This window comes from Desulfotomaculum sp. 1211_IL3151, assembly GCF_036763075.1.
Lineage (GTDB): Bacteria > Bacillota > Desulfotomaculia > Desulfotomaculales > Desulfotomaculaceae > Desulfotomaculum.
The window spans coordinates 115,343-173,013 of record NZ_JBAIYV010000044.1 but is presented as its reverse complement, the minus strand read 5'-3'; the positions used below and the strand labels follow the sequence as shown (position 1 = coordinate 173,013).

The window sequence follows — 57,671 nt, the reverse complement described above, 5'->3', positions numbered from 1 at the left end:
ATTATTGTTAATAGAAAGGATTAATGTCTTTTCGTTAAAGAAATAACCAATTTTTATGCTTGTAAGCGGTAAACCGACCAAACTAGGTATGAGCATAACGTTAGCACATTTTTGCAATTTATTCGTTAGGTCTACTAGCTCAAGATCATCCATATCAGGGGCAACAATGATTACGTCTTTCACGTTTGTCCGCTTAAGCACCTCGGTAGCATCTGCAAATTTCCCTAAAACAGGTATATCATGGTTGCTATCTGAAGTCCCCTTTTCTTTTTGATTATTGTATTCTAATAATCCCATTGGGTAAAACCCCATATTAGATTCGCGACTTAAGGCACTGCTTATTAAGTGGGCCGCTTTTCTTGTTCCTAAAATGATAATCGGCTTTTTCCATAAGCCTATCTTTACTAGCAACTTTTTAAAGAACATACGTATGATTGGAAATATAATTACCAAGTAAACATACGTCATTAGGATTAACGGTCTGGAATTAACATTGGCAGATTTATTAATAAAAATTACGAAGATGGTAAAAAAGATTGCCCAGGTAATCCCTCTAATAATAGCCTGAATTTCCTGCCAAAAGGGTTTTCTCCCGTGGTAAAGTCCCTCACGGGCCAATACTATGACGCATAACAAGGGAAACCACCAAATGTTAAGTAAACTCTCCGGAGTAATAGTACTTTGGAATGCCAGGTGTACCTGAGGCAGCACATATAGTCTTGTGAAGTAAGCCAGTATAAGTGACAAGTAAAGAATTATCAAATCAGATCCCAGTATCAACAGAATGGCAAAAAGATTCTTGGTACGAACTCCTACGGAAAATTTTTTCTTTATTTCCCCAGCCCTACCTGTTTTCAAAAATTTTGTAGCTTCTCGTTGCGGCACACCGTGCATATTTTCTCTCCTTAATAGAACTCATTATTTTCAGTTAGTCTGAAAATAGCATGGTCATTCGACGGTGCCAGACACCTCGGTTCCTTACTGCCCAGAGGTCAGACCCTTGGTTAGTTTGTTTTCATTCTTTGCCTGTGTCGTTAACGACATGTCGGTCTTTTATTTGATTATTTAAAGAAACACCAATACCTGCAACAATCCAGAAAATAACGGATGTTCCAATAACCGAATCATTAAATAGAGCTTGCACTAGGAAGGTAATATAAAAAAGAAACAGGGCAGGAAAGAATATAATATCGCTTCTTTTCTTAACAATATTTATACAGGTATTAAATATGTGGGTAACAAATAATACTAACAGAGAGCATAAACCTATGATACCTATGCCAAAACCAATACCTAGATACATGTTATGTGGTTTGTCAACTAAAGTGTTATAAGAAAAAATACCAGAAATCTTATACTTATCATTTTGTGGAAAATAATAAGTTATTGTATCAAAACCATAACCTACAAATGGTTTTTGAAGCATTAATTCTAAGGTTTTTTGCCAAATATAGGTTCTGCCTGTTCCTGAGGAAAAAGCCGGTTCTGGTAAGTCAAACTCATCTAAGGCAGTCATACTACTGGCTTCAGCGAATTTAATCAAGTCAAAGGGTCTCTGTTCAAAACTTACTTGTTCTTGTACTGCCCCATATAAATTATCAAAAAATTTAAATGTCTCACTAGAGACTCTTTCGTTATGGTTATTCATGAGGGTGAATATCAGAGAGAATCCTACGAATATCACACCAACAGTTACAAAGGCTTTAACTTTGTTTTTAGCAAGAAACAGTAAAAAGAATAAACATACTGGTAATACCAGCGCTAAGCTAACAAAGCCACTACTGGAAAGTGACGATAGCAACAGCGCAAAGGAAATAATCGAGAACAAACCACAACTTATTTTATTTTTAGCACTGTCACTTATGGCAGAAAGATACATAAACATTACGGTACAAGTACCGGCAATACCACTTAAATAGTTGGGGTGACTTAAGGTTCCCATGATGACACCTTTGCCTAGGTTTTCTAAGTTTGCTGGTAACACAATATTACTGGCTATAAAACTGGAAACTACATCATAGCCCCAGAAATTACTAAGGCTGAGTATAACATTAACGCCAACAAATATTCCAATAGCGATGGTAATTCTTTTTAAAAGTTGTTTATTAACGGTTGTATTGGCAGCAATAAAAAATAATAATAAATAACAGAGATATGTTATTGCTCCTTCAAACCTATTATACATTCCTTTTACTGCTATGCTTTTATAATCGGCACTGAGAGCTGATACCAAAATTATTACAGCAGTGATTAATAAAGGTATATTTATGTAGCTGTTTTTGATCCTATGACCAGCAATTATCTTGGCTATAAATAATATTAGTGCAACAGATGTGCATATCATTAAGAAGACCCATTTATAGTAACTAAAAATATCTGGCTTTAACCCAGTATCAGCAATATTATTAATAAAGTCTGGTGCAGCAAAAACAACAACTTTGGCTCTGATGATTAATGGTATTATTGCCACTGCAAAAATAAGTACCCAATGTATGTATGAATCAATCGTGCTAGGTCTTTCCTTACTTAGCATCTTCTATCCCTTCTTCCCCTTTGCAACTACTTCTAATAATTCTCGGGATTTTTTATTTATTTCCGGTTGGTTATATTTTTGACTTTCTAAGAGATACCTTTCTGCTACTTCTAAGTTATTGAGGTAATATGATATTTGACCATACTCGTATAAGTACCTGGGGGTCATGACTAAGGCCGGCCTAATTTCCCTAGCCAGTCGCATCTGCTCCTCTGCTTCTGTATATTTTTTTTGGTTTAATAAAATAGTCCCATAATGCCATTGGACTTGATAATTTTTTTGGTATTGAGGTAGCAGTCTTTGTATTAATTTTTCAGCATCGTCGTAGTTACCCTTTTTCTCCAATTGCTGTGCTGCCATAAATATTTGATAGTCTTCAATGAACTTTTTATCTTGTTCTTGACTGGTTATTAATATAACTATTATACATGCCAGTGAAATGACTAAAAGACCAACAAAGATATATGTGTTGTTTAGGGGTTTGTGCTTACTCATATTACACCTCTCATCATGAAGCCATTGATTCGTTAGTTATTATCTAATCTCAACGAACCTTTTAATATCCTCTAACTTCTAATACTTCTTGTAATATAAAGGATATCCTCTAGGCAATTTGTTGTAATTTATATATCAAGATCCAACTATACCACAATTATACTTTGTTTATGTTCTCAGATAGCTAAAAAGTGCCTTAGACTAAGGCACTTCCGGTTGATAAAAAGTTATGTTTATTAGCCTTTTTTATTGCTCTGCGACAATACATGGTTTTTTAGACCTTCGAGGTCAACTTTAAACCCCATTATACTCGCAACTTTATTCAGCAATATCTTTTGTTGACCGTATGTCCCATTGGAAAGGAAAACAAACGCAAGATCTTGTAATAGTTTCAACTTGTAATTGTTATCCTTTTCTTCAATAGGCTTAAGCAAGTCTTCCAGAGGAAGCTTTAAATTTATCTGCCGCCAAACTTTGTCCAAGTATGTCTCGGGGACTTGGTAATTTTTTAATATTGTTGCTACCTGCCCTTTTTGAGAAGGTGTCACTTTTTCATTACTGGTTGTAAGACTTAGGAGAATTCCTATATACTCAACTTTATCTGCAACGTCCTTCATCGTTATTGCACTCCTCCAATCATTGTAGTTACCTTATAGCTATTATTTAATATACACCTCATGAATATTACAATTATAATAATCTTATTGTCCAGTTACTAATATCAGCGTTATTTATCAGCACGGTATCCGGCGGGAAGGTAAAGGTTCTAAAAAAGAAAGTGCCTGCTTCAATGATATTTCGACCTATGTCAAAAAAACCATGGGCCATAGCTTGTCCACTAGCATCTATAACAGTAATACCAAACTCTTGCCACAGTAATGATTTTTCAACATTACTTCGAATTAACAGTGATACCTGTAGTGTTCCCTCTATTTGTTGCTTAATATCATAGGGAATTACCCTTAGTTCTCCTGCTGCCAAGGGGGCATCTCTTCTAATAAAATCCTTTAGTTTTTCTAATTCCTCTGAGCTTAAGGGTTTCGGTAGGGTATCCTCTATTTTAGGAAGATATACCTGGTTTATATCCTCCTCTATGGCTAACTTCCATTTATGTTGATGAATATCTTCAGCAAATATATTTTCATTATTAAAATGTACTTGCCAGGGGCGAACACTACGGGGAGGAATCTGTCCCATCTCTACTAATCTAAATACTTGGCTGGCTAACACTTCTTCGGAATTATTCATTACTTTAAGGGTAAGGTTGCCAAAAATAATTGCCCTATCAAGATAGTTTCTAATATAGAAGCCCACTTGTAAAAAATCCTCATATTTTACAGTAAATATCCCATCCAAAGCTACACTGGTACCAGATTCTACAGCCGGGAGTTGGGAAATCTCTTCAAGGAGTAGTTTCTTTTCTAGATCAGATGTTTTGATTATTTTATCCGGATGCAAAGAAAGTGAAAGGCCATTTTTCTGAATCTGCTCGTTCATTATATAATCCCCCTGTTCGAGTATATATGCATCATTAAAAATCATTTTGGTAATTACGCTTATTTATTATACCAGATACTTTACTCCAAATGCATCAAAATTCCTGTTTCTTCGTTGATACTGGACAATATTTGATTATTTCATAGTAAATAAAAAAGCCGTGACTATGCAGTCAACGACTTTTTTGAAACTTCTTTTGCTATTTGGCAGGAATTACACTTAGTTCTCCAGTAAGACGATATAGGGATTTTAATGAAACTGCGTGCGTGGAAGCAACCTCAAGTTTTCCATTCTCAATCTTTTTCAATAGTTCCTCCACAGACAATACGGCATCTCTGGTAACTAAACCCTGTTCATACTGGATCTTTATGACCCTTAGGTTTTCTTGCAGTTGTTGTAGCTGCTTGTCTAACTCGATATATTTTTCTTCCAGGGCCAAAATGCCGTGGCAGAGTTCTTCCACTTGAACTTTCATGCCTTCCCTGGTGTCGGAAGCAGCATTGTGGGCCTGGGCTTCAGACTTAATTCCAATGTCAGACCAGTATTCAAAGTACTTAGTCAAACTTGCTAATTTTGCACCTTCATTGGCAGTCCACATTTCATAAGAATTGTTAATTGCCTTGAGAACCTGTTCATCGGTTTTAATGCCGGATGGAGCAAAGACAATGGCATCGGTGAGAATTGGCCGCCCAGCAAGGTCTTGACCTATTAATCTATTTAAATTACTATAGGAATTTTCTAAATTCATGTCAGCTTCTTTTATTGCCGCCCTATCTGCCGCTACAGCAGTCTCCGCAGCCAATATATCAGCTGCGGTGATCATACCCACAGCGGCCTTGGCATTGGTTTGCCCTAGTTTTATAATGTTTTTAGCTTGAGTAAGTTTCTTTTCTTCCAGAGCTGTTTTTTTCTTAATTACTTCATAGTAGGCTTTGGTTACATCCACCACAACTTGCCTTTTGTCTGCCTCTAACTTTTTCTTTCCTTTTCTATACTCAAAGTCGACCCCATAAAAGGCTTTGAATGTGTTGGTGTCTTCCGGGTTATAGTCGTAACTAGTGGGGATATACTTCATAGCTTGCTGGGCATTATCACGTTGTATTTCATTTTGATCAATGCTTAACTGTTGATTTTTAATTGTAGCACTATGAGCTAACGCTTTTTTAATAGCTTGGTTTAAGTCTAGAGAGGGGTCGGCGGTATTGTCTTGTGCAAAGGCAGGAACAGTAAGTGTAAGGGTAAGCAATAGTGTCAGCCAGATATACCGCTGAATTTTTAAACGCACAAATTTTCCCTCCTAAATGTTAGATTAAGAAAGCCCAGACCAGTCGGTCTGGGCTTTCTTTAATTAGTTGCTTACTTGACTACTTAATTATTGAGAAATTACAACCTGACCGTTAGCATAGCCAACCATTGCGCCAAAAGCTTCAGCTACGAAACGTGCGGGCAACATGGTGCGGCCGTTATTAACTTCAGGAGCAACGTCCATGGTTACGGTGGAGTCGTTCTGAGTCAGAACAGTGCTTCCGATAGTCAGGGTAACAACGCTTTCACCTTTGGTGAGGGTTACAACGCCGTTTTCAAAAGCAATGTCTTCTTCAGCTACGCCCAGAGCCAGAGCTAAGTAACGAACAGGTACGTAGGTGCGGCCTTCTTTAATGTAAGGAGCAGCATCCATAACCTTGGTTACGCCACCAGCAGTGTAGATGGAGGAGCCTACGTTGAAGACAGCGGTGCCAGCTTCAGGAGCAGGAGTTACAACGGTACCTACAACTACTTTAACTACGTTATCGGTATCGAATTCACCGGCATCCAGAGTGCCTACGTTACCTTTGTCGTCGCCAGTCGGCTTAGCATCATCTAACCAACCTTCGGACTCCTTGTTGTTTTCAACCAAAGCATTACCCATAATCTTAGCTTCTACGGGACCTTCGGGAACTACGCGGTTAATGTCCACGATAATGTTAGAGATTTTAATTTTGCTGGCTTTGCTGGACTCGGAGTCAACAGGGATGTACAGGTAGCTACCACTGGTATCGATGTTATCTTCGTCGATTTCCAGATTGCCTTCAGTAACTTCGACTTTAGGATTGGCACCCCATTCGATGTTAGCTGGTAATTTAACAACGATTTGACCATCTTTATTGTAGGAATCTTTCTCAAGGATGTTTCCAGCAGCAGTTTCGGTAATGATGATATCAGACATCGGTTGATCTTGAACACCAATCTTTAGCTGAGCTTTGGCAACAGATTCAACGCTTACAGGTGCAACAGCCTTAGCAATTACAATTTCACCTTCACCGCCGGATTTACCGGATACAACTGCTTCGATATCGCCAGACTTGTTGGCCTGTACAGATACTTCAAAGTCAACTTCGATTTTAGCAGCGGTCTTTTTGGTTCCATTCTCAATGTTCAAGTCGATGGTATTGTCTTCACCGTCATACTCATCTACTTTAACATTAAAGCTATTGTCACCTTTTTTAACTTTAGTTTTTACTTTAGTAATTTTTACCCAAGAAGGAAGCTCGATGGTAAGGTCACGACCAGCAATCAAGGTGCCAGGTACAGCTTCCTCAATGGTCAGGGTACCAGTTTCTTGTGCATATTGACCAGCCACTACAGTTTCAACATCATCTACGGCCAGTTCAATACCAAAGTCAGCGTAAGTAGCTACTATTACATCAGCGTCATCAATTTCATCACCAGAAACGTTGATTTCTATATCGCCATAATCAGCTTTTTTGTCAGCTTTGAAGTAAGGCACAACGTAGATAACGCCACGCTGGGTTCTGCTAGATGCAGGGTCAATGGTAATGGTTAGGTTTCTATCACTAATTTCAGCTTTTACAAAATCAGCAGGGCTGAAACCGCCACTGAAGGTGATATAATCTTTAACATCGTCGTATTTTGTGGTTTTATAATCAGAACTCCAAACGAAATTGTTAGGTAACTTCAATTTAATTTCTTGCTCAGAAGTGCCGATAGCATTAACTGAAGTTTCTTCAATTCTAATGGTACCACCTTTAGAGAAGCCATCACCCATGGTTTTGGTGTCCATGGCGGTGGTCACAGTACTACCACTGCTAACGCGGGCAATTAAATAATCACCTTCGGTTACGCCAGAGTCTCTTCCATCGATGCTAACCTTAATATCACCTTCAGCACCGTCCACAACAATGGCCATATCAATATCTACCACATCTGCTATTTTAGAAGCCTTACTGGTAACTGCATCTGTAAATTTAAGTTCTAATGTTTGGTCGTTAACTAGTCTTGCAGTTACGGGGCCATCAATGTAATCTCTAACATCTAATTTGTCATCGTTGTTTGTGCCGTCAGCCCACTCAACATTGCTGGGCAGGGTCAGTGTGAAGGTTTCACCAGATGTGAAATCGCCAGCATAATCCTCATCTTCGCTAATGCTCAGGGTACCGAGCTTGCCTTCGTAATCATCAGCCACATTAATTACTTTGCTTACACGGTTGTCAGATGCTGCAAAGGCAGGGCCTGCAGCAATTGGAAGAACCAATGTTCCTACCATGGCAACAGTTACCAAGGTGGATACTACTTTTCTAGTTCTTTTCAAGATTCTTACCTCCTATTGAAAATATTAATATTTCCTAGCTCAGGACCCTTCGGTCTGCTAGTCCTTAGTTGGTTCGGTAAGATTAGCCAGCTCTTATTTTATCTGCCATCTTTACCGTTTCATAGACATAGACGCAGGGGTTTCAGAAAAGGTTCCACGTTTTTATAAAAAAATTATTCTGGCCGACAAAAAATATCTGCTTGATATCCATTGTCAAGCGCATGCTGAGCATCTTTAAACCAAACTCGATCGTAGTACTTGATTTCTTTTGCCTCGCTGCAGGATGGCCAGTGGAAGATATGGGTCTTACTATCACCGACATAGAGTCCCTGACTCTGATCCACTGGCGGTTCTACTCTTCGCTTTGTAATGGCTTCGCCCTGTCGTTCTATTACTGCCTCATATGATTTGCCATCGGTTGTAACTACCACGGTACCGTTAGCTGATGTGGCAAAAACTTTTGCACCGGCATTTTGGATTCTAGAAACGGTGTCCGCATGGGGAAAGCCATATTTATTATCTTTGTCTACCGATATAATCACGGTTTCCGGTTGAGCCTTCTTTAATAGCGCTTCGCTTGAAGATTTATTACTGCCAGCATCCGCGGCCAGTAATACTTGAACAGGTTTATTTAAATCTAGTTGCCCATCCAGTGGGTAACAAAGCCCTCCCATAAATAAAAATCTGATATCACCAATGGTTATGAGAGTCACAGCTGATTTTCCTGCAAAATCTCTGCCCCATGTCCCTGCTTGGTTAGTCAAGATGCTTATAGTGGCTCCCGGAAATTGTATCGTTTGATTATTAGCCACTTCCCACTTGGCTTCTGTTTCCTTTGCTGCTTTTTGATACTCGACATAATAGCTTTCCCCAACAGCGGCATTGCTATCAATAATTCTTTCTACCTTGTATTTTTTTAAAATTTTTGCAAGACCAGCCATTTGACCGGCTCCCGGATGGGTATTTATTACCAATTCCAGGTCATCAACCTTTTGTTTTCGTAATACTTCAAGTACGTTTATATAGGTTTTTTCGTTACCACCATTAATTAGAATATCCGTATGGTTGGGCAGTTGAATATAGGTAGCATCACCGTTGCCTACATCAATATAGAAAATTTTTGCATAATCTTTGGTAGTTAGTTTAATTTCTCCTTCTGTATATTGAACATCCAACCCCAGATTCTCTGAAATAAAGCGCAACGGCACCAGAGTTATTCCATTCTTTAGAAAAGCAGGTGCATCCAGCGAAACCTTATTTTCATTAATATATGCTTCATTTTCTGCTAATTTCATGCGAATTATTTGATCATGTTTCTGAATACGTACAGTTTGAATACTGCTATCAAAGCCTACTTCGCAGCCTACTGCTTCAGCAATTACCCTTAATGGCACAAAGGTCCTTCCCTGTTCAGTAACCGGTGGTTGAGTAAGAACTATTTTCTGTCCATCCAGCGATATACTTTGACTGGCTATGGCAGGTAAAGGAAGTGAAACTAGGAATCCAATTAATAAAGTCATCAGAATTCTAAGCATTTTCGCTCCTCCTTTGTTATATTTATTTTGTGAGTTATATTTATCCATTAAGTATTATGCTAATAAAGCAACCATTATTTTAAGTATTTTTATTGCAAAGTTAACGAAATAACCTGTTAAAGATTAAGCCATATAAACTATCTACCCCATAACCTTCTTAAACAACTTCCCACTCTTCTGCTTCGGCAGCACATTCATCATGGCCAAAGCCTTCCCTGTCCCCTGAGCCACACAGGAAATAGCATCATCCGCTATATAAACTGCCAAACCAGTTTCCTCTGAAATCAGAATATCCAACCCATGCAGCAAAGCACCACCACCTGTCATCACAATACCCTTGTTCACAATATCTGCCGCCAATTCCGGCGGGGTCATTTCCAGCACTTCTTTTACCGCACTGATCACTGCTTCCAGGGGCTCAGCTATGGCATTATAAACCTGGTGACTGCTTACTGTAACAGCCTTGGGTAGCCCAGTTATCAGGTCGCGGCCGCGGATTTCGGTGACTCTTTCGGGTGTCTTCTCTGGAACAGCGGTGGCTACTTCTACTTTGATTTCTTCGCCGGTGCGTTCGCCGATCATGAGGCTGAATTCTTTCCTTATATAGCGTACGATGGCTTCGTCGAATTTATCACCACCAACGCGGATGGAACGGCTGCAAACGATGCCGCCGAGTGAGAGTACTGCAACGTCGGAGGTGCCGCCGCCGATGTCGACGATCATGGAGCCGCTGGGTTCGGCGATGTCGATGCCTGCGCCGAGGGCTGCGGCCAAGGGTTCTTCGATGAGGTGGGCGGTACTGGCTCCGGCGGAGACGGAGGCTTGGCGGACGGCCCTTTCTTCGACACCGGTGACGCCGGAGGGTATGCAGATCATGACCCGGGGGCGGAAGAACCACTTTTTGCCGTTGGCTTTATTAATGAAGTAACGGAGCATTTTTTCGGTTACGTCGTAGTCGGCAATGACACCTTCCCTGAGGGGGCGGGTGGCGACAATGTTGCCAGGGGTACGGCCCAGCATGCGGCGGGCTTCTTCGCCTACGGCGATGATTTTGCCGGTGTCTTTGTTAATGGCAACCACCGAGGGTTCCCGGAGTACGATGCCTTTTCCTTTGACAAATACCAGAACACTGGCGGTTCCTAAATCTATTCCTATATCGGTGTTGAGACCAAACATTTTGGTGTTCCTCCTAGCTTGTTGTTTGTATTGGATCGGTAGTTCGCTGACCTGCGTTTTAGCGGTCACTCTTGTTAGCCGCAGCTTTATTGCATGTATTTCTTACGGTTCTGGTACACTAAGGGTTGCGGATATTACATAACGTATCGAATTTCTTAGCTCCTGTGTTGTTTTCAAAAAGCTAAAAGATAATAGCTAAAGGCTTGACCCCAAAGCATTAGCCTTAAGCCTGGGGCTTGTCCCTTACGTAGTGCCCTCAAGCTGGGGTGGTTGTACTAGGTCTATGAAAAGAAAAACAGGAATGGCAGATTATCCTAAAAATGTAGGATTCTCTATTTCCTGTGTAAATCCCTCTTTATCTACAAAATTTCTCTGTTTTTTGACTAACTAATTTCTTTATACTTTCTACGAGTGGCTTCTCCGCCCCTGAGGTGTCTTTCTGCCTTGTTTTCGTCTAGTATGGTTTTTACTTCCTGGGCCAGGTGTTTGTTTAGGGACGGGAGTCGTTCTGTCATGTCTTTGTGGACCGTGCTTTTGCTAACTTGAAAGACTTGAGCCGCTTTTCTTACGGTAGCCCTGGTCTCTAAAATATACGCACATATGTCCAGCACCCGCTTTTGGATGTAGTCCTGCATTTTACTACCCCCCATTTGAGAAGTGAGACGTGAGATGTTAGAAGTCAGAAGTGTGAGAATGGATGTCTTCTTTGGTATTACTTCACTCCGAGCTACTTTTTACTTAAATATATGCGGGGGGGTAGGAGAAATGTCACAAAATAAAAAGAAAATGGCCTTAAATTGGCCATTTGGATGAGCAATGACAAGTTATAATTTATTTCCAGTAGATATTAGGATCTACTGGTTCACCGTTTTTGGTGATTTGGAAGTACAAGTGATTCTCTAAAACACCATTGGTTCTGCTGTTTTTGCCCAGGGTGCCAAGGATTTGGTTTTTGTCAAGCTGTTGTCCTGTTTGGACTTGAACATTTTCTAGACCGCTGTAGGAGGATTCCCAATTGTTATCGTGTCTTAGGGTAACAACCATGGTGTTGTTTTCTGCAGTGGAAATCCCGGAGACGGTCCCGGCCAGTGCCGTTTTAATTTCTGTGCCTTGGTCGCCGGCTAGGGCAACTCCCGTGTTATAGCGATAGTCTTTAAAGACTTCGGAGAAGGTCATACCCACTCCTGTGAGTACATGACCCATGACTGGTTTGACCATTTCCTCCGGGTTTACATTCGGTTGTGTTACGGTGGTAGCATTTTTTACTTTGGGTATTGCTGTCTTTGTATTATTTTGTTCTTGGGTGGTTGGTGTCTTTTGGTAGTCCTCTTTAATTACTTGGTTGGTATTACTTCCTGTGACGGCATCTTTTACTGTCCGGTCATTTTGCCAGTTGTATATGCCGTAGGCGGATAGAAGGGCTATGACTAGCACTGCACTGATTCGTGCGGCGGCATTAAACTTGCCATTTCCTTTGAGCAGCCATTTTTTTAACCATTCACGGTATTTTTTCATGAGGTCTTGGTTGCGTAATTGGTTGCGTAGTGAATTTTCGAAGGGCCACATAGTTTCATCCCCTTTGGTAGTCGTGCTTCGTTGGTTATAGTATTGCCAGGATAAGGGGGTGAATATACGCTGGGGTCCGGCTTGAATCATTCACTTATTTGAGCCGGACCCCTTATCCTATTTCATCGTTTTTATTTCTATGCCGGCGTAGTAATGCTTCAGTATTTCCTCATAGCTTTTACCTTGTTGGGCTAGGCCTTTGGCACCGTATTGGCAAAGGCCTACGCCGTGGCCGTAGCCTTTGGTGGTGAAGGTAATTTTGTCGCCGTTGATGTTCCAGGAGATGCGGGTGGAACGAAGGTTTAGGATTTCTCTGAGTAGGGTGGCTGGGTATTCTTTGTTGCCAAATTCGATTTCTTTGGGACGGCCGGTTGCGGTTTCCTGGGTAATTTTGATGGCCTGGTTTTTAGTGGTTGACACGGGTACGGCTGATAGGTTGGTTTTTAGTTTTTGGTCTATTTCTGCCAGGGTATAGGTTACTTGTCTATCCGGTTCTGGGTCGGCACAGTAGGGACAGTCTACTCCCTTTAGATAGGGAAGTGCGGCAACCCAGACTTCTTCGGCGTTTTCGGTGCTGCCGCCGCAGGAGGCGTGGAAGGCCGGGAATATTAGTTGGGATTTATAACTTATTACTTGTCCTCTGGTGGCATCCACTGCCCATTGGATTTTGTAGTAGTATTCGAGGTATTTTATTTTGCCCCAACGTTTTTCCATTTCCCCTCGGGAGATCCAGGCTTGTCCGTCCCGGGGGTCACTGGATACGTCCGCTCCAGGGTGGCGTGCATTTTTTACGCCTCCCGGGGCCATGCGCTGCATGATATAGGTGCGGGCTGCTACGGATTGTGCCTTTAGTGCTTCCACTGGGAAGGAGGCTGGCATTTCCGCTGCCACTACGCCGACGATGTATTCTTCTAGCGGGAGGGATTCAATTTTTTGGGTTTGGTGGTTGTACATTTTAACGGTTGTACCTACGGATTGGATTTGTGGTGGATTGATTAGTTGGTAAAGTTTTAGAGAAATGTTGGGAAAGGCCACTAGTAGGGTTAGGAAGCCTAAGAGGGCTAGGAGGATTTTTTTCACTTTTGGGAGCACCGTCCTTTTATTAGCCGTCGGCCTTCAGCCATCAGCCTTTAGCTCTTTGAATGTATTTCTTAGGGGGTTTTTAAAGCCGTGTTAATAGAGATAAGTTGCCTATTTTATTAATATGATAGCAATTGGTAAAATATGTTATATATTTTTATTGGATTGGATGGTATAACTGGTTTTTACAATGATCGGTTTGTTTTGTTGTGGTGACAGGAGGAAGTGTAACAAAGCTGGGGGGGGTTAGATCCAGCTGATTGTCTGGCTTATGAGAGGGGTTTGATTCCCTTCGATTAGAAAGAGGGCGACCAAAGGTCGCCCCTACCCATGGCTCGCTGACGGTTGATGGCAAAATTACACCAACATCGGCACCCGTTCTTCCACACGTTGGATATCTGCTCCTATGGCTTGCAGCTTCTCAATCAGCTTTTCATACCCCCGGTCAATGTGGTGAATGTTGGATACGCCGGTTTGGTTGGTGGCGGTTAGGCCGGCTAGGATCATGGCCGCGCCGGCTCGGAGGTCGGTGGCTTTGACTTCCGCTCCGTTTAGAGTTTTTACTCCTTGGACGATGGCGGTGCGGCCTTCTATTTTGATTCTGGCACCCATGCGTTTTAGTTCATTGACATGCATAAAGCGGTTTTCAAAGACTGTCTCTGTGATGATGCTGGTGCCCTCGGAAACGGTCATGAGGGTCATGAACTGGGCCTGCATGTCGGTGGGAAAGCCGGGGTAGGGTAGGGTTTTGATGTCTACGCCTTTTAATTTACTTTGGCTTCTCACTCGAATTTGGGTTTCGTCTTCGATAATTTCTGCACCGGCTTCTTTTAGTTTGGCCACGATAGGTTTAAGGTGGTCGGCAATAACGTTTTCCACGACCACATCACCTCGGGTCATGGCTGCTGCCACCAGATAGGTGCCTGCTTCGATGCGGTCTGGGATCACTGCATGGGTGGTGCCGGTTAGTTCTGGTACACCGGTAATGCGAATGACCTTGGTACCGGCCCCCTTGATTTTGGCCCCCATGGAGTTAAGGTAGTTGGCCAGGTCGACAATTTCCGGTTCTTCGGCTGCGTTTTCGATGATGGTTTGGCCCTTGGCGAGAACCGCAGCCATCATAATATTTTCGGTGGCTCCTACGCTGGGGAAATCCAGGTAGATATCGGAGCCTGTGAGTTCTTGGGCTGAGGCTTCGATATAGCCGGATCCATAGCGGATATCGGCACCCAAGGCAGAAAAACCCTTGAGATGAAGATCGATGGGTCTGGTGCCGATGGCACAGCCGCCGGGCAAGGAAATTCTGGCTTTGCCCTCTCTGGCTAGGAGGGGACCCATGACTAAAAAGGAAGCCCTCATTTTGCGAACGTATTCATAGGGGGCTTCTATATTGGTGAGGGTGGGAACAGTAATTAGGAGTTCCCCCTCGGATTTTATTATTTTGGCTCCTAGGTGTTCGAGGACGGAGCAAATGACTCCGACATCGGCTAGGTTGGGTACATCTAGCAGCCTGGTTTGGGTTGTTGTCAGTAGGGATGCTGCCAGGACCGGAAGTACCGCGTTTTTTGCGCCGCTGACGCGGATGTTGCCCTTGAGGGGGTTACCGCCTGTGATGATGATTTTTTCTTCCATGGGATCTCCTTTTGTCAGTCGTCAGCCATCCGCCTTCAGCGGTAATGTGTGGGAAGACTCCCCCCGTCAGCTTCGCTGCCAGCCCCCTCGGAGAGGGAGGTTTTTGGGCTAACAGCTAATGGCAAATAGCTACCTGCTAGTATTACCAAAAAGCCTGCTATAAATACAAAAAACCCAGGATAGTCAATATTGCTATCCTGGGTTTTTCTGCTTATTCCGCAGCTTTGATACGGTTGAGGGCCTTGTGTAAGGCGATTTCCGCACGTTTGATGTCGACTTCCAAGTTTTTGCTGTTGATGCGCTGCTCTGCACGCTGTTTAGCGGCATTCGCACGATCGACATCAATTTGGTCGGCTCTTTCAGCGGTATCAGCCAGAACAACGATCCGGCTGTTCTTGACTTCCATGAACCCACCGCTGACGGCCACCTTAAAGAATTTGCCGCCCTGCTGTACCCTCAAAGTTCCAACCTTAAGGGCTGTGACCAGAGGAGCGTGTTCAGGCAAGATACCGAGTTCACCGTCGGCACCTGGTGCTACGACGAATTCGATTTCCTCGCTGAAAACTACCTTTTCAGGAGTGACAATATCAAGGCGTTGGGTTTTTGCCATAATTATGCACCAGCCTCAATACGTTTTGCATTCTCGATAACTTCGTCAATGTCACCCGCCATGTAGAAAGCTTGCTCTGGCAGATGGTCATGTTTACCTTCGAGAATTTCGTTAAAGCTGCGAATGTTATCCTTCAGGGGTACGAAACGGCCTGGTCTGCCGGTAAAGGTTTCAGCAACGCTGAAGGGCTGGGATAAGAAACGCTGCAGTTTACGTGCACGTGCCACCAGCACTTTATCTTCGTCGGACAATTCGTCCATACCAAGAATAGCGATGATATCCTGGAGCTCCTTATAACGTTGCAGAACACCCTGTACCCCACGGGCACAATCGTAGTGCTCTTTACCCACAACCTGAGGGTCAAGAATACGAGAGGTGGAATCCAAAGGGTCAACAGCCGGATAGATACCCAACTCGGAGATGGCACGGCTTAATACTACGGTGGCGTCCAAGTGTGCGAATGCGTTGGCCGGCGCCGGGTCGGTTAAGTCGTCCGCAGGCACGTAAATGGCCTGTACCGAGGTAATGGAACCCTTACGGGTAGATGTAATACGTTCTTGTAGTTGACCCATTTCAGTAGCCAAGGTGGGCTGGTAACCTACGGCGGAAGGCATACGGCCTAGCAACGCGGAAACCTCGGAACCTGCCTGGGTGAAACGGAAGATGTTATCAATGAAGAGCAGGGTGTCGGCACCCTCTTCATCACGGAAATATTCGGCCATGGTAAGACCAGTCAAACCTACGCGGAGACGAGCTCCCGGGGGTTCGTTCATCTGACCGAACACCATGGTGGTCTTATCTAAAACGCCGGAATCCTTCATTTCGTGATAAAGATCGTTCCCTTCACGGGTACGCTCACCAACACCGGCGAATACGGAGATACCACCGTGTTGTTTTGCAATATTGTTAATCAGCTCCAAAATTAGAACTGTCTTACCTACACCAGCACCACCGAACAGACCAATCTTACCACCCTTCAGGAAGGGGATCATTAGGTCTACTACCTTGATGCCAGTCTCCAAGATTTCTGCTTTGGTGGACTGGTCTACCAGGGCAGGAGCAGGACGGTGAATGGGATAGTGTATCTCGGATTTAACCGGTTCTAAACCATCAATTTCGTCGCCAATTACGTTCAACATACGTCCTAGAACGGGGCGACCTACGGGTACGGCGATGGCTTTATCCGTGTCAACAACATTCATGCCACGTTTCAAACCCTCTGTGGAGGACATGGCGATGGCACGAACACGGTTGTTGCCCAAGTGTTGAGCCACTTCCAAAGTTAAGTTCCATTCGGTGGATTTATCTTCTTGGTCCTCCGTTCGGATCTTAAGGGCGTTATATATGCCGGGTACCTGGCCTGGTGCGAACTCAATGTCCACAACCACGCCGATAACCGTGACGACTCGGCCTACGTTCATCAGGTTCTCCGACCTCCTTGCAGTCAGATTTCAGTGCACATTTACTCAAGCGCTGCAGCACCGCCAACAATCTCGGAAATCTCCTTGGTGATGGCAGCCTGACGGGCTCGGTTCAAGGATAGGGTTAGTTTATTAATCATATCCTTGGCGTTATTAGTAGCGGAATCCATGGCAGTCATACGGGCACCTTGCTCGCCGGCTTTTGCTTCCAGCATGGCACGGAAAACCGTTGACTCCACGTACGTGGGTAATAGTTCAGATAATACTGCTTCGGCAGATGGTTCGTAGATGTACTCCATCTTGGGTCCTTTGGATTCCTCTGCAGGAGTTTCCACCGGCAGTAATTTTACTGTGACGGGACGCTGTGTGAGAACGTTAACGAACTCACTGAAAATCAACCTTACTTCGTCAAATTCCCCGGCCATGTATTTGTCCATAACAAAATTGGCAATCTCTTTGGCTTGGGAAAATTGAATGGATTCACCTAACTGTACAAAGGAAGCTGACATAGCATAACCACGACGGTTGAAATAATCTCTAGACTTCCTACCTACAGCCACGATTGATGTATTGTTTATATCGCCCACTTCACCTGAAGCTTTTCGCAACACGTTGGCGTTGTAGCCACCACACAGGCCTCTATCGGCTGAAATAACCACGTAGGCAGTTGTTTTTATCTCCCGAACTTCCAGCAGAGGATGACTGGCACCACCACTGGCGGCAGCCACACGGCTGAGCACTTCTTTAATTTTCAGCGCAAAGGGACGGGCGGATGTAACAGCCTCCTGAGAACGACGCAGTTTGGCAGCTGCAACCATTTTCATAGCTTTGGTGATTTGTTGGGTATTTTTAACACTCTTAATCCGGCGCCTAATATCTTGCGCACTGGCCATCTACTAAATCACCACCTTTTTTCGGGCAACGGAGTCCTTACAAACTACGACACTAGAGAATGCATTAGGCAAAGGACTTCTTAAATTCTTCGATGGCAGCCTTTAACTTCTCATCGGTATCGGATTTAATTTCTTTTTGTTCTCTGATAGCCGTAAGGATATCAGACTTGCTGGAGCGCATAAAATTAATGAAACCTTCTTCAAAGGCACCTACACGGCTCAAATCGATATCATCGAGGAAACCTTTAACAGCAGTGTAGATGACAACCACTTGCTCTTCTACTGGATATGGCTTGTACTGACCTTGCTTCAGAATCTGTGTCGTACGTGCACCACGATTCAGGCGGGCCAAGGTAGATTTATCTAAGTCGGAGCCAAATTGGGCGAAGGCAGCCAATTCGCGATATTGCGCTAAGTCTAGACGAAGCTGACCAGCAACCTGCTTCATGGCTTTAATTTGAGCCGCACCACCAACCCGGGATACTGACAGACCTACTGAAATCGCAGGACGCATACCGGAGTTAAACAAGTCAGATTCTAGGAAGATCTGACCGTCTGTAATGGAAATAACGTTGGTGGGAATGTAAGCAGACACGTCACCAGCTTGGGTTTCAATGATGGGCAGAGCGGTAATAGAACCGCCGCCGAAATCTTCGCTAAGACGAGCTGCACGCTCTAACAGGCGGGAGTGTAGATAGAATACGTCCCCAGGGAATGCTTCACGTCCGGGTGGACGACGCAGCAACAGAGACAATTCACGATAAGCAGCCGCCTGCTTAGACAAGTCATCATAGATGATCAAAACGTCTTTGCCTTGATCCATGAATTCTTCACCCATGGCACAACCGGAATAAGGAGCCAGGTAAAGCAGTGGGGCGGGTTCGGAAGCGTTAGCGGCTACAATGATGGAGTATTCCATGGCACCGTGGGCTTCCAGAGACTGCACAACACCAGCTACGGTAGATGCCTTCTGACCTACGGCTACGTAGATACAGATAACATCCTGACCCTTTTGGTTGATAATGGCATCAATAGCCACGGCAGTTTTACCAGTCTGGCGGTCACCGATAATCAATTCCCGTTGGCCACGACCGATGGGAACCATCGCGTCGATAGCCTTTAAGCCTGTTTGCAGCGGCACGGTAACGGATTTACGGGTAATAACACCAGGAGCAATACGCTCAGTGGAACGGTATTTATCAGTTTTAATAGGACCTTTGCCATCAATGGGCTGGCCCAACGGGTTAACAACACGACCAATTAGGGCGTCGCCTACGGGAACGGAGATAATCCGGCCAGTACGCTTTACCGGGTCGCCTTCTTTAATGTGGGTGTAGGGACCCATAATAACGCAACCGATGTTATCTTCTTCCAGGTTGAGGGCCATACCGAAGGTGCCGCCAGGGAACTCTAATAGTTCAGAGGCCATGCAATCTTCGAGGCCATAAACACGGGCGATACCGTCGCCGACCTGGATAACGGTGCCCACGTCAGATACTTCTACCTGGGCCTCGTATTTATCGATTTGCTGCCTTATGATCGAGCTGATCTCTTCAGGTCGCAAATTCATGTACTGGTTCACCCCTATCTATTAACTGGTTTTGGACATAAGGCGTGATTTTATAGTAGCCAGGCGGGTTTTGATGCTGCCATCAATAACCTTACTACCGATACGTACAACTACACCACCGATAAGTGAAGGATCTACCGCAAAGGTAGGCTCAACTTCTTTACCGGCCAAGCGTGAAGCCACTTTTATAAGTTCTTGTTTTTGTTGCTCGTCGATGGCAACGGCGGTGGTTACTTCTGCTGCCACTTTGCCCCGAGCTTCATTGGCTAAAAAAGAAAATTCAGCTGCTATGCCTGAGATGTAGTTTTCGCGGCGTTTATCTACTACTAAACTTAAGAAATGTAAGGTTTTAGCAGAGATTTTGTCACCAAAAATCGCCTTGAGCAAGTTCTTCTTTTCACCAGGTAACACCTGCGGATGATATAAAACCTTTTGGAGTTCCCTAGTCCCTTCAATTGCTTCGGCAACACCCTTGAGCTCTTGTTCTATCGCTTCCAGGGTATTTTTATCCTGAGCAATTTCATACAGGGCCTGGGCATATCGTCTTGCCACAGCCCCTCTTAACATGGCAGATCCCCTGCCTCTTTAACAAATTTGTCTACCAGGTCCTTTTGAACATCAGCGTTCAGTTTCTGGTCGATAATCTTGCCAGCAACCAAAATGGAGAGTGTAGCAACCTGATCCCTGAGTTCTGCCACAGCCTTTTCCTTTTCTCTTTGGATTTCGGCCAGGGCACCATCAGTTACACGGGCAGCTTCAACCTTGGCAGCTTCAATGATCTGCTGGGCTTGTTCTTCAGCATTCTTGGCGGCACGGGCCAAAATTTCTGCGGCCTGCTCCCGAGATTGCTGTAGATCAGCCTGTAAGGCAGCGCGCAGTTGTTCTGCTTGCTTTTTATCTTCTTCGGCGGCAGCAATGCTGCCTTCGATAAGTTCCCTACGTTTTTCCAGCATGTTCATAAATGGCTTGTAGGCCACCGCCCGGAGCAAGATTAATAAGACCAGGAAGTTGAACATCTGGGCAAGTATTGTGCCATTAAAACCTAAGCTCTCCACAAATTCCCCTCCTTCCGTCTGGGCGGACAGTAAGGAAGGCGATGGCGGGCTTGGAGACCCCGTTAAGCCCGCCAGATCGCCCCCGTCCTAAGAAAATGTACTTGTTGGATTAACCAAGCTTACCAAATAACATAAAGGCAAGTACTACGGCAATAATGGGGATAGATTCGATTAGACCTACAGAAATAAACATGGTGGTTTGAATGGTACCTTTAGCTTCGGGCTGACGGGCAATAGACTCAATGGCTTTACCAGTACAAATACCGTCACCAATGGCAGCACCCAGAGCACCTAAACCTACGGCTAAACCTACAGCAATAGCAGCAGCGGCTCCTACTTCCATTTATTTCTCCTCCTTTCCTGAAATGTTTAGAGATAAAAACCTAGTGGTGATCAGCTTCTTCATGGGCGGCAAACTGTGAAACGTAAGCAATGGTTAACATTGAGAAGACAAATGCCTGCACACAACCTACGAATACAGAGAAGGCCAACCAGATAACTGAAGGAATGAATCCGCCAAACAAGTAAGCATTGATGTTGATTAGACCTAACAAGACAGCAATCAGCACTTCACCAGCGAAGATGTTGCCGTAAAGACGGAAGGCCAGAGTAACAGGTCTTGCGACTTCTTCAATTAGGTGAATCAACACAAAGGGTTTAAAGGGCTTGAAGTAGTGACCGATATGACCACCAATTCCATTGGCTTTAAAACCATGATAGTGAATTAACAATACAACGATTAAAGCAAGGCCAAAGGTCGTATTCTTATCTGCTGTTGGTGAACTTAGTGTCGGTATCAGCCCCATTAGGTTTGAAAATAGGATGTAAATGAAAAATGTTACAATGATGGGCATCATGGCAGCCCCTAGCTTGTTGCCAAGGTTGCCAAAGACCTGGCCACCTAGAAAGTCCCATAAAAGTTCAAAAAATGTTTGGGCTTTGCCAGGGCTTCTGACCTTCTGATCTTTGGTACAGTACCAGGCAAAGAGTAATACCAGTGCCATGGCAATCCAGGTCATGATCATGGTCCTGGGACTAATGCTAAGTCCAAAGATATGCCAGTACTTATCGAAGTCCGTGAACAATGGAATATTCCAAAAGTTTAGGGCCACTTCCACCTCGTGCAGCATATCATGATGTTCTGCTGCCTGCGCAGCTCCCGCTGCAGCGCTCATGCTTTTTCACCCCCTTCACGTTGAATTTTGTTAACTTTATTATCGAAAGTGCTTGTTTTGAAGGCACTTTCTTTAATCACGGTGATAAAAAAGTCAGAGATCGACAGGATCGGGGCAACAAACAAGCCTACCGCTGTGGCATTCAAGCTGACATTAGGCATTTTGATAGACAACCACAGGGTGGCCATGATGATAATAAGGCGAATGAAAAAGCCCCTGCGCATATATGCAATTGCTTTGCCAACATCCTTAATAGTGGCAACTTTTTTAATTCTTTTGCTTAGTAAAATGACATTTTGCAGGCTGACTAAGGATCCAATCAGTAGGCCCTTGTAAACAACATTGCCATAATCTAAAGCAACTGCTAACACCAAGCAAGCCACAACGATAGCCGTAGACTTAATGGTTCGTTTCAGTTGTATCTCCAGATTCGGCATGGTTTGGGAACCCAGCATAGACTCACTCCTTGTCTTTTTTGCGGAAAGTTTCCAGGGTCATGTAAACCCCCCACATACCCCCGGCCATGCCCAGCAATAAGCCTGCCAGCATCAACCAAGGATCCGTATTGAACTTGCTGTCTAGCCATCGTCCGCTAAAATAACCAACCGTAGTTGCGGTGGCAATCTCTACGCTGATGGAAGATGCCAGAGCCAACGCTCTAAGTGGTTCTCCTTTTCTTTTTTCAGTCATAGGGGTTTTGGCATTCCTTTCAGGTAGCTAGCTGTTAGCTTTCTGCCTCCTGCAATATCGCAGCGTTAATTCAATAATTCACAATACATTACACTTGTTCGGATTTTCACCTTTGTCATATGCATGACGTGTCGTGTACGTGACAATTGTGCGTCTTTTGTCATAATATACTTCTACAGGTTTTTCATTTTTCCTCCACCGAATTAAGACTTTAGGCAATTTTTTAAATAATTTTTTACTACATGCATGTTAAATTCCCATATATGGAAAATATTATGCTATGATTTAGCTAGAAATTCCTCTGGTTGTTCTTCTGAAGGGTCAAATTTGTGACAAATGAAGTCTACAATCCTTTTGGAGGCCAAACCATCCCCATACGGATTGACAGCCTCCGACATTTTCTTGTAAAATTCTAAATTGTCAATAAGTTTACTTGTGACAGATAGCACTTTATCTTGGCTTGTCCCTACTAATTTTACGGTTCCAGCGTCCACTGCCTCTGGCCTCTCGGTGGTATTGCGTAGTACTAAAACAGGTTTTCCCAGAGAAGGGGCTTCTTCCTGCATGCCCCCAGAATCTGTTAGTACCAAATAACATCGCTGCATTAAGTTAATGAAGGGTTCATACTGCAGCGGCTCGATTAAATGAACCCTGGCCATCCCGCCTAAGACTTCATTGACCACCCGTCGTACAGCAGGATTTTTATGTACTGGGAAAACAATCTCCACATCTGGGTAGTTTTCCACAATTTCTTTAAGGGCATTATAAATAGCCCGCATGGGTTCCCCTAGATTTTCCCGACGGTGGGTTGTTACCAGCAACACCTTATGTTTATTAAAATCAATACTATTTAGTAGGGGATCGGCAAAGGCATAGTTTTCTTTGACTGTTGCTTTTAGGGCATCAATTACCGTGTTTCCTGTGACAAAGATATTTTCTATTTTTATATTTTCTTTAATTAGGTTTTGCAGGGACCTTTGGGTTGGTGCAAAATGATACTCGGCCAAGGCTCCGGTAAGGTGCCGATTCATTTCTTCCGGGAAGGGTGAATATTTGTTGTGGGTTCTCAGGCCTGCCTCCACATGCCCCACTGGTATTTGTCTGTAATAAGCAGCCAAAGCAGCCACAAAGGTGGTAGTGGTGTCTCCATGAACCAGCACCAAGTCTGGGTTGCACTGGGTAAGGACATTCTTTAGACCCTCTAGTGCCCTGACGGTAACATCGTAGAGTGTTTGTCCCTCCTGCATGATGTTAAGGTCATAATCAGGAACAATTTCAAATAGTTCCAACACCTGATCCAGCATCTCCCGATGTTGAGCGGTTACGGCAACAATGGATTTAATTTTGTCCGGTCGACGATTTAATTCCTTGACCAACGGTGCCATTTTAATCGCCTCCGGACGGGTTCCGAAGACGGTAAGTACTTTAAGCATGTTCTACCTCCGTAAGAATAGCCTTCCGCCCTCAGCCGTCGGCCTAAAGACAGCCTTGGGTTTTGGCCGTGAGCCGTGGGCCATGGGCCGTGGGCTTTTTTTGCATGATTGCTTTAGGGCCTTTAGGGTTTTGTTGTGAGCCTAGTCTGTAGTGAAGGACCTTGGCACTAACCTTTCAAAGGCGGTTGTAGGGAATGGTCTTGACCATTCCGCTATTGCTAGCGTTTCGGTGAACGGAACGGTCAAGACCGTTCCCTACGAATTTCGATGTTAGAAAGATCCTTCGCTATCCGCTCAGGATGACATAGATAGTGGTTTTAAAGCTCAAGGCCCACTGCCCATGGCTCACGGCCATTTAATAGCTAACAGCTAAAGGCTAAGATATCCCTTGCTTACTAATTTTTCTAGATGTCTTTCCCTCGTCTTCTCAATATTTACTCCGTATTCCTCTTCTAAGACAAACATCATGCTGACAGCGGTCTGGGCTACGTCGAGGAGTTCTTTACTGATTAGCTCCATGACTTCCTGCTCTTGGTATTTTGTCTGTTCGCCGCTCATGCCTCGGAATTTACCAATGGCTTGGGCCAATTCACCTGTTTCTTCCATTAGCTTTAAAGCTGTGGATTCCATGGTTGGTGAGAGGTTATTAAGTTTGGGCAGGGCAATGGTTTTAGTTAACATGATGCAGCCTCCTCCACCTAACAGTATATTAGTAAAGATTAAAAATTACAAGTTTTTGCTAAATTTTAAAGATTATTGAACGAACAAGGCCTGTCTAGGGGCAAAGTCCTGACAGGCCATAAAATGATTCCCTTTGGCCAAGAGCCTATAAAATTTTATATTTTTACCAGTTCTATGCCTGCCTCCTCGAATATCCTAAGGGAAAGGTCGTCCGGGTAATCTCCGGCAAAGATTACCTTTTTTATCCCCGCATTGACAATCATCTTGGAACACATAACGCAGGGTTGATTTGTTACATAAATGATGCTGCCCCGGATGGCGGTACCATGCACGGCTGCCTGGATAATGGCATTTTGCTCTGCATGCAGGGATCGGCAAAGTTCATGTCGCTGCCCGGAAGGTATGCCTAACTTTTCCCTCATACAGCCAATATCCAGACAATGGGCCAAGCCCGCAGGTGCACCGTTGTAGCCGGTGGCCAGAATACGATTGTCCTTGACGATGACCGCCCCCACCTTACGCCGTAAGCAGGTAGAGCGGGTGGCAGCCATGCGGCAAATCTGTATAAAATATTCATCCCAGGAAGGACGCAATTTTGTGGACCTCCTTTGGGTAGTGTGGTTGTTTTTGGGCAATTATCTTTCGCTTAAGGTTGCAGAGACAAACCTTTTAGCCTTCTGCCATCTAGCTTTTAGCGGATGGCTTGACCCCAAATATCCATCCCTTAAGCATACAGTGGATATTTATCACAGAGCTCTTTGACCATGGCCCGGGATTTTTCTTGGATGGTTGGGTTGTCTTTTTCTTTTAGGGTTTGGACGATAATCTGGGCTATTTTGTCCATGTCGTCCTCTTTAAAGCCTCTGGTGGTGGCAGCCGGTGTGCCAAGGCGGATGCCGCTGGTGACAAAGGGTTTTTCCGGATCAAAGGGGATGGCGTTTTTGTTACAAGTAATGTGCACTTCATCCAGTAATTTTTCTGCTTCTTTGCCGGTTATCCCGGTTCCTCTGAGGTCAACTAGCATTAGGTGGTTGTCTGTGCCTCCGGAAACTAGGTTAAAGCCCCTTGCTAATAACCCTTTGGCCAAGGCCTGGGCGTTTCCTAGAATTTGCTGTTGATACCCTTTAAACTCTGGTTTTAGTGCTTCTCCAAAGGCCACTGCTTTGGCCGCAATTACGTGCATCAGGGGGCCGCCCTGGCTGCCAGGGAAAATGGCCTTGTCCATTATTGGGGCATATTTTTCTTTACACAATATCATGCCGCCCCTGGGGCCTCTCAGGGTTTTGTGGGTGGTGGTGGTGACGATGTCGGCATAGGGTACGGGACTTTGGTGTAGTCCGGCAGCCACTAGGCCGGCGATATGGGCCATATCCACAAAGAAGTAGGCATCAATTTCTTTGGCGATTTCGCTGATCTGTTTGAAATCGATGGCTCTGGGATAGGCACTGGCTCCGGCAACAATCATTTTGGGTTTTTCCTGCACAGCCACTTCCCTTAGTTTATCGTAATTGATGCAGCCAGTGGCTTCTTCTACGCCATAGGCTACCACATTAAAGTATTTGCCAGATACGTTGACCGGGCTGCCATGGGTGAGGTGTCCACCGTGGGCTAGGTTCATACCGAGAATTTTGTCCCCTGGTTGCAGCAGTCCAAAATACACCGCAAAGTTGGCTTGGGCACCGGAATGGGGCTGCACGTTTGCATGATCTGCACCAAACAGTTCTTTGGCTCTGCTAATGGCTAATGATTCAGCAATATCCACAAATTCACAGCCACCATAGTAACGTTTGCCGGGATATCCCTCGGCATATTTGTTGGTCAATACCGACCCCTGGGCTTCCATTACCGCGGGACTCACAAAGTTTTCCGAGGCAATGAGCTCGATATTTCTTTGCTGACGCTGAAATTCGAGGTCTATGGCCTTTGCTAGCTCGGGGTCTGTCATGGATAGATTTCCTTTGATCATTGGTTTCTCTCCCTTCGAATTGGCCTTGGTTCATGGGCTAGGTTAACGGCTCAAGGCCCTACGGACAAAAGCTCTTCTCGATAGCCATTATCTTGTCCACCCTCTTGGCATGGCGGTCGCCGGCGAAGGGGGTGGTGATGAAGTTTTGTGTGATGGCTATGGCTTTTTCCAGGTCAATGAAGCGGGAGCCCATGGTTAGGACGTTGGCATTGTTGTGTTCTCTGGCTAGTTTGGCGATTTCTGGGTCAAAGACATTGGCCGCCCTGACGCCGGGTATTTTGTTGACAGCTATGGCCATGCCCACACCGCTACCACAAATGAGAATGCCTTGCTGGCATTGGCCGGTACGAACTTTTTCTCCTACGGCCAGTGCAAAATCTGGGTAGTCACAGGATTCGGTACTGTTACAGCCTATATCCTGAACGGTAACCCCTTGACTGTTGAGGTATTGGCTAATTTTTTCCTTCATTTCAAAACCAGCATGATCGCTTCCCAGTACTACTGTAAGATTTTTCAATGATTTAACCTCCATGATGCCTCTATTTACTCAGATAATTTGTCCAATGCTTTACTGATCATGTGCTGTAATTCTCCTGCACAGTTACGGTAGGTTTCCACTGAACTGCCATAGGGGTCGGAAACATCCAAGGGCAGCTCGGCGTATGCTCCTAGGGTAAAAACTTTGTCAGTGGCCTCTGGACATTTGCTTACTATTTGCTGACGGTGGTTTTCTGTCATGGTTAAAACAAGGTCTGCCTCGGCAATCCGTTCCGGTGATAGTAGAGTAGCACGGTGGTGAGATAATTCTATGCCTTGATCGGCCAATACTTCAATGGCCTGATGGCTAGCCTTTTCCCCAGGCCAAGCCATGGTACCGGCTGAGATAAAGGTCAGTCCACTTAAACCCCGTTCTTCTGCCATTGCTCTGGCCAAGGCCTCGGCCATGCTGCTACGGCAGGTATTTCCGGTACAAACAAATAAAATTTTTTTCTCCATCATCATCCCTCCGAGCAACATTCCTGCATGGTATTATTCCCAGGCTGGTAAAAACAAAAACTGCCCTCTACACTAAGGACAGTTACTTTTTTCTACAATTATCCTGCTTTTTCCTTCTTTTCACTTTTAGCTTTTTCGCATGGCAAATTGCTAATCGCTAAAAAAATAATTTTACCCCAATGCCGGCTAGGATTAGTCCGCCTAGTAGCTCTGCCCGTTCACCAAGCCAATCCCCTACATATTTACCTAGGGTAAGTCCGGCAAAGGTCATGATTCCCGCCACAAGGCCAATGACACCGGAGGCTAGCAATAGGGATACTTGTTGGGTACCCAGGGTAAAGCCTACGCTGAGGGCGTCCATGCTGACACTGGCAGATAAAAGCAGCAGGCCCTTGGTGTTGGTAATGGTAAAACGAGGTTCACTGCCGTCACCAGGTTTGACAGTATCCCATATCATTTTACCACCCAGATATATTAACAGCAGCGCACCGGCAATGGAGGCAGCCTGACCCACTTTGCTTCCTAAATAACCACCGGCAAACCAACCCAGAAGGGGCATAAAGACGTGAAAGGCCAGCACAGTAACACTGATCATGGCAATCTGACGCCGATTGATTCCTGCCAGGCCTATACCAATGCAGAGGGAAAAGGCATCGGTGCCTAAAGCCACGGCTAAGGCAAGTAATGTTATCAGACTCAAGATAACCCCCAGCTTTCTTATTTTTTGGGCCATGTGGCTTGGGCCATGAGCCATGGGCTTTTTTAGGACCCATGGCGGAGGCCAAGCTTCACGACCGTTTCGTTTTGGCTAATCTATTTTCATATAAATCTATGCCATATGCTTATAAAAAATAGCCAACTCAAAAGATTAATCCTGTCTAAATAATTAACACTCAAACTTTTCAACTGCCGCCCGGCGGAGGCGGTTCATGATGGCTAGGCCGATGCCGGTTGTTGCAATGCCTTCGACTAGGATAACATCGACATGTAGTTGGTCAAATTCCCTTAGTCTTGAAAATAGGCTGGCGGCGGCAGTGGTGGGGTTTTCCCTGGTGCCAAGTTTAAGTATTTTGGCCTGGGGGGGGTAGCCCTGGGCCTGCTCTTCGGTGGCTAAAATTCCTACTTTTTTACCCTGGGCCAGTAATGCCTGGGCCCTTTCCGTGATAGCTGTCTTAATTTTATGGGGTTCACCCTCAAATAAGATCACTGGAGAGGTTGGGGCGTAGTGCCGATATTTCATACCAGGTGAACGCGGCACCTGATCCTTGGGCAGTTTTTTTCCCAGCACCGAGGGGTCAATGATGACGTCACCTAAGACTTCCTTTAATTCCTCGTAGGTAACCCCGCCTGGGCGCAGGATGACAGGCACTTTACTGGTTAGGTCTAATACCGTTGATTCTAAGCCCAGTCCCGCCGGTCCGCCATCCAATATAGCATCAATTCTGCCCTGCAGATCGGCCTGAACATGTTCTGCCTTGGTGGGACTTGGCCGGCCGGATTGGTTGGCACTGGGGGCCGCTATAGGCAGCCCCGAGGCCCGTATCAATGCCAGGGCCACTGGATGATCCGGCATCCGCACCGCCACTGTGTCCAAACCACCCGTAACTTCCACTGGAATATGCTTGGCTTTGGGGACCACTAAGGTTAATGGACCTGGCCAAAATTTTCTCATTAACAACGAGGCCTTATCCGGAAGATTTCTGCTCAAATCCTTTACCATACTAGTATCTGCTACGTGTAGGATGAGAGGGTTGTCTGAGGGTCTGCCCTTAGCACAATAGATAGCTGCCACCGCCTTACGGTCCAAGCCGTTAGCCCCAAGGCCGTAAACGGTTTCTGTGGGAAAGGCTACCAAACCACCTTTTTTTATCATAGCTGCCGCTTGCTGAATGATAGCCTCATCTAGCTGGGCAGGACGGACAAGCCAATTCTTAGTATTGATGTATTCCATTATGCATCTCCATCTTTTAGCTTTTAGTCAAATGGCACCTTTTGCTAATGGCTAATCGTTTTCAGGTTAGTATAACATATTATTTGGTGCAATATGAAGTTTATGGTATTAAAACCCTTTCGGCCCGAATAGTAATTAGGGACTAGTATTGCAGGGGGGGTTATTGTGGATTTTTGGCTATATTTCTTTTCTGCCCTTGGAATTGGTGCCTTGCACGCCTTAGAGCCCGGCCATGGTAAGAGTATCATGGGGGCTTATTTAATCATGTCTCGGGGCCGCTCCCGGGATGCTATTCTTCTGGGTTTAACTTCCGCTATTACTCACACCTTGATCATTGTGATGATGGCTGTATTGGCCCATTCTGCCACTGCACTGGCCATGTCTAACGCTAGCATTTCCCAAGAACAAATGGGACTCTGGCTGAAACTCGTTTCCGGTGCCATTATTGTTCTGGTGGGTTTAAGAATGATGCTGCGCAAAAATCAAACTTGCAGTTGTGGTTGCGGTCATACCCGCCATCCTACGGCAAAATCCTGGCGAAATCCAGGCCAGGCTAGGGTTAGTTTATTCGATATTCTCTTGCTTGGTTTTACCAATGGGTTGATGCCCTGCCCCAGCGCCCTGGCTATTTTACTCCTATCCCTTAGCAGTGGTGCCCTTGTCAGCGGCTTAGCTTTGGTTATTGCCTTTGGCATTGGCGGTGCGGTGGCATTGGTTACCATTGGGCTTGTTTTTGTTAAACTCTCTTCCTTTACCGGCAACCTACTTGACCATGGACCCTGGCGCCTGCTGCCACAGTTAAGCGGCTTTTTAATCTTTGCCATTGGGGGAGTGACCGCATTTACTGCCTTTATGAAGCTATACTAAAAGCGATGGTTTGAGGCCACCAAAAACACTGCGGTGGCCATTAATTAGAATAGGCTGACAGGTATCCCCTACCTATCAGCCTATTTGTATGCTTTGCCGGAACTATTTTGTTTTATTTTTTTCAACATAATTTTGTAACAGCACATAGGCAGCCGCACGGGTTAGTCTGCCGTCGTTGGTTTCTAGGCTTGTCGATATGTTTTTGTCCCCGTAGGTCTCCATTATATAGTCATAGGCCTCTTGGCGGGACATTTCTTGGCCGGCGTATTGGGACAGGATTAGGGCAGCCTTTTTTCCGCTGAGGTAGTTCTTATCTCCCTTGTTCTGCCGTAATTCTTCGGGTATGGTTATCCCATATATGCGCGAAAGTTCCTGGAGCTGGTGGATTAATTCTTCTTCGGTAATAATTCCATCCAGCTGGTAGTCGTTGGGGTAACCTCCTTGCACCAGTGCATGTTTACGCATCATCTTTAAGGCATCATAGGCCCAGTGCTTGGTTGTGTCTGATTCCCGCCAGGTAAAGGGCTTGATATCCATCCCCTGGTTGTTTAACATTTCTTGCAATTGACTGATATATTTACTGTTTTTACTTATTTCCCGAAAGTTCTTATTCTCTTCAATACTCAGGGCCGCTGCCGCTCCGGCGGCCTCACCAGTGGCCATACCCACCGGGACTGTTCTGGCACTGCCGTGGGGCAATGAATCGAAACTGGCTGAGCGGCCCACCACCAGTAGGTTATCTATTTTCTGAGGCACGAGGCACCGGAAGGGAACAGCGTACTGAGCAGGCACCCCTATGACGGCACCCTTTTCCTCTGGACCGGAGGCCTGTACATCCACTGGGTAAGAGCCAAAGGCAATGCGATCGGGGAAGTCTTTGTTCTCTAAGACATCATCGATGGTCAAACGGTATTCACCGTAAATATGTCTGGATTCACGAATATACAGTTCCGGAGCTACCTCAGACACAAAACAATCCTGTAGTCCGGGGATATTTTCTCTGAGATAGTCTACAATTAGGGGCAGCTCCTGTTGAGCAAGTCGCATGGCCTCTTGGCGGGATTGCCTATCCACGGGATCCACATTGAAGATATGCAGGGCATTGATCAACACAGTGCCATCCTTTTGCCGACCCATATTAAGACCGCGAATACCTACCCGCTGGTTACTGGACTGGTATTGCTCCATAATCGGCCCAAAGCCCCAAGCGCTGACGTTGTTGGCACCGGTAAACCAGTCATCATCCTCGGTAAGCACCCTACGGATTTCCTGCCAGTCCTCGGGTGTAATACCATCCAGTTGGAAAACCAAGGTGGTAGCCATTTTTCTAGCAGGATAGCCTGCATCCTCCTGGCCAACACTGAAGGGGACTCCCGCGGCGGCGGCTAAATCGGCATCCTGGGTGGCGTCAATAATGCCTTTGGCGATGTAGGTGGTAACCCCGCCATTTTTATTTTCCACTCTAACACCTTCAACAAAGGATTGGCCGCTCTTATGGCCCATCACTGGTGCGAAGGATTTTACCCCTAAGCAAAGTTCCAAATCGTCTTCATTCGCCAGCATTTGTTCAAAGATTTCCTGGGCTTTATGGATATCAAAGGTGCCGGAACCGATTTGCTTGTAAAATTCCAAAAAGATCCCTTTATTTAAAACATCTGTGCGGTTGCCAAGGTTATTTGGGGCCATGTTCATGTCAATGACGTTCAACCAGCCCCGGGTAAATAAGCCCCCTACTTCGGGCCGACTATCAATTAATAGGGTGGACAGGCCATTTCTGGCTCCGGAAATGGCTGCGGCAATGCCCTCCGGATCACTCCCCACCACAATAAGATCATATTTTTTTGTATTTTCCTTGGAAGTCTCGGCCAAGGCTGGGCTTGGCCACGGCGTTACAATCGAAAGCATAAGAAAAAACAACATGATGTAACCTGCTAATCTTTTCAATTTTCCTGCAGCCTTCCTTTCTATATTAAGTCCTTCATATAGTAAGACGCAGAAGGGGTTGAAAATGTTCGCCTTTTTTGGGGGAATTTGTTACTTTAGCTTTTAGCTGCTCGTTTTCTGGTTTTTGCTGCTGGCAATGGCTAACAGCGAATAGCTATTTTTTCTTCGCCACCATCAAACGTTCCCGTTCGGCCAAGTCCCTCCGCACTGCGCCCTGCCATTGTTCAGGGGATAGGATGTGCTGGGCTCCTTGGCCCTGCCCGGGTCCGATTTCCATGAGTAGTAAACCGCCGGGCCGTAAGAGCTTGTGGGCCTGGGGTAGCAGCAGGCGGTACAGGTCTAGTCCGTCGGGGCCTCCGTCTAGGGCCAGATGAGGTTCGAAATCCCTCACATCTTTCATTAAAGATGGTATCTCCCCACAGGGTATGTAAGGCAAGTTTGCCGTGATCATGCTGACTTTCCCCGCTAGTTCTCCCATTACCGGCTCAAGGAGATTGCCCCGGTGAAAGCGCACCCTTTCTTTGACACCTAATCTTTGGGCATTCTGCCTTGCCACCTCAAGAGCTGCTCGGGAGATGTCAACGGCATATACCTGTAGTTCTTCCAGCAGGGCGGCCAGGCTAACTGCTACGGCACCACTGCCCGTACCGACATCAATGGCCAATAAGGGATAGTCTTGGTTGTCACGGAAAAACCTTAGGGCCGTTTCCACCATCATTTCTGTATCTGGCCGGGGGATTAAGACATCCGGTGTTACAATAAACTCCATGCCCATGAATTCTTTGTGGCCAATAAGATAGGCCACTGGTTCCCCCTGGGCCCGACGCTCCAGCAACTTTTGATAATGTTGCTGTTGCTCCACAGCAAGGGCTTGGTCATCCCTCAGGAACAAACCTGTTCGATCGATTCCTGTAACGTGAGATAGCAACACTTGGGCGTCCAGGTTGAATAATGGATTTTGTTGTTCTTTTAAATATTGCCTCCCCTTGATAAGGGCCTCTTTAAGGCACACCAGGGGGACGGTTCCTCTGGTTTCTTTTGAAGCTATCAAAGGCCATTTACAACCAGAGGAACCGTCCCCCTGGTGTGCCCTGGTCTTTGGCATTATTCTTCCACTGTCTTAAGGCGTTCGGCTTGATCGGTGGTGATTAGTGCATCGATTAATTCGTCCAGGTCACCTTGTAGAACGTATTCCAATCGATGCAAGGTAAGTCCAATGCGGTGGTCGGTGATTCGGTTTTGGGGGAAGTTGTAGGTACGAATCCTTTCACTGCGGTCACCGCTGCCCACCATGGATTTGCGGACACCTGCAATGGCCTTTTGCTGCTCCTCTTGGGCTTTATCCAGCAGGCGGGATCTGAGAACCCGCATGGCTTTATCTTTATTTTTGTGCTGAGATTTTTCGTCCTGGCAGGATACCACCGTACCAGTGGGAATGTGGGTAATCCGTACCGCAGACTGGGTGGTGTTTACACACTGTCCGCCGGGGCCACTGGCACAAAACAAATCAATGCGGATATCGTTAGGATTAATGTCGATATCAACGTCTTCTGCCTCGGGTAATACTGCCACGGTGGCAGCAGAGGTATGAATGCGACCGCCGCTTTCGGTGGCTGGTACCCTTTGTACCCTGTGTACGCCACTTTCAAATTTCAGCGTGCTAAAGGCCCCTTTCCCTTCAATTACGAAGGTAACCTCTTTGAAACCGCCGAGGTCCGTTTCGTTAGCCTCCATAATTTCGGTACGCCAGCCTTTCTTTTCAGCATAGCGAGAATACATTCTAAATAAGTCGCCGGCAAAGAGGGCTGCCTCGTCGCCACCTGTACCACCACGAATCTCCATAATTACGTTTTTATCATCGTTGGGGTCTTTGGGCAGCAGTAAAATTTTTAACTGCTGTTCCAGTTCCTCGATCTTGGTTGTTAGCTCTTCCACTTCCAGTTCTACCATCTCAAGGAAATCGGGCTCCAGTTTATCCTCCAGCATTAGCTTATTTTCCTGAAGATCTTCTTTGGCCTTTTTATATTGGCGGAAGACAGCCACCACCTCGGTTAAATCGGAATGGGACTTGACCAACTGCTGCCATTTCGTCCGATCTGCCATAATTTCTGGGTCACTGATTTGACTTTCTAATTGTTCAAAGCGATCCTCCAGTACCTGGAGTTTATCGTACATTCACGTCACCTTCCTTATGGACTGCATTAAAGGCTTTTATCGCAACTTCTACCTGGTTGTTGTCCGGTTCGCCGGTCTTAAAAGTTCATAGGCCACACACGGCCACCACTGGCAGAAGGAGAATATGGAAGAATACATAACGGGAACCCCCTTATAAAAATCGGGGGCAAATAAAGAAATAGCAGAGCCCCAGCTCTGCTAACTACGCTATTCCATGCCGTATTTTTTACGGAATTTCTCAGCCCGTCCGCCAACTTCGATTTGGCGCTGAGCACCTGTGTAGAAGGGATGGCAGTTGGAGCAAATTTCAACTTTGATTTCTTTTTTAGTGGAGCCAGTCTTAAAAGTGTTACCACATACACACCTAACTTCTACTCCCTGATATTTAGGATGAATCTTCTCTTTCATTTACAACTCACCTTCTTTCTCGACCAGATACAACAATGCCAAAGGCATTCATGACATAATAAAGACACGACGATATTATAGCATAGAAAAATGTAGGGAGCAAGAAGTTACCTGTATGGTTGTAGGGAATTCTTTGAGCGGGCTGATGGTTAAAGGTTTATAGCAAACAATCCATCGTTTACAGTCCTTCCCAACGAAAACAAAAAATTAACGTAAACGATAAAATTATTTTTTCCAAAAAAAGGTATTTATAAACTTGTGGCGTATTGTTATATTAGTACCAATAAATGGTATTTACGTCCTGCTTGTGGCCATTGTTATGCGGGGATGAGATATCCCTCCGCCGGGAGTAATTACTCCAACACACTGGCATGAAAGCTTTGTTGACCCTGCGGGACGGCGACAATTTCATAGTGTTGGTCCTTTGACAGTACCTGCATGTTGAGGGAGGCGATTTATATGTGTTCATCCAAACTTTCTCCTGAACGAATCAGGACTACGATATCTTGGCCTTCAGGCTCACCCAGCAGACTGTTTAAAGAAGAGGGGGTGCATCCACCACCACAGGATGTAGGGAGGCCAAATGTCAAAATGGTTTCTGCACAGGTTGGTGGAGCGGTGCCATCGCAAATTTCCCCAGGTGATTCATTTCGCCCACCGGGAGAGTATGTGCAAAACTCCGCTTCCTCTGTGTCAGGGGACCCTGGCATTCCCAGGCCACCAACAAGGGAAGAACTTATTTTTCTGCTGAAAGGATGTGATGCTTTAGGTGGTCAAGGAAACCACCATTCCTGAAATTATTTTTTTCCTTACCTCTCTACCTTTACCCTTTACAGGGATTAATCATGAATATGATTTGCTTTAAAGATCCTTTCTTCCTTCCGAATTTTCTTTAAGTTTTCAATAAAGATTTATTTTGCTGCACCATAACCCAAGAAGCCAAGTCACGGGTTACATGCAGTGGCTCAATAAACTTTAAGAGACGCCCCTACCCGAAAATAACATAAGGCTTTGTCCTTTTCCCTACTGAATCTAAAGCGTGTGCTGTGGCTGCTGTCCGGAAAGCAACCCTCTGACGAAGATTATTTTAAAATAAGATAGATAAAAGGGAAACTCGGGAATGGCGTTACGGATAACTGAATAAAGAAAAACTAAAATACCCCCATCCTCTGGATGGGGGATTTTTTATGCAAACAATCTTTCTTTCAAAAACAAGAGCGGATCCAATGGAATACCCTGGCGCAGAGTTTCCATATGCAGGTGTGGTCCCTCGGAACGACCCGTGTTGCCTACCTTGGCAATGGGCTGGTTACGATCAACGAATTGCCCCTCCGTCACCAGTAATTTGGAGCAATGGGCATAAAGGGATCGAATGCCGTTACCATGGTCTAAAATAATGGTCAAGCCATAGGTTCCCCTGGGTCCGGACCAAACAACTTTGCCCTGTTCCGGAGCTACGATGGTGGCTCCGCTATAGGCACCGATATCAACACCCTCATGGGGGCGGTCACCTCGAATACCGAAGTTGGAGGTAATTTCCCCGGCCACTGGCCATGCCCAGCCACCTATTTGTACCTTGGAGCCCGGGTCACTGGTGGCAGCAACAATCGGCTGAGCTTCCTCTCCTCGGTTAGGAACAACTAAGGCAGCACCCATGTTAATCAAATCAGGGTTTGATAGGTCATTGGCTTTTAATAATTCTTCCAGGGTAATACCGTATTGACCGGCAATATGGGAAAGGGTTTCACCACTGGCAATCTTATGATAGCGAAATTCTACCCCAGGAATCGTCAGGGTTTTCCCTTCTGCAAGAATGTCCTTTGGGTCAAGCCGGTTTACTTCCGCCAATCTGGCCAGGCTAATGCCTGTCCGATCCGCTATGCTCCAAAGGGTATCCCCGGAGCGTACTTTGTATTCCATCTCAACCCTCTGGCTGACTACCTTCTTAACCGGTTCCTGTTCCGAAGGCTTTAATACTTCCACCTCTTGAGCAAGGGGTGGTGTATAATCCCCCTCGGACATAACCTCATCCAACCCAGCACTGGCAGGAAAAACAACGTAAGCCATGCTAGCCAAAATAGCTGTTATGGTAAAGGCCGCAAGTTTTTTATTTATATGAAAAAACATAGAATCACCTCGGATAAAACGTACTGGTAGTAGTTTTGCCGAGGTGATGGGGATTTATACCTATGTTGGTTATAAATGCTTTTAGCCATGGACCTTAATCCATGCGCTTTTTGTGCATGATATGCTTTAGGGTCTCTTAAGCGTATGGGATAGACCTCTGAGATGTCCTAACAACTATGCAGAGGAAGGGGCCTTCGGCCCAAAAGCCCAGGGCTCACGCCTAATCGCTAAATCTCCCCCGCCTGCTCCTGCATCTTCCTTCGATAGGGACGCTTTTGGGGTGGTAGTGGTGGTTGGGGAGGGACATTACTCGGGGCTTGTACCCTATTTTTGGGTTTAAAATCATAAAGCATTTCTTCATTGGCTTTGGTATTTTTTATACGGTCTAGTAAATTTTCCAATGATTCAATGGAGGTCATGCTGGCTATGGCTTTGCGAAGGCTCCAGACATAGTCCAACTCGTCCCTTGATAAAAGCAAATCCTCTCGCCTGGTCCCCGAACGCTGGATATCAATGGCCGGGAACATCCTACGATCGGCCAATTTTCTATCTAATATGAATTCCATGTTACCCGTGCCTTTAAATTCTTCAAAGATAACATCATCCATCCGGCTGCCGGTTTCAATCAGGGCGGTGGCTAAAATGGTCAGACTGCCGCCCTCTTCCATATTGCGTGCTGCACCAAAGAATCGCTTGGGCTTGTGTAAGGCTGCCGGGTCAACACCCCCGGATAAAGTCCGCCCACTGGGTGGAATCACAAGGTTATGGGCCCTGGCCAGGCGGGTGATGCTATCTAATAAAATGACAACATCTCTGCCGCTTTCAACTAATCTTTTAGCCCGCTCCAGCACCATGTCCGAAGCCTTAACGTGGTTTTCCGGTGGTTCGTCAAAGGTGGAGCTAACCACTTCTGCCTTCACCGACCGCTCGATGTCAGTAACTTCTTCCGGTCTCTCATCGATTAGCAAGATGAACAATTCAATTTCTGGATGGTTGTTGGTGATGCTATTGGCAATTTCTTTAATTAAGATGGTTTTACCTGCTTTTGGGGGGGCTACAATTAACCCTCTTTGACCTTTCCCTAGGGGTGATATAAGATCGATAATGCGGGTTGAAATCTTATTCGGGGTGGTTTCTAGACGAATCCTGTTCTGGGGATAAAGGGGTGTCAGTCCGGCAAAGTGCATGCGTTCCGATGCCAGGTCGGGATTTGCACCGTTTACTTGCTCCACTCTTAGCAAGCCAAAGTACCTTTCGTTATCCTTCGGTTTTCTTACCTGACCATAGACCATATCTCCCGTACGCAAATCAAACCTTCGTATCTGGGAGTTCGAAACATAAATGTCATCGTTGCTGGGTACATAGGTTGATGGCCGTAAAAAACCATAGCCGTCGGGTAGTATCTCTAATACTCCGCCAGCATAGGATACACCGCTTTGTTTTGATTGTAATTTCAATATTTCAAAGATAAGCTCTTTTTTTCGTAATTTATAGTACCCGGCAATTTCCAATTCCCGAGCGATGCCATACAGTTCCTGCATGGTCTTTGCCTCTAATTCAGTTTGTGTTGTAACAGGCTTATTGTTTTCTGCCAAAAATTCCACCTCGATTTAGTGTTAGCTGTTCGTTTTTAACGATTCGCATTTGCTTGTAGAATATACTTTGATTTGGGGTTCCCTGTTGGCCATGGGTCATGCTCACGACCGACCCCAAAGGCCACCCCTAAGCAAGACTATGTTGTTTTATTCGCAACTACTTTGACTCCCTTAGGGTTTTTTTTAATGGCCCTGCGACGGGCCTCTAAAAGGTTGAGGGCTAAAAAGTAGACAAGAAAACTGGCAATCAATGCATTGATGCCACTTCCCACTAGAAAAGGAAAGCCTAGTGCTTTTATTTTAAGAATGGCCTTGGTTAAAAGCGGAACCCCCTGGGCTAGGTCGGTGGTTATGGGGGAGGGAACTGTTCCTAATAGGAACTTACCGACAAAAATATTAATCGTAAAGAAAAGAGGAACCGCTGGTTTAAAGATGAGCACCGTTAAGGTAGCGGCCACAGCATGGACCCGAATCAATTTCGCTACGATAAAAGAAAGAGGGATACTGATAAAAGGAACTGGTAAAAAATCGAAGGCAACTCCCAGTGCAATTCCTTGAGCTACCTTTTTAGGGGCATCGGGTAAGCTTAATAGCTTGTGATAAGAATCCCTGCACTTACAAAAAAGGATGTTAATCATGTTAGACACTTCTAAAAATCCCCCAAAATAATTAGAAAACCCCTTCTAGGGCTATTCTTGCACGAAATAATTCTATACTTTTCAAGTATAGCGCAGGGAAAATATTTGGTCAATAGATAGGTTTCCTTGATTTTGGAGGAGTCCCGTTGCAGCCAGCGGCCTTAGGAGGTGGCCATAGGCCTTTTTGGCCCATGGCCTATATTTTTAGGCTTTATTGGTTAACTTTGCCCAGTCTGCCAGGAAAGCATCAATTCCTTTATCGGTTAAAGGGTGTTTGGTCATCTGCTGCAACACTTTGTAAGGCACGGTAGCGATATGGGCACCGGCCTTAGCTGATTGCTGAACATGCAGGGGATGGCGAATACTGGCCGAAATTATTTTGGTATCTAAATTGTAGTTGTCAAAAATCTCTACAATATCGTAAATTAGGCCGATTCCATCCTGGCCAATGTCATCCAAGCGGCCCACAAAGGGACTGACGTAGGTGGCACCTGCTCTGGCAGCCAGAAGTGCCTGATTGGCGGAAAAAACCAGGGTAACATTGGTTTTAATTCCCCTTTCAGCGCAGGCTTTGGTTGCTTTTAAACCCTCCGCTGTCATGGGAACCTTGATAACAATGTTGGTGTGAATTGCTGCCAGATCTACTGCTTCTTTCATCATGCCTGGGGCATCCAAACTAATTACTTCCGCACTGATGGGTCCATCCACAATCGAGGTAATTTCTTTTACTACTTCAGCAAAATCACGACCTTCGCGGGCAATCAAGGATGGATTGGTTGTCACACCGGCAATGACACCGAGGGCATTGGCGGCTCGAATCTCTTCCACATTGGCAGTATCAATAAAAAGAAGCATTCTCAGTCCTCCTGTAATTATTTCTTAAGCCCGACCCGAACTACCAAACACACGGATCTTTTCACGAATGATCTGGGTAGCCGCTTCTCTAGCTGGTGCTAAGACTTTACGAGGGTCAATTTCCTTGGCATTGTTCTCCAGTACTTGGCGACAGGCACCCGTAAATGCCTCACGAATATTGGTATCGATGTTCACCTTACGAACACCCAAACGGATAGCCTCTTGAATGGCTTCATCCGGAACACCAGAAGAACCGTGCAGAACAATGGGAGCCTTGACCATGCCAACGATCTTTTCTAGTCTTGGGAAATCCAACTGTGGTACACCCTTGTATTGTCCATGGGCAGTACCGATGGCAATGGCTAAGGCATCTACGCCGGTTTTTTCTACAAAGTAGCGGGCTTCTTCTGGATCGGTAAAGAAAGCATCCTTCTCATCCACATGAATATCGTCCTCCGTACCGCCAATTTTCCCCAGTTCTGCTTCAACGGAAACACCAGTGGCCCGGGCAACCTCAATGACCTTATTGGTAAGGGCGATATTTTCCTCCAGGGGTAATTTGGAACCATCGATCATCACCGAGGTAAAACCATAACGAATGCACTGCATGCATTGGTCAAAGCTGGTACCATGATCTAAATGAAGGGCCATGGGTACAGTGGACTTGCTTGCTGCCAAATTGGCCAAGGCATAAATGTATTCGATACCGGCATACTTTATTGCCCCCTGGCTGGCCTGCATAATAACCGGTGCCTTTTCAGCCTCGGCTGCTGCTAAGATAGCCTGAACAATCTCCATGTTGTTAACATTAAAGGCACCAACGGCGTACTTTCCTTCTTCCGCCTTAGCGAGTAACTCTTTTACAGAAACTAACGGCATTTTTTGTACCTCCTTGTTTTAGCTGCGCAACAGCTATTGGACAAAATTAAAAACCTGGACCACGTCGAGCCGACGAACTGGTGCCAGGTAAATTCTTCAGGAACCATATTCCGGCATAGAAAAAAATTAATTCCGCGACTAACGGGGTCAAAATAAGTATGACCATAGTTACCCTGAATTATGTTTTTATGAGTGTTTGTTCCGCCTACGCCGGGTCTTTTTCGTGTGTTTCGGATTGTTGGAAAAACTATCGAGACATTTAAAGCCATGCTGTGTAAGTTCTATGGCATCCACCTGTTGAATTACTTTAAGGTCCTCTTCGGTTTCCGCATATACAATGTTAATGCTATCACACTCTTTGCAATGAAGTTCCAGGCGATCTAAAAAAACATCAACCTCAATGCGGGTATTGCCGCACTGACAATAAAGGTCACCATTGTTTGCAATTTCTTGCAAAGACTCCATTACCTGGTGCATAACCTCTGGATTGTTAAAATACTCGTCGTACCCCAGTTCATCAATTAATGATTGCAAGCCGGAGTCAAGGGACTCGGCAAGTTCTTTTACTTGCTCAGCCTCACCTATAAACCCCAGTTCCATTCCGGATTCTGGGCAAATAAGGTAAATCGTTTCCTTGCCCCACAGGCGAGTTCCGGATAGCTCACGGATATGCTTGGTCTCGCAGAAAATACAAGGTATCTGCAGCCAATAACTCCCCGGTGAGCGATTAACAATACCTAACAGGAAAGCTCCACAGGAGCAATGGGCTTCAAATTTGCCATTACCCGAAAGGCTAAATCGCGAGAGGTTATGAAATTCTAATGCTCCACACTCCGGACAACGAATAGCCAGCGTAACTACAGTGGTTATAAGCACCATTATAACCTCCTCTTTAGGATAAGGAGTTCGCCGTCTAAGAAAAAATTCCTTTTTGTTTTTTCTTCTACTATCAGACTTCCATGCCACGAGCCAAGCTTTTCTAATGTATTCGGTTTAGCTGATCTCCGTTTGTACATTTGTGTTTCCCTCAGACTCTGCCAGGATGGTCTTAACCAAAACCCGAACCTCTTCTAAATCGAAGGGTTTGTTGAGATAATGCTTTACTCCCAGGCCCTTGGTCTGGTCGATAATTTCCATATCCCCATAAGCTGTCATCATTACCACCGGAAGCTGCCCGAACTGTTTACGGATTTCCTGGAGTGTTTCATATCCAGTCATGACTGGCATTTTCATATCTAAGAGGACCAAGGAAGGAAAGTCTTGGCTAAGTATTTTCAAGGCCTCTGACCCACCCCCAGCCATTTTTACAAGATAACCTTCATCCGCTAATGCCTCAAAGAGCAGTCGTCTTACCCCGACTTGATCATCCACTATAAGAATATCAAAGGTTGTTTTTCTATTCATTCTATTCCACTACCCCCCGAATTCATAACCATCGGTAGGTAAGTTTTTCGACAATTCACCGCCAATACCTTCTTTGACACAAAATTCTTTTTAAGGAATGATCAAAATATGCTGGCGGACAACACTGCCATTAGTCCCACCATACCGATGATAGCCAGCAATAGCATCACGATGACGGGTGTGAATATAACTGTCAATGCTCTGCCGGTACTAAAATGATGGGCTTCCCGTAAACCAATGGTTAATAGAATCATGCCCCAGATAAAGATAAGCAAATTTGCCACCACCATGATTCCTGTGGCCAGGCCACCGGATAACCAAGTGGTAATTACACCAAGGGGGATTAAAAACACCTCCGGTAACCCAGCTAACCCATAAACCACAAAGACGGTCCTGGCTCTGCCACGTCCTCCGTAGAAATCTGCCACTAAGTGTAAGAGGGCACTATAAAAAAACCACTTAAGAAAAACAAAGATGGTTCCAAAAATAGCCAGCAGTGGTGTTGCCGCCCTCAATGCTTGGGATATATTGGCCGACTGGGAGAATGGCATATCAGGTAATCCCCAGTTGCTAACTGTTCCCTGGCTGGAAGAATATAATTCGGTAAGCAAACCAATGAGAGAAACTAAAATAACAATCAATAGGGTGGTGTATAAAGGCGGATTAACTGCAATCCTTTTCATGGTTGAAACTGGATCAAACAATACCCCATAAACAATTTCGTAAAACTGAAGAGGCGGTTGCCTGTCTTCATCTAATCGTGTAGTTGCCTCTGTTTCCGTTAGGCTGTCCTTCATTTCCGATGGATTGGGAGGCAAAAGTTGATCCTTCTGGATAGGATCATTGGATAGCTGCTCCGGATTTTGCTCCTTTCGATCATTCAATGCTACTCCCCCTTACTCCACATTGGTATTCATCGGTGCTGCTACTTTGTCTGGTAATAACAGCAACCCTTCTAATGGAATCGGCATTAGTTGGGTGTTCCCCTGCAAACCGCCTAGGATTTGTTGCCATAACAGCTGCTCCCCTGTCATATCTATTAATTCCGGTTCTCCTTTAATACCAGCTAATTCAGCAGTTATTTGCACTGCTGTATCAAAATCACCTAACGCATCCACTAGACCCAATTGCTTTGCTTGTTTGCCGGTATATATTCTACCGTCTGCCAACTTTCTGACCTGAACTGGATCCATTTTTCTTCCCTCGGCCACTACTTTGACAAAGTCCTCATAGCTATCGTTGACCAAGCTCTGAAAAATCTCTTGTTCTTCCGGGGAAAGCTCCTTATTGCTTGAACCCATATCTTTATAGGCTCCGGTCTTTATGTTCTTCACTTCGATACCCAATTTGTTAAAGAGGTCCTTCATTTCGGTAAGCTGCATGATTACACCGATACTACCTGTAAAGGTACCTGGGTTGGCAACAATTTTATCTGCTTTACAGGAAATCCAATAGCCGCCGGAGGCAGCCATTTCTCCCATGGCAACGACTACTTTTTTCCCTGATTGGCGCACCCGTTCTACTTCCCGACCAATCTCATCTGAGCCTACCACGGTACCGCCACCTGTATTCATTTTTAATATAACGGCCTTAATATCAGGATTTTCCCTGGCTTCCTTTAGTTGCCTGGTGATTTGATCAGCTGCCGCCACAGCAGGGTTACCGAAACCGCCGGGAGATGAAGACATAATGGTTCCCTCAATATGTACAATGGCAATTTTCTCGCCAGCAGCAGTTTTTTGAGCTGTTCTTTCCCCATTGCCCATAAAAGCCATCGCCACTGCAAGCGAAAATAATAGTACGGCTATAACAACTCCGGTTATGATTTTTTTGTGCAAGATGAATCCTCTCCGTTCGTTTTATTTTGGGCCATGTGCTTTTTGCCTGTTTTTCTTTGGTGCCCTTTGTAGCATATGTCTTAGGTGTTTACAGTATCATCGTATTTTATGAAAAAATTATGGCTCACGGCCCATGGCTGACCTAGAAAACGATCCCTTAAGCTAAAAAAATCAGCTTTGGTCAATTTCACCAAAGCTGTCAGTTACCTTACTTCTTGTTTTTGATGGCAGCCCCGACAAAATCTCTGAATATGGGGTGGGGGCGATTGGGGCGGGATTTGAATTCTGGGTGGAATTGGGTAGCCAAATACCAGGGGTGATCTTTTAGCTCTATCATCTCCACCAGCTTGCCATTGGGTAGGGTGCCACTGAATACCATACCAGCTTGGGCTAAATCTTTGCGAAATTCATTGTTTAACTCATAACGATGCCGATGACGCTCATAAATAATTTCTTCCCCGTAGGCATTATGGGCCAGGGTACCGGGTACCAGCTTACAAGGGTAAGCACCCAGCCTCATGGTGCCACCCATCTTGTCTAAATCCTTTTGCTCCGGCAAAAGGTCGATGACTGGGGATTGACTGTGAGGGTTAAATTCTGAACTGTTCGCATCCTGCCAGCCAAGAATACTACGGGCAAATTCTACAACTGCCAGTTGCATACCCAAGCAAATGCCCAGGAAAGGTATTTTGTTCTCCCTGGCATAGCGAATGGCATTTATCTTACCCTCAATGCCCCGATCACCAAAACCGCCTGGTACCAATATACCGTCAACATCACTTAAAAGCTCCTCCGGGGAAACTTTCTCAAGATCTTCGGAGTTAATCCAACGTATGTCCACAGAGGTATCATGCTTAAGGCCGGCATGACGTAGGGACTCGGCCACACTGAGGTAGGCATCCGGTAAAGATACATATTTTCCGACTAAGGCAATGGTGGTGGTCTGTTTGAGATTTTTCATGCGTTCCACCATGTTATTCCATTCCGTCATATCTGTTTCACCGCACTGGAGGCCTAATCGTTCCACTGCAATATCATCCAAGCCCTCTAGTTCCATTTGCAGCGGAATTTCATAAATGGAGAAGGCATCCACTGCCTGAATAACAGCGTCTTTGTCAATATCACAGAAAAGGGCTAATTTTTCTTCCATCTCTTTGGGAAATGGTTTCTCGGTACGGCAAACGATAACATCCGGCTGAATACCAATGCTTCTTAGCTCTTTTACAGAGTGTTGGGTGGGCTTGGTTTTAAACTCATTGGCTGCCCTTAGATACGGAACCAGGGTAACGTGAATGTACATCACATTGTTCTTACCCAGATCAGCCCGGAGCTGACGAATGGCTTCCAGGAAGGGCAGGGACTCAATATCCCCAACCGTACCCCCGATTTCCGCTATTACCACATCGGAATCCAGTTCCCTGGCCATACGTAGTACTCTTTCTTTGATTTCATTGGTAATATGGGGAATGACCTGTACGGTTCCCCCTAGGTAATCACCCCGGCGTTCCTTACTAATAACAGACCAGTAAATGGCCCCGGTGGTCATATTGCTGGTTTTATTTAAGTTCGTATCAATAAACCGTTCATAGTGTCCTAAGTCCAGATCCGTTTCAGCTCCGTCTTCTGTAACAAAGACTTCGCCGTGCTGGTATGGACTCATGGTCCCTGGGTCTACGTTAATGTATGGGTCTAGCTTTTGTATGGCAACTTTTAAGCCACGACTCTTTAATAGCCGACCCAAGGAAGCTGCCGTAATACCCTTACCCAGGGATGACACCACTCCGCCGGTAACAAAAATAAACTTGGCCATGGTTGCCTCCTGTCAAAGTTTGTAGAATTTTTGGTAATACCTATCCCATTCTAACGATCGAGACTTATCCTGTCAATAGTTTATCGCATCCACCCTAATCGTATAGCAAGTATATAACCTAAAAATAAACCGACAATACCCATGACACCTGCCAGGGTGGGTGGTGCAGGAATAGGTAGTTTAAGTTTGGCAAAGAGGAGGCCGACCAGGAAACCAGTGAAGGTGGCATAAATAACCTCTTTCATTTTTAAAATACTCCTTACATTTTTTCCGGTGCCGTTAGGCCCAACAGTCCCAGGGCATTTCTTAGCACGATACGAACACCCTGTACCAATAATAGACGTGCATCCGAGAGAGCTGCGTCTTCGGTAATGACCCGATGGCTGTTGTAGAAACTATGGAATAAACCTGCCAGGTCATGGAGATAGCGGGCAATCCGATGGGGTGCCATAAGTTCCGCGGCGGCGGCAATCTCCGTGGGGAAATCCGCTAATTTACGCAGCAGTTCCAATTCTGCTTCTTCTTTAAGCAGTGCAGGATTGACCTCACTGATTTCCGGCAGTTTACGCCCCTGTTCCTGTAGTTGACGCAAAATACTGCAGATGCGAGCATGGGCATATTGAATATAGAAAATAGGGTTATCATTGGTTTGGGATTTTGCTAAATCCAAATCAAATTCCAAGTGGCTATCTGGGCTGCGCATGACAAAGAAATAACGTGCCGCATCTCTGCCCACTTCTTCCACCAATTCTTCCAATGTGACAAATTGCCCGGTTCGTTTGGACATGCGGACTATTTCTCCACCCCGGAACAAGCGAACCAACTGCATGAGGATTATCTGTAAATTATCCCGATTATAGCCCAAGGCTTCCATGGAACCTTTCATTCGGTTAACATGGCCATGATGGTCTGCACCCCAAATGTCAATGACCCGATCGAAGCCACGATCAAATTTATCTTTATGATAAGCAATATCAGCAGCAAAGTAAGTGGGAATGCCATTTGACCGGACTAATACCTCGTCTTTTTCATCGCCAAAATCAGTGGCCTTAAACCAAAGGGCGTTCTCCTGTTCATAAATATAACCCCTTTGGCGCAGTTCCTTTAGGGTATCGGTAATGGCCCCGCTATCATACAGGGATTGTTCAGAAAACCATCTGTCATAGACCACACCAAAGTCCAATAGGGTGTTACGGATATGAGTTAGTTTTTCTTGAAGAGCATAGGCTGCTAAGGTTTTCCGGCGGGTATCCTCATCTGCCTCAGCCAGAGCCGTACCATTTTTATTAATAAACCCCTTTACCGTATCAACAATATCTTCACCATGGTATCCCTGTTCAATCATGGGAATATCTTGACCTAATTGTTGGAGAAAACGAACCTCCAGGGATTTGCCAAAGTTCTCGATTTGGTTGCCAGCATCATTGATATAATACTCTCTACCCACTTGGTAACCGGCAAAATCTAGGATGGATGCCAGACTGTCCCCCAAAGCTGCTCCCCGCGCATTGCCCATGTGCAATAGACCAGTGGGATTCGCACTGACGAACTCCACTTGAACCCTTTGTCCTTCACCTATTTCCAGCCGCCCATAGTTACGATCTTCTTGTAAAACCATGGGGATGACCCCATATACCCAGCTTGTTTGCAGGTAGAAATTAATAAAGCCCGGTCCGGCAATCTCCACACGCTCCACGGGGGTACTTGCCAAGTCCAGGTTATCTATTATTGCTTCTGCTATTTTTCTGGGGGCCATTTTTGCCGATTTTGCCAGCTGCATGGCTAAATTGGTGGCAAAATCACCATGTCCCTTTTCACGGGGTACTTCAATGACCACCTCCGGTGCTTCCACCGGATTTAACTGGCCATTAGCCACAGCCTGGCCAATAGCCGCTTGCAACGCCAGAGCTAGGCCGATTTTAACCTGTTCTACCAATCCTTGCAAAGAAAATCCTCCTTCGTTTTTGAGGTAAATATTAGGTGTATTTGTGTTGTGTTATATTTGCGTTATGGCTATCTCTAAATCGTTCATCCCCAACGTCGAATGGTCTAGTTCTAATTCATATTCTAGCTTAATACTTCCCCCTAGCTCTGTCAAGCTTGCCTCAATATTCCTCGCTATCACTGCCATTTCCATGTCACCATAGGGTGTTTGATAAAAACCACGGTGTTCAAGGTCTTTTTGAAAAACTTGTCTCATGTTAACTGCACCACTGCGGCTGATGGTGATAGCGTTTGTTTCTACTTTAAGGGTCGTGGTGGTATTGCCCATGCCGGTGTTTTCTGTTTCTTTATAGACGATATAGTAGTTATTATTTTTTTGATGGATGGTACCTTCATAATTAAGTTCGATTACCTCTGGATTATTATCAAAACCCCTTTGGCTGCTTCTTACTATTATTTGTACATTTCTCCCCATAAGTCAAGCCCTCCCCTATTATTGTAACCCTCTCAGCATCCATGAAACCCTGTGGCTTAGCTTTGGGGTCTTGAGACAAGGGGACAGGTTATTTGACCCACCGTCCCCTTGTCTCAATGGTTAAACTCAAAAAAGAGCGGATGCTTTCCGCTCTTTTTTGAGTTTAACATCATGTTAAATTAGTTGTGTTCAACGCCAGGTGTATGGTCTTTACCGGCTAGGGTAATATAGGAGGTACCAATGTAGAGATACTCAATTTTACCTTCTTTAGCCAGTTCGGCAACAGCCTTGTCAACTTCTTTCTTTTTAACACCAATTTTTTCGGCAACTACACGGGGTTTTTCTTTGCTAACTCCTGCGAGGTAAGCTAAAATTTTTTCTTTAGTTTCTTCCATTGTTTACACCACCGTTTCCTACCATCCATATGGGTGGTAAATGATTAGATGCCGCCGCCTTGCGGCGGCGGCTCATAAACCTATTATACTCGGTATCAAGCAGCTATATTCTTACCACTTGAACTGAGTGGTGCTTCTGAAAGTAGTTTGAGCAAGGGTAAAGTCGTCGATGTGCTTGTCTGTAAATTCCAGACCAGAAACTTCGAAGAACTTCTCCCAGCTAATGCGGTCGATCCACTCTGCCATACGCTCACCAGGTTGTGCATTTTCAGCATATATCTCAACCAAGTGCTTAACTGCGTCAACAACTTCCGGCCAGCGTGGGGGGTTGTTGGGCAGGAAGGGGATGGCCAAACGAGAGAATCTGGGACCAATACGGCTGTTGGAAATCTTACCACCAACCCAGATCGAAACAGCATCGTTCTTAGCGTCGATGATGTGTACAGACGGACACATGGTGTAGCAGTTACCGCAGTACATGCAACGCTCAGCTTTAATATCAACTGATTTCAGTTTGGGATTGGGACGGATAGCTGCAGTGGGGCAGCTAGCAGTCAGGGTTGGGATTTCGCACAGTTTGTGCAGGTTTTCATGGTCAATTTTGGGTACGGTTCTGTGAATACCCAGGATCGCAATGTCAGAGCAGTGTACAGCACCGCACATGTTCAAACAGCAAGCCAGAGCGATTCTCATCTTGGCAGGCAGCTTCATGGTGGTGAAGTATTCAAACAGTTCATCCATTACGGCTTTAACGATACCGGAGGCATCGGTGGCAGGGGTATGGCAGTGTACCCAACCTTGGGTGTGTACGATGTTGGTAATGGAGTTGCCAGTACCACCAACGGGAACACCAATCGCGCTTAGATCTGCAATAAGAGCATCGACCTTAGCTTCGTCAGATAATAGGAACTCGATGTTGTGACGGCTGGTAAATCTCAGGTAACCATCACAGTATTTGTCTGCTAAGTCACATACTTCGCGAATGAAGTAAATACTAATCAAACGCGGAGAACCAGCGCGTACGGTGTACAGCTTAGCTCCGGTTTCAGAAACGTGTACGAGCACGCCGGGCTTTAAGATTTCATGATACTGCCATTTACCATAGTTCTCTAGGATAACGGGCGGCAACATTTCCTTATAGAGCGGCGGTCCAATGTCAGTTCTTGCTTGTGCCAATGTGGTTCACCTCTCCCCATTTCATTATTTTATGCGGCATCAGCCTGCATATTATTCAAATTAGTCCTGAACGGTTTCTTCAGGCCACCAGAAGAAGAATGGGTTTGCACGAGGAGCCATAACCATTTGAGGAATGGGCTCGACTTCAATAGCACGCAGGAAGTTACGCATACCCAAGCGAAGGATCAGTTCACCAATACGCTCACGGGTCTTACCGTTTTCATCCCACCACTCCCAGACTTTTTCTAAGAACTCTTTGAGTTCTTCATAGCCGGAGCCAGACTCAAGCTTCATGAAGGGAACGATTACCCAACCCATCATAGCACCTTGAAGAATAGGAGCTTTACCACCGATTAGGATGGTAGCGCCACGATCGTCCCCAGGACGTAATGCTTTGCACATTTTGTTAATGCAGTGCATGCAACGGGTGCAGTTAGCGTTGTCAATGGTTAGTTCGTTGCCATCCCAAGCCATGCACTTGGTGGGGCACTTGGAAACAACCAGACCATCAATATCAAAACCGCCGGCAACATACTCACGTACAGCTTCTTGATTGATCTTGATATCGTCTCTCCAGGTACCCTGGATAGAGATGTCAGAACGAGCGATAGAAGCTACGCAGTCGTTGGGGCAACCAGAAATCTTAATTTTGGACTTGTAAGGCCACATGGGACGGTGCAGGTAATCTTGGAACTCGTTGGTCAGATCATGACAGAGATCCAAGGTGTCGATCATTGCAAATTCGCAACGAGCGGGACCAGCACAGCAACTGGGGGTACGCAGGTTGGAACCAGATCCACCTAAATCCATTGGATGCGCTTCAAAGTTAGAAACTTCGTTAAAAATGGTTTGGATGTTTTCAGTGGTTGTACCTAATAGTACCATGTCACCAGTGGAACCATGCAGGTTGGTCAGACCAGAGCCGTATTTCTCCCAAACATCGCACACCTGGCGTAAAGCCTTGGTGTTGTAGTACCAACCGGAAGGTTGGTTCAAACGTACGGTGTGGAAGTGTTCTACGTTGGGGAATTGCTCGGGTACGTCAGAGTAGCGACCGATTACACCACCACCATAACCCATAACACCTACCAGACCACCGTGTTTCCAGTGGGCTTTCTTTTCTACGTAGGAAAGCTCCAACTGACCCAGCAGGTCTTGGGAAGAAAGGTTGTTGGCAGCGGCTTTTTTAATTTCTGTTACGAAACTAGGCCACGGGCCTTTCTCGAGTTCGTCCAAGAGAGGAGTCTTCTTGGTATCGGTCATTAAGTTCACCTCCGTTTTTTTGTAAAAAGGATAGTATCTATCCCGCCATAATGGCACAGCCGGCCTCTTATCACTAAATCTAGTTCAACCCTTACAAGTTGCTTAAATCTAGTTAGTTAGACAAAAAAAGACAAACTTGTCCAACACGAAGATGCAGGCAATACGTTGTCTAAATTTGCACAATCCAGATCAACTGTAAACATTTATATTTCACATAAATTTTACACCTGTCCTCCTAGTCTGTCAACAGCTAATCCGACATGCAGAAGGCAGAGTTTTTTGCAAAATCTGAATTGCGGCAAAACTTTATAATGTTTATTAATTAATTGGTCAATCTAGAAGCAATGCCTTCTTGCTGTTCGGCTGCTAATTTCCTGACCACGAGACCCATTATAGCACATCCCGCTTAGGTTGTCTTGTAGGTTTTTCTGTTGACTTTAACAATTTTTGTCTGTCTTATATTCTAGGCCATGAGCTAAAGACCCTTAAAGGCTCATGGCCTAGCTTAAGTCTCCTAAAGCGGTCGGCTAAAAAGCACCTATAGGTTGTAACCCTCTGCAAAGGCTTTCATATTTACATCAATAAATTTTTCCGGCACACGGGTTTTCAGGGCATTCAGCCATAACTCTTTGTCAATCGAAAGTTTCTTTGCCAAAAGGCCAACCAATACCACATTGATAACCTTTGGATTCCCACACTGCAGAGCGACATTCAATGCATCTACAACAATTGTATTGGGGGCCAATTTCATAACTCGCTCCAAGCAATCTTCAGGATAAACCGCTGCACCAGACAAAACTGGCACTGGGGCAATGGCCTGATCGTTAACAATAATGCTGCCACCATCTTTTAAATAGGGGAGCCAACGGAGAGCCTCCATTTTTTCAAAGGCTAAAATGACATCCGCATTCCCCTCAGCAATTAAGGGTGAATAAACCCTTTGCCCCAGGCGAACTTGAGTGACCACACTGCCGCCCCGCTGGGACATGCCTTTAATTTCTGATACCTTGATATCATAGCCGGCATCCTGGGCTGCCTTGGCTAAGATACGGGTGGCTAAAATGGTTCCCTGTCCACCCACACCAACTAGTAAAATATTTACTGGCTTAAGCATTTTGTTCACCCCGCTTTTTTAGGGCTTTTTTGTTGCAAACTTGAATACAAAGACCACAGCCCCTACACTGAATGGCCGAAACACTAACCGTGTCTTCTTGGCGGCTGATGGCTGGACAACCAAGGTTTAGACATACGCCACAGTTAATACATAGGTCATTGTCCACTTCCACCGGTTCAGAGATGACCGTCCCTTTAAGCAAAACGCAGGGCTGTCTAACGATAATAACGGATGGCTCCAAAGCTGCCACTTCTTCTTTAATGGCCTGATCCAATTCCTTTAAATTCGACGGGTCGACAATTCTTACCCGTTTAACCCCCACAGCCCTGACAATGCCCTCTAAATCCACCTGTGGGGCAGGTTTGCCCATCAGGGTCGAACCGGTGCCCGGGTTTTCCTGATGACCGGTCATGGCAGTGGTTCTGTTATCCAGAATCAGTACAGTCGATGTTCCACCGTTATAAACAACATCCATTAAGCCAGTGATCCCTGAATGCATGAAGGTACTGTCACCAATGACGGCAACGGTTTTACGGCCCATCTCAGGGTTGGCTTTTTCCATACCCAGAGCAGCCCCTACACTGGCTCCCATGCAAATACAGGTATCTATGGCACTTAGCGGGCTTAAGCTGCCCAGTGTATAACAACCAATGTCACCACTAACTACTAATTTTTGTCTTTTCAGTGTGTAGAATACAGCCCGGTGAGGACAACCAGCACACAGAACCGGCGGCCTCCCTGGCAGTGGTTCAGCAGTGGCCGCAGCTTCCTTGCCGGCCTGATCTTTTATTTGAAATTCCTCAGCCACGTCAATGCCAGCCTTGGCTAAGCTGTTAGCAATCAGTGCGGAACTAAATTCCCCGTAGGAAGGGAACAATTCTTTGCCAATTACCTTAATGCTCATGGCCTTGATTTGTGCTTCTAAAAAGGGTTCTAGTTCCTCGATAACAAAAAGTTTGTCTACCCCGGCCGCAAATTGTTTAATAAGATTTTCCGGCAATGGGTTGGTCAGGCCTAATTTCAAAATTGAAGCCTGGGGTAATACTTCCTGGACGTAATCATAGCTAATGCCGCTGGTAATAATACCAATATTCGTATCTTTCCACTCGATAAAGTTTAAAGGACTATTCTCACTGTATTCCTTTAACCGTGCCATTCTTTCTTCCAAAAAGACCCGGCGCAGGCGTCCATGAGCCGGCACCATAACATACTTTAAGGGGTCTTTGGCATAGGGCCGTAGGTCTCTGGGGCTTGGCTCCTTGATTTCGACAAAGCTCTGGGAATGAGAAACCCGCGTGGTTACCCTGAGTAATACAGGCGTATCAAACTGCTCACTAATCTCCAATCCCAGGGCTACCATATCCTTGGCTTCCTGGCTGTCGCAAGGCTCTAAACAGGGAATTTTGTTCATCAAAGCATAATAGCGGTTGTCCTGCTCATTTTGGGAACTGTGCATACCTGGGTCATCGGCAGACACTAGAATGAGTCCTCCGCTGACACCGGTATAAGCCAAGGTAAACAACGGATCTGCGGCCACGTTAACACCTACGTGCTTCATGGTCACCAAAACTCTGGCCCCGGCTATAGATGCCCCGGCACCGACTTCTAGGGCCACTTTTTCATTGGGCGACCACTGAGCATAAACATCTGGGTACTTGGCAAAATTCTCTAAAATCTCTGTACTGGGTGTGCCCGGGTAGCCCGCACCAACCGTGATACCCGACTCATAGGCACCCCGAGCAATGGCAGAGTTGCCGGAAAGTAGTTCCTTCATGGCTTCAACCTCCCATAATAAGGTCTATTTATTTCTCAAGTCGATTACTCGCTTTGCTTTTCCTGCTGTACGTTCCAGGGAACGAGGTTCGAGAAATTTCACCTTGGGACCAATGGAAAGTACTGCTTGCAAGTGGGCTCGAACCTTCCCTTCTAACCTCTCAAGATCCCGCCAATTACCGGTAAAGGCGGTATCTTTCATTTCCACCTGAACTTCCAATACATCCAGATAGCCTTTCTTTGTTACGATTAACTGATAATGGGGGGCAACCCCATCTATGGCTAACAGGGCATCCTCAATCTGGGATGGAAAGACGTTGACGCCGCTGATAATTAACATGTCATCTGTTCTGCCGCTTACTTTACGCAAGCGGGCTGTGGATCTGCCGCAGGCGCAGGGCTCTGTGGTTTTTACTGTGATATCCCTGGTACGGTAACGTATAATGGGCAGTGCTTCCTTGGTCAGGCTAGTAATAACCAATTCACCTTCTGTACCATCCGGTACGGATTCGCCGGTTTCCGGATCAATCACCTCAACCAAAAAGTGGTCTTCGGAAATATGCATACCCCTTCGTTCTTGACATTCACCTGCTACACCCGGCCCAATAATCTCACTAAGGCCATAATTGTCGGTGGCAAATAAGCCCCAGGCTTCTTCAAGCTCAGCTCGGATGCTTTCGGTCCATGGTTCTGAACCAAACAGGCCTATTTTTAGGCCTACGGATTTAGGGTTTATCCCCATTTCCCTGGCCACCTCTGCCATGTGCAGGGCGTAGGAAGGAGTACCAATTAGGGTAGTTGCCCCAAAATCCTGCATTAGCATAATTTGTTTTTCTGTCTTGCCGGTAGAAGCAGGCACCACGGTTGCCCCTACCTTTTCCAGGCCGTAGTGCAATCCAAAGGCCCCGGTAAACAGACCGTAGCCAAAGCTGACCTGAGCCACATCTTCATCGCTAACCCCGGCGGCCGTAACCATCCGGGCCACTAGCTCGGACCAGGTTTCGATATCATTACGGGTATACCCTACAACCGTGGGTTTGCCAGTGGTTCCAGAGGAAGCATGGAGACGCACCACCTTTTTCATCGGTACGGCAAACATATTAAAGGGGTAATTGTCACGTAAGGATGCCTTGGTGGTAAAGGGCAGTTTCGTTATATCGTCTATCCCATTAACATCCTCCGGGCTCACTCCATGCTGGCTAAAGAGTTCTCTGTAATAAGGTACATTTTCATAGACATTCGTTACGGTTTGCCGAAGCCGGGAGGCTTGCAGATTTTGCAATTCCTCCCGGCTGATGGTTTCTAACTGTTCATTCCAGATCATAGCTGTTCCACCTTTTTATTTTTGACGCCCCTTATTCCCGTGGGGAAATCCTTACCAAATACCTGCCTCAGGTGACTTTCTGGCAATGGCTCTGTGACCATACTAACCAGAGGCAATACCACTAAAGGAACCAGCATGGCCAAAACCCCCACCGTAGGAATCAGTCCGGCATCCAGCTTGACGTAGAAGCTAAAGATGATCGAAATGGTTAGCCCCGTAAGGGAAGCAAGCCAAGCCCCTTTGGCCGTGGCCTTCCGCCAATACAGACCGATCACATAGGGGGCCAGAAATGTTCCGGCGATGGTTCCCCAGGAGATAGCCATTAGACTTAATATAATGGTTGGCTTGGCCAGAGCAAGGGTCACGGATAAAGCAATAAATACCAAACAAAAGAACCTCATTAAACCAACTTTCCGTCTATCGGGAAGCTTTGGCGATAGGCCCTGTATAATATCAATGGTTACTGCTGAACTAGACACCAAGACCAAGGATGCCAGGGTGGACATGGATGCAGAAAGCACCAGTAACAAAAGCAAGGTTACTGCCCATTCCGGCATTATGTTCATCAGCATCTGCGGAATCAGCAGATCCGGATTCGGTTTGCCGGTTAGGGCATCCACCGGGACCTTATCAAAAAACAGCCGCGATAAGCTGCCTGTAAAGTAAGCTCCTGTTGTAATTACCAGAGCAAATAGAGTGGATACAATGGTGGCTGGACGAATGGCTGCTTCATCCTTGATAGCGTAAAATTTTTGTACCATTTGGGGTAGGCCCCAGGTACCTAAACTGGTCAAAATGACGAGGGAAGCAATGGGTAACCAACCTGGCGCCCCCACAGGTGCTACCAGCTTTGGATCTATGGCCTGTAATTTACTTACAACCTGCCCTAAGCCACCAACCTGAGGTGCTCCTAAAACATAGTAAAGCAAGGTAAAAACACCGAAAATCATAACGGTTCCCTGCACCACATCGGTCAGGGCCACCGCTCTATAGCCGCCAGTTACCAGGTACATAGCGGTTAAAACCGCCATGCCAATGGCTGCGAAGGTATAGGAAATGCTAAAAACTTGTTCAAATAGATAGCTTAAGCCCATAAATACCGATGCAGAGTAAGGGATCATAAAGACAAAAATAATCCCGGCAGCAAACATCTTGAAACCGGGTGCCTGGTATCTTGCCTCGAGAAATTGTGGCATTGTTAGTGCATTTAAACGAACCGTCATCTGTCGGGTTCGTTTGGCCAATACCCACCAGGCCAACAAGCTCCCTAAAAGTGTATTGCCCACCACAATCCAAAGAGTAGATAAACCAAAGCCCCAGCCCACCTTACCGGCATAGCCAATAAAAATAACCGCCGAAAAATAGGTTGTGCCAAAGGCAAAGGCTGACAGCCAAGGCCCAACGGATCTACCCCCTAGAAAAAAATCATTGAGGGTTTTGTTGCCTCTCATGCAAAAAAGCCCAATAAATAAAAGAAACCCTATAAAAAGGGTCAAAAATATCCCTTTCATTCTTCCTTCCTCCCGTTCTACATTTGTGTGCATTCATTCCTACTTCTTTGCTACCCTAATTGCTTTTTCTTACCTACCTACAAAATAACCAAGTAACCAAATAGCTACCTAACTACCTAACCATTCTCCAACCCACTGTCCTACAGAACCAAAATCACCTACCGTCCTACCTACCACCTCCCTAATTAATGCAACATTAGGATATATTTTATATGGTTATGTCATTTTCTGCAATAAGTTATAAGAATCTTTTTTGACTTTTATTTAGCTTTTAGCAATTTTAGCGGTAACGGGCACCCAGAGGCAGCCTACAAGCCCATGGCTCACGACCACTTTTCAGGATAGCTAACAGCTAATGGCTAGTAAAAACCACCGGCTGGTACCGGTGGTTTTGTTAGGAACTAATTAAATATATACTTGTTTGGTTGCATTTATACCATGACGTTTGATAAAGCGACCGATTCTTTTAATGGCTTCGGTTAGGTCTTCCACCGAAGAGGCGTAGGAGCAGCGAACGCAGCCTTCTCCACCGGGACCAAAGACATCACCCGGTACGACTGCTACCTTTTCTTCCATTAATAGGTTTTCTGCAAATTCAGCGGCAGTTAGACC

Annotated in this window: 58 protein-coding genes (2 of these 58 running past the window's edge); 2 read left to right on the top strand and 56 right to left on the bottom strand. The window is 45.6% G+C overall.

Features of this window, described 5'->3' with window-relative positions; all coding sequences use genetic code 11:
- The 31 genes from wbaP to V6C11_RS12860 form a co-directional block, all read right to left on the bottom strand.
- On the bottom strand, positions 1-894 hold the 5' portion of the coding sequence (gene wbaP / locus V6C11_RS13010) for an undecaprenyl-phosphate galactose phosphotransferase WbaP (RefSeq protein ID WP_333531607.1). The gene continues 624 nt to the left of window position 1, outside the view; 894 of the gene's 1,518 nt are visible here — the first part of the coding sequence; it begins with the start codon at positions 892-894; its stop codon lies beyond the left edge, outside the window.
- Between the two features lie 121 nt (positions 895-1,015).
- Positions 1,016-2,533: an O-antigen ligase family protein gene (locus V6C11_RS13005; RefSeq protein WP_333531606.1), complete on the bottom strand. Its 1,518-nt coding sequence runs from the start codon at positions 2,531-2,533 to the stop codon at positions 1,016-1,018.
- Positions 2,534-2,536: 3 nt separating this feature from the next.
- Positions 2,537-3,028, bottom strand: a complete 492-nt coding sequence (locus V6C11_RS13000; RefSeq protein WP_333531605.1) for a tetratricopeptide repeat protein — start codon at positions 3,026-3,028, stop codon at positions 2,537-2,539.
- A 236-nt stretch (positions 3,029-3,264) separates the two neighbouring features.
- A complete protein-coding gene (locus V6C11_RS12995; protein WP_333531604.1) occupies positions 3,265-3,645 on the bottom strand; it encodes a hypothetical protein in 381 nt (126 codons plus the stop codon).
- A 73-nt stretch (positions 3,646-3,718) separates the two neighbouring features.
- Complete coding sequence (locus V6C11_RS12990) at positions 3,719-4,525, bottom strand: SLAP domain-containing protein (protein WP_333531603.1); 807 nt, start codon at positions 4,523-4,525, stop codon at positions 3,719-3,721.
- A gap of 199 nt (positions 4,526-4,724) precedes the next feature.
- Positions 4,725-5,810, bottom strand: a complete 1,086-nt coding sequence (locus V6C11_RS12985) for a TolC family protein (RefSeq protein ID WP_333531602.1) — start codon at positions 5,808-5,810, stop codon at positions 4,725-4,727.
- 87 nt (positions 5,811-5,897) lie between these two features.
- Positions 5,898-8,114: a copper amine oxidase N-terminal domain-containing protein gene (locus V6C11_RS12980; RefSeq protein WP_333531601.1), complete on the bottom strand. Its 2,217-nt coding sequence runs from the start codon at positions 8,112-8,114 to the stop codon at positions 5,898-5,900.
- Between the two features lie 173 nt (positions 8,115-8,287).
- On the bottom strand, positions 8,288-9,649 hold the full coding sequence (locus V6C11_RS12975; protein ID WP_333531599.1) for a stalk domain-containing protein: 1,362 nt from the start codon (positions 9,647-9,649) through the stop codon (positions 8,288-8,290).
- Positions 9,650-9,790: 141 nt separating this feature from the next.
- Positions 9,791-10,825 (bottom strand): rod shape-determining protein, encoded by a 1,035-nt coding sequence (locus V6C11_RS12970; protein ID WP_333531597.1) that lies wholly within the window; start codon positions 10,823-10,825, stop codon positions 9,791-9,793.
- A gap of 383 nt (positions 10,826-11,208) precedes the next feature.
- Positions 11,209-11,460: a sporulation transcriptional regulator SpoIIID gene (spoIIID, locus tag V6C11_RS12965; protein ID WP_333531596.1), complete on the bottom strand. Its 252-nt coding sequence runs from the start codon at positions 11,458-11,460 to the stop codon at positions 11,209-11,211.
- A gap of 196 nt (positions 11,461-11,656) precedes the next feature.
- On the bottom strand, positions 11,657-12,391 hold the full coding sequence (locus V6C11_RS12960; RefSeq protein ID WP_333531595.1) for a M23 family metallopeptidase: 735 nt from the start codon (positions 12,389-12,391) through the stop codon (positions 11,657-11,659).
- A 117-nt stretch (positions 12,392-12,508) separates the two neighbouring features.
- Positions 12,509-13,471 (bottom strand): stage II sporulation protein D, encoded by a 963-nt coding sequence (gene spoIID, locus V6C11_RS12955; RefSeq protein WP_333531594.1) that lies wholly within the window; start codon positions 13,469-13,471, stop codon positions 12,509-12,511.
- A 357-nt stretch (positions 13,472-13,828) separates the two neighbouring features.
- A complete protein-coding gene (murA, locus tag V6C11_RS12950; protein ID WP_333531593.1) occupies positions 13,829-15,103 on the bottom strand; it encodes a UDP-N-acetylglucosamine 1-carboxyvinyltransferase in 1,275 nt (424 codons plus the stop codon).
- A gap of 211 nt (positions 15,104-15,314) precedes the next feature.
- Entirely contained in the window at positions 15,315-15,713 is a 399-nt protein-coding gene (locus tag V6C11_RS12945) for a F0F1 ATP synthase subunit epsilon (protein WP_333531592.1), read from the bottom strand.
- Between the two features lie 2 nt (positions 15,714-15,715).
- Positions 15,716-17,134 (bottom strand): F0F1 ATP synthase subunit beta, encoded by a 1,419-nt coding sequence (gene atpD, locus V6C11_RS12940; RefSeq protein WP_333531591.1) that lies wholly within the window; start codon positions 17,132-17,134, stop codon positions 15,716-15,718.
- Positions 17,135-17,175: 41 nt separating this feature from the next.
- Positions 17,176-18,027: an ATP synthase F1 subunit gamma gene (gene atpG / locus V6C11_RS12935; protein ID WP_333531590.1), complete on the bottom strand. Its 852-nt coding sequence runs from the start codon at positions 18,025-18,027 to the stop codon at positions 17,176-17,178.
- Positions 18,028-18,091: 64 nt separating this feature from the next.
- Positions 18,092-19,597: a F0F1 ATP synthase subunit alpha gene (gene atpA / locus V6C11_RS12930; RefSeq protein ID WP_333531589.1), complete on the bottom strand. Its 1,506-nt coding sequence runs from the start codon at positions 19,595-19,597 to the stop codon at positions 18,092-18,094.
- Positions 19,598-19,618: 21 nt separating this feature from the next.
- Positions 19,619-20,164, bottom strand: coding sequence for a F0F1 ATP synthase subunit delta (locus V6C11_RS12925; protein ID WP_333531588.1), 546 nt, complete (start codon positions 20,162-20,164; stop codon positions 19,619-19,621).
- Positions 20,158-20,652: a F0F1 ATP synthase subunit B gene (gene atpF / locus V6C11_RS12920; protein WP_333531587.1), complete on the bottom strand. Its 495-nt coding sequence runs from the start codon at positions 20,650-20,652 to the stop codon at positions 20,158-20,160. The genes V6C11_RS12925 and atpF overlap by 7 nt, the downstream gene beginning before the upstream one ends.
- Positions 20,653-20,761: 109 nt before the next feature.
- Positions 20,762-20,995 carry a F0F1 ATP synthase subunit C gene (atpE, locus tag V6C11_RS12915; protein ID WP_333531586.1) on the bottom strand — a complete coding sequence of 78 codons (234 nt, stop codon included), beginning with the start codon at positions 20,993-20,995 and terminating at the stop codon, positions 20,762-20,764.
- A 40-nt stretch (positions 20,996-21,035) separates the two neighbouring features.
- Positions 21,036-21,827, bottom strand: a complete 792-nt coding sequence (gene atpB, locus V6C11_RS12910) for a F0F1 ATP synthase subunit A (RefSeq protein WP_333531585.1) — start codon at positions 21,825-21,827, stop codon at positions 21,036-21,038.
- Complete coding sequence (locus V6C11_RS12905; protein ID WP_333531584.1) at positions 21,824-22,282, bottom strand: ATP synthase subunit I; 459 nt, start codon at positions 22,280-22,282, stop codon at positions 21,824-21,826. Before V6C11_RS12905 ends, atpB begins: the two co-directional genes overlap by 4 nt.
- 4 nt (positions 22,283-22,286) lie before the next feature.
- The gene (locus V6C11_RS12900; protein ID WP_333531583.1) at positions 22,287-22,517 is read right to left on the bottom strand and encodes an AtpZ/AtpI family protein; all 231 of its coding nucleotides are present in this window, start codon (positions 22,515-22,517) and stop codon (positions 22,287-22,289) included.
- Between the two features lie 278 nt (positions 22,518-22,795).
- Positions 22,796-23,950 carry a non-hydrolyzing UDP-N-acetylglucosamine 2-epimerase gene (wecB, locus tag V6C11_RS12895; protein ID WP_333531582.1) on the bottom strand — a complete coding sequence of 385 codons (1,155 nt, stop codon included), beginning with the start codon at positions 23,948-23,950 and terminating at the stop codon, positions 22,796-22,798.
- A 369-nt stretch (positions 23,951-24,319) separates the two neighbouring features.
- Positions 24,320-24,631, bottom strand: coding sequence for a MazG-like family protein (locus V6C11_RS12890; RefSeq protein WP_333531581.1), 312 nt, complete (start codon positions 24,629-24,631; stop codon positions 24,320-24,322).
- A 155-nt stretch (positions 24,632-24,786) separates the two neighbouring features.
- Positions 24,787-25,224 carry a deoxycytidylate deaminase gene (locus V6C11_RS12885; RefSeq protein ID WP_333531580.1) on the bottom strand — a complete coding sequence of 146 codons (438 nt, stop codon included), beginning with the start codon at positions 25,222-25,224 and terminating at the stop codon, positions 24,787-24,789.
- A gap of 131 nt (positions 25,225-25,355) precedes the next feature.
- Positions 25,356-26,597, bottom strand: a complete 1,242-nt coding sequence (gene glyA / locus V6C11_RS12880) for a serine hydroxymethyltransferase (protein WP_333531579.1) — start codon at positions 26,595-26,597, stop codon at positions 25,356-25,358.
- A 58-nt stretch (positions 26,598-26,655) separates the two neighbouring features.
- Positions 26,656-27,114, bottom strand: a complete 459-nt coding sequence (rpiB, locus tag V6C11_RS12875) for a ribose 5-phosphate isomerase B (protein WP_333531578.1) — start codon at positions 27,112-27,114, stop codon at positions 26,656-26,658.
- 26 nt (positions 27,115-27,140) lie between these two features.
- Complete coding sequence (locus V6C11_RS12870) at positions 27,141-27,593, bottom strand: low molecular weight protein arginine phosphatase (RefSeq protein ID WP_333531577.1); 453 nt, start codon at positions 27,591-27,593, stop codon at positions 27,141-27,143.
- 157 nt (positions 27,594-27,750) lie between these two features.
- Complete coding sequence (locus V6C11_RS12865; protein WP_333531576.1) at positions 27,751-28,293, bottom strand: manganese efflux pump MntP; 543 nt, start codon at positions 28,291-28,293, stop codon at positions 27,751-27,753.
- Positions 28,294-28,479: 186 nt separating this feature from the next.
- Complete coding sequence (locus V6C11_RS12860; protein ID WP_333531575.1) at positions 28,480-29,544, bottom strand: L-threonylcarbamoyladenylate synthase; 1,065 nt, start codon at positions 29,542-29,544, stop codon at positions 28,480-28,482.
- A 165-nt stretch (positions 29,545-29,709) separates the two neighbouring features.
- On the opposite strand from V6C11_RS12860, the gene V6C11_RS12855 reads away from it, so the two are divergent.
- A complete protein-coding gene (locus tag V6C11_RS12855; RefSeq protein WP_333531574.1) occupies positions 29,710-30,411 on the top strand; it encodes a HoxN/HupN/NixA family nickel/cobalt transporter in 702 nt (233 codons plus the stop codon).
- A gap of 102 nt (positions 30,412-30,513) precedes the next feature.
- Here V6C11_RS12855 and V6C11_RS12850 read toward each other — a convergent pair whose 3' ends face one another.
- From V6C11_RS12850 to rpmE, 4 genes are all read right to left on the bottom strand, one after another.
- On the bottom strand, positions 30,514-32,355 hold the full coding sequence (locus V6C11_RS12850) for an FAD-dependent oxidoreductase (protein ID WP_333531573.1): 1,842 nt from the start codon (positions 32,353-32,355) through the stop codon (positions 30,514-30,516).
- Between the two features lie 154 nt (positions 32,356-32,509).
- Positions 32,510-33,460, bottom strand: a complete 951-nt coding sequence (gene prmC, locus V6C11_RS12845) for a peptide chain release factor N(5)-glutamine methyltransferase (RefSeq protein ID WP_333531572.1) — start codon at positions 33,458-33,460, stop codon at positions 32,510-32,512.
- Complete coding sequence (prfA, locus tag V6C11_RS12840) at positions 33,460-34,530, bottom strand: peptide chain release factor 1 (RefSeq protein WP_333531571.1); 1,071 nt, start codon at positions 34,528-34,530, stop codon at positions 33,460-33,462. Before prfA ends, prmC begins: the two co-directional genes overlap by 1 nt.
- A gap of 207 nt (positions 34,531-34,737) precedes the next feature.
- Positions 34,738-34,938: a 50S ribosomal protein L31 gene (gene rpmE, locus V6C11_RS12835; RefSeq protein ID WP_333531570.1), complete on the bottom strand. Its 201-nt coding sequence runs from the start codon at positions 34,936-34,938 to the stop codon at positions 34,738-34,740.
- Positions 34,939-35,529: 591 nt separating this feature from the next.
- On the opposite strand from rpmE, the gene V6C11_RS12830 reads away from it, so the two are divergent.
- The gene (locus V6C11_RS12830; RefSeq protein WP_333531569.1) at positions 35,530-35,733 is read left to right on the top strand and encodes a hypothetical protein; all 204 of its coding nucleotides are present in this window, start codon (positions 35,530-35,532) and stop codon (positions 35,731-35,733) included.
- Positions 35,734-36,123: 390 nt separating this feature from the next.
- On the opposite strand, the gene V6C11_RS12825 is transcribed toward V6C11_RS12830, so the two are convergent.
- From V6C11_RS12825 to V6C11_RS12725, 21 genes are all read right to left on the bottom strand, one after another.
- Positions 36,124-37,065, bottom strand: coding sequence for a peptidoglycan DD-metalloendopeptidase family protein (locus V6C11_RS12825; protein ID WP_333531568.1), 942 nt, complete (start codon positions 37,063-37,065; stop codon positions 36,124-36,126).
- Between the two features lie 227 nt (positions 37,066-37,292).
- Positions 37,293-38,660 (bottom strand): transcription termination factor Rho, encoded by a 1,368-nt coding sequence (gene rho, locus V6C11_RS12820; RefSeq protein ID WP_333531567.1) that lies wholly within the window; start codon positions 38,658-38,660, stop codon positions 37,293-37,295.
- 137 nt (positions 38,661-38,797) lie between these two features.
- Positions 38,798-39,298 (bottom strand): DUF2062 domain-containing protein, encoded by a 501-nt coding sequence (locus tag V6C11_RS12815; protein ID WP_333531645.1) that lies wholly within the window; start codon positions 39,296-39,298, stop codon positions 38,798-38,800.
- Positions 39,299-39,502: 204 nt separating this feature from the next.
- Positions 39,503-40,153 (bottom strand): fructose-6-phosphate aldolase, encoded by a 651-nt coding sequence (gene fsa / locus V6C11_RS12810; protein ID WP_333531566.1) that lies wholly within the window; start codon positions 40,151-40,153, stop codon positions 39,503-39,505.
- 24 nt (positions 40,154-40,177) lie between these two features.
- On the bottom strand, positions 40,178-41,032 hold the full coding sequence (locus V6C11_RS12805) for a class II fructose-1,6-bisphosphate aldolase (RefSeq protein ID WP_333531565.1): 855 nt from the start codon (positions 41,030-41,032) through the stop codon (positions 40,178-40,180).
- 186 nt (positions 41,033-41,218) lie between these two features.
- Positions 41,219-41,911: a hypothetical protein gene (locus tag V6C11_RS12800; protein WP_333531564.1), complete on the bottom strand. Its 693-nt coding sequence runs from the start codon at positions 41,909-41,911 to the stop codon at positions 41,219-41,221.
- A 114-nt stretch (positions 41,912-42,025) separates the two neighbouring features.
- Entirely contained in the window at positions 42,026-42,436 is a 411-nt protein-coding gene (locus V6C11_RS12795) for a response regulator (RefSeq protein WP_333531563.1), read from the bottom strand.
- Between the two features lie 101 nt (positions 42,437-42,537).
- Positions 42,538-43,320 (bottom strand): Yip1 family protein, encoded by a 783-nt coding sequence (locus V6C11_RS12790; RefSeq protein ID WP_333531562.1) that lies wholly within the window; start codon positions 43,318-43,320, stop codon positions 42,538-42,540.
- Positions 43,321-43,332: 12 nt separating this feature from the next.
- Positions 43,333-44,274: a signal peptide peptidase SppA gene (sppA, locus tag V6C11_RS12785; protein ID WP_333531561.1), complete on the bottom strand. Its 942-nt coding sequence runs from the start codon at positions 44,272-44,274 to the stop codon at positions 43,333-43,335.
- A gap of 208 nt (positions 44,275-44,482) precedes the next feature.
- Entirely contained in the window at positions 44,483-46,084 is a 1,602-nt protein-coding gene (locus V6C11_RS12780) for a CTP synthase (protein WP_333531560.1), read from the bottom strand.
- 80 nt (positions 46,085-46,164) lie between these two features.
- A complete protein-coding gene (locus V6C11_RS12775) occupies positions 46,165-46,329 on the bottom strand; it encodes a XapX domain-containing protein (protein WP_333531559.1) in 165 nt (54 codons plus the stop codon).
- A 14-nt stretch (positions 46,330-46,343) separates the two neighbouring features.
- A complete protein-coding gene (gene argS / locus V6C11_RS12770; protein ID WP_333531558.1) occupies positions 46,344-48,029 on the bottom strand; it encodes an arginine--tRNA ligase in 1,686 nt (561 codons plus the stop codon).
- A gap of 51 nt (positions 48,030-48,080) precedes the next feature.
- Complete coding sequence (locus V6C11_RS12765) at positions 48,081-48,503, bottom strand: DUF1934 domain-containing protein (protein WP_333531557.1); 423 nt, start codon at positions 48,501-48,503, stop codon at positions 48,081-48,083.
- Positions 48,504-48,682: 179 nt separating this feature from the next.
- Positions 48,683-48,898: a hypothetical protein gene (locus tag V6C11_RS12760; RefSeq protein WP_333531556.1), complete on the bottom strand. Its 216-nt coding sequence runs from the start codon at positions 48,896-48,898 to the stop codon at positions 48,683-48,685.
- A 111-nt stretch (positions 48,899-49,009) separates the two neighbouring features.
- A complete protein-coding gene (gene dsrB / locus V6C11_RS12755) occupies positions 49,010-50,074 on the bottom strand; it encodes a dissimilatory-type sulfite reductase subunit beta (protein WP_333531555.1) in 1,065 nt (354 codons plus the stop codon).
- A gap of 60 nt (positions 50,075-50,134) precedes the next feature.
- Positions 50,135-51,337: a dissimilatory-type sulfite reductase subunit alpha gene (dsrA, locus tag V6C11_RS12750; protein WP_333531554.1), complete on the bottom strand. Its 1,203-nt coding sequence runs from the start codon at positions 51,335-51,337 to the stop codon at positions 50,135-50,137.
- Positions 51,338-51,875: 538 nt separating this feature from the next.
- Positions 51,876-52,451 carry an indolepyruvate oxidoreductase subunit beta gene (locus V6C11_RS12745; protein WP_333531553.1) on the bottom strand — a complete coding sequence of 192 codons (576 nt, stop codon included), beginning with the start codon at positions 52,449-52,451 and terminating at the stop codon, positions 51,876-51,878.
- On the bottom strand, positions 52,444-54,225 hold the full coding sequence (iorA, locus tag V6C11_RS12740; RefSeq protein ID WP_333531552.1) for an indolepyruvate ferredoxin oxidoreductase subunit alpha: 1,782 nt from the start codon (positions 54,223-54,225) through the stop codon (positions 52,444-52,446). The genes V6C11_RS12745 and iorA overlap by 8 nt, the downstream gene beginning before the upstream one ends.
- A 24-nt stretch (positions 54,226-54,249) precedes the next feature.
- Positions 54,250-55,548 (bottom strand): phenylacetate--CoA ligase family protein, encoded by a 1,299-nt coding sequence (locus tag V6C11_RS12735; protein ID WP_333531551.1) that lies wholly within the window; start codon positions 55,546-55,548, stop codon positions 54,250-54,252.
- Entirely contained in the window at positions 55,545-57,059 is a 1,515-nt protein-coding gene (locus V6C11_RS12730) for a sodium:solute symporter family protein (protein ID WP_333531550.1), read from the bottom strand. The genes V6C11_RS12735 and V6C11_RS12730 overlap by 4 nt, the downstream gene beginning before the upstream one ends.
- Positions 57,060-57,464: 405 nt before the next feature.
- Positions 57,465-57,671 carry the 3' portion of an aminotransferase class I/II-fold pyridoxal phosphate-dependent enzyme gene (locus V6C11_RS12725; protein ID WP_333531644.1) on the bottom strand. 948 nt of this gene lie beyond the right edge of the window, so the window shows 207 of its 1,155 coding nt (coding positions 949-1,155); its start codon lies beyond the right edge, outside the window — the gene reads right to left on this strand; it ends in the stop codon at positions 57,465-57,467.

Excerpts from the sequence above, each read along its gene's own strand:
- V6C11_RS12735 (WP_333531551.1), bottom strand. The coding sequence starts at position 55,548 with ATGATCTGGAATGAACAGTTAGAAACCATCAGCCGGGAGGAATTGCAA.
- prfA (WP_333531571.1), bottom strand. The coding sequence starts at position 34,530 with ATGTACGATAAACTCCAGGTACTGGAGGATCGCTTTGAACAATTAGAA.
- V6C11_RS12945 (WP_333531592.1), bottom strand. The coding sequence starts at position 15,713 with ATGGCAAAAACCCAACGCCTTGATATTGTCACTCCTGAAAAGGTAGTT.
- V6C11_RS12795 (WP_333531563.1), bottom strand. The coding sequence starts at position 42,436 with ATGAATAGAAAAACAACCTTTGATATTCTTATAGTGGATGATCAAGTC.
- rpmE (WP_333531570.1), bottom strand. The coding sequence starts at position 34,938 with ATGAAAGAGAAGATTCATCCTAAATATCAGGGAGTAGAAGTTAGGTGT.
- V6C11_RS13000 (WP_333531605.1), bottom strand. The coding sequence starts at position 3,028 with ATGAGTAAGCACAAACCCCTAAACAACACATATATCTTTGTTGGTCTT.
- V6C11_RS12760 (WP_333531556.1), bottom strand. The coding sequence starts at position 48,898 with ATGGAAGAAACTAAAGAAAAAATTTTAGCTTACCTCGCAGGAGTTAGC.
- V6C11_RS12765 (WP_333531557.1), bottom strand. The coding sequence starts at position 48,503 with ATGGGGAGAAATGTACAAATAATAGTAAGAAGCAGCCAAAGGGGTTTT.
- iorA (WP_333531552.1), bottom strand. The coding sequence starts at position 54,225 with ATGAAGGAACTACTTTCCGGCAACTCTGCCATTGCTCGGGGTGCCTAT.
- dsrA (WP_333531554.1), bottom strand. The coding sequence starts at position 51,337 with ATGACCGATACCAAGAAGACTCCTCTCTTGGACGAACTCGAGAAAGGC.
- atpA (WP_333531589.1), bottom strand. The coding sequence starts at position 19,597 with ATGAATTTGCGACCTGAAGAGATCAGCTCGATCATAAGGCAGCAAATC.
- prmC (WP_333531572.1), bottom strand. The coding sequence starts at position 33,460 with ATGCCAAAGACCAGGGCACACCAGGGGGACGGTTCCTCTGGTTGTAAA.
- V6C11_RS12815 (WP_333531645.1), bottom strand. The coding sequence starts at position 39,298 with ATGATTAACATCCTTTTTTGTAAGTGCAGGGATTCTTATCACAAGCTA.
- fsa (WP_333531566.1), bottom strand. The coding sequence starts at position 40,153 with ATGCTTCTTTTTATTGATACTGCCAATGTGGAAGAGATTCGAGCCGCC.
- V6C11_RS12775 (WP_333531559.1), bottom strand. The coding sequence starts at position 46,329 with ATGAAAGAGGTTATTTATGCCACCTTCACTGGTTTCCTGGTCGGCCTC.
- V6C11_RS12975 (WP_333531599.1), bottom strand. The coding sequence starts at position 9,649 with ATGCTTAGAATTCTGATGACTTTATTAATTGGATTCCTAGTTTCACTT.
- V6C11_RS12805 (WP_333531565.1), bottom strand. The coding sequence starts at position 41,032 with ATGCCGTTAGTTTCTGTAAAAGAGTTACTCGCTAAGGCGGAAGAAGGA.
- V6C11_RS12960 (WP_333531595.1), bottom strand. The coding sequence starts at position 12,391 with ATGTGGCCCTTCGAAAATTCACTACGCAACCAATTACGCAACCAAGAC.
- V6C11_RS12780 (WP_333531560.1), bottom strand. The coding sequence starts at position 46,084 with ATGGCCAAGTTTATTTTTGTTACCGGCGGAGTGGTGTCATCCCTGGGT.
- wecB (WP_333531582.1), bottom strand. The coding sequence starts at position 23,950 with ATGCTTAAAGTACTTACCGTCTTCGGAACCCGTCCGGAGGCGATTAAA.
- V6C11_RS12995 (WP_333531604.1), bottom strand. The coding sequence starts at position 3,645 with ATGAAGGACGTTGCAGATAAAGTTGAGTATATAGGAATTCTCCTAAGT.
- spoIIID (WP_333531596.1), bottom strand. The coding sequence starts at position 11,460 with ATGCAGGACTACATCCAAAAGCGGGTGCTGGACATATGTGCGTATATT.
- V6C11_RS12890 (WP_333531581.1), bottom strand. The coding sequence starts at position 24,631 with ATGTTAACTAAAACCATTGCCCTGCCCAAACTTAATAACCTCTCACCA.
- V6C11_RS13005 (WP_333531606.1), bottom strand. The coding sequence starts at position 2,533 with ATGCTAAGTAAGGAAAGACCTAGCACGATTGATTCATACATACATTGG.
- V6C11_RS12860 (WP_333531575.1), bottom strand. The coding sequence starts at position 29,544 with ATGGAATACATCAATACTAAGAATTGGCTTGTCCGTCCTGCCCAGCTA.
- glyA (WP_333531579.1), bottom strand. The coding sequence starts at position 26,597 with ATGATCAAAGGAAATCTATCCATGACAGACCCCGAGCTAGCAAAGGCC.
- atpB (WP_333531585.1), bottom strand. The coding sequence starts at position 21,827 with ATGAGCGCTGCAGCGGGAGCTGCGCAGGCAGCAGAACATCATGATATG.
- murA (WP_333531593.1), bottom strand. The coding sequence starts at position 15,103 with ATGGAAGAAAAAATCATCATCACAGGCGGTAACCCCCTCAAGGGCAAC.
- V6C11_RS12745 (WP_333531553.1), bottom strand. The coding sequence starts at position 52,451 with ATGCTTAAGCCAGTAAATATTTTACTAGTTGGTGTGGGTGGACAGGGA.
- V6C11_RS12825 (WP_333531568.1), bottom strand. The coding sequence starts at position 37,065 with ATGTTTTTTCATATAAATAAAAAACTTGCGGCCTTTACCATAACAGCT.
- atpE (WP_333531586.1), bottom strand. The coding sequence starts at position 20,995 with ATGGAAGTAGGAGCCGCTGCTGCTATTGCTGTAGGTTTAGCCGTAGGT.
- V6C11_RS12990 (WP_333531603.1), bottom strand. The coding sequence starts at position 4,525 with ATGAACGAGCAGATTCAGAAAAATGGCCTTTCACTTTCTTTGCATCCG.
- V6C11_RS12830 (WP_333531569.1), top strand. The coding sequence starts at position 35,530 with ATGGTTTCTGCACAGGTTGGTGGAGCGGTGCCATCGCAAATTTCCCCA.
- atpG (WP_333531590.1), bottom strand. The coding sequence starts at position 18,027 with ATGGCCAGTGCGCAAGATATTAGGCGCCGGATTAAGAGTGTTAAAAAT.
- V6C11_RS12925 (WP_333531588.1), bottom strand. The coding sequence starts at position 20,164 with ATGTTAAGAGGGGCTGTGGCAAGACGATATGCCCAGGCCCTGTATGAA.
- atpD (WP_333531591.1), bottom strand. The coding sequence starts at position 17,134 with ATGAACGTAGGCCGAGTCGTCACGGTTATCGGCGTGGTTGTGGACATT.
- V6C11_RS12900 (WP_333531583.1), bottom strand. The coding sequence starts at position 22,517 with ATGACTGAAAAAAGAAAAGGAGAACCACTTAGAGCGTTGGCTCTGGCA.
- V6C11_RS12800 (WP_333531564.1), bottom strand. The coding sequence starts at position 41,911 with ATGGTGCTTATAACCACTGTAGTTACGCTGGCTATTCGTTGTCCGGAG.
- V6C11_RS12905 (WP_333531584.1), bottom strand. The coding sequence starts at position 22,282 with ATGCTGGGTTCCCAAACCATGCCGAATCTGGAGATACAACTGAAACGA.
- V6C11_RS12970 (WP_333531597.1), bottom strand. The coding sequence starts at position 10,825 with ATGTTTGGTCTCAACACCGATATAGGAATAGATTTAGGAACCGCCAGT.
- V6C11_RS12730 (WP_333531550.1), bottom strand. The coding sequence starts at position 57,059 with ATGAAAGGGATATTTTTGACCCTTTTTATAGGGTTTCTTTTATTTATT.
- V6C11_RS12870 (WP_333531577.1), bottom strand. The coding sequence starts at position 27,593 with ATGGAGAAAAAAATTTTATTTGTTTGTACCGGAAATACCTGCCGTAGC.